The organism is Sediminibacterium salmoneum NBRC 103935, from assembly GCF_000511175.1.
Taxonomy (GTDB): Bacteria; Bacteroidota; Bacteroidia; order Chitinophagales; family Chitinophagaceae; genus Sediminibacterium; species Sediminibacterium salmoneum.
In genome coordinates this window covers 3,102,064-3,159,734 of sequence record NZ_KI866530.1, presented here as the reverse complement: position 1 = coordinate 3,159,734, position 57,671 = coordinate 3,102,064, and the positions used below count along the sequence as shown (strand labels likewise).

Here is a 57,671-nt window from a genome sequence, read left to right as displayed (position 1 = left end):
CCTTGTTCTCTTCAATTACTTTCTCAATTTTCTCAATCTCAAACAATAGGTTTTTAATCTCAGTTGAATTCTTGAAAAAACAGTACACTATAGCTTCCTTTTGACTTTTAGATGCTTCTTCAACTTCTGTAATTTTTAATTTACTATTGAAAACAAGATTGACAAAACCATCAATTTCACCCTCAGGCATAGCGTTTATTGGATGTTCTGATATTTTAAATTCAAAAAACCTAGGAGTTCCTGTTTCGTATGAATATAGTTTTGCAAATACTGGTGTAAACTGAAAATATTTGTTCAGCAACGCAGTAATGTCACTTACTTCTGATATTTTATTTCCAGCTTCAATTAATGCCGTTTGAATATCTAAGTCAGTTCCTTCAAATAAGATATAACGCTTGCTGTGTGAACGATAACGAATAATATTTTTCGTTTCGAGATTTTGAATTATTGTTTTGGCATTAGAAATACCGCAGGCAGTTTCAAGGTATCCAATTAAAAAGTTACCATCTAAAATTGAACCGCTTGCTGAAAATATATTTAATAAACCTATTGTCTTAATTGTTTTTGCATAGTCATTAATATGAGTGTCAAATGCTCTTTCTACTTCCTCTAACGAGGAACGAATTGAACTCCAAGATGAAAAATCAGGATTATATTTTGAAGTGATAAACGAATAGAAGTTGAAATTCAAGTAATCGTAAACACAACTTAAATTGTAAAAAGGATTTTCTCGCTTATTAAATTTTGAAAGTCCCGTGTGGTCGGTGCTTTCAAGAAATGAAAACAAGCTTCTTTCATTTTGGCCGTATCGCTGTAGTGATAGGGTAAGAATATTTGCTGAAAGTATATCTAAGGGAAAAAGCTTAGTCGAAATCTCTTTTACAAAATCCTTGTTAAAGTTAAATGCTTTGGTAGTTTCCGCTAATCTTAGACATTGTTCAATTTGCCCTTTTGAAGCCTTGTTGTCAAAATTATCGGCAACATATTCTGATGCTAAGAATAAAAGTTGCTCAACAGGTTCATTGAAAGTTATTTCTCTGAAACGGCCTTTAACCTTTGTCCATTCTTGTTTTTGTGTACTTGTAAGTGAATATGCATACGATTCAAAACTTTGATGCACAGTAGTAATTAAAACAATATTGTGCTTTGGATTATTGCAGAATTCAGCTAACTGCTGTATAAAGTAAAGTTCATTTTCAGGATTGTGTTTGCTTGCATACTCTAAAAATTTGCCAAACTCATCGAGAAGCAGAAACAAAATTCCATTGCTTTTTCCAAGTGCGTGATAGCGATTGAATATTTCAGAGAGTATATTCTCGTGTTTATTTTTGGTTGTTGTTACGTCAAAAATGTCAGCAAATTGTTCAACAATGGAACTGTATGAACCAACAATTTTAATAAAGTCAACTTTAGGTTTTGCTGCAATAAAATTTGGTTCAAAGTAACGTTTTGTTCCAATAATGCTTTGTTCTAAAGCCAAAAGGAATGATGATTTTCCCGTGCCATATGTTCCGATTATATTGAATGAACGAATGCCTCTTTTAAAGTCGTTCGCAATCTGACTAACAACTTGCTTGGCATTAGGTGTAGGGATGTAATTAAAATCCCTCTCTGTATCTCTAAGGATATTTACTGAAGTTGTGAAATTATTTGCCATAATAAGTGTCTAAAATTGAATAAGCATTTGGTTTGTTTTTGAATTGAAGTTCTTTTATTCCTGCATGGTCTGTGAACGTGATATCCTTGTAATCGCCTACTATATCTGCAATCTTATTTGTTAAGCCTGAACGATTCAAAGAAAAAATTGAACCCGGACTGTTGTTGTCATATTCGAGAGAATTAAGAGAAATTGAATTGCCGTAATTAGGATTGTCAATAATAGAAAAGAGCAAAACTGCCTCTGGCAGTTTGTCTCTTTCACTATTTTCTATTTGATATTGTTCCTCTTTTCCTTTTCCGATAGTTTTAAGCAATTCAATCTCTGATAAAATTCCTGAAAAGCTATCCTCAACATCTTTACTCGATTCGCTACCTTGATACATTTTTACAAAAACAACAAAATCGTCTGCTACTGTATTGTCATTAAAAGCTAATGAAGGTTCTGTTTCCTTTCTACGCTTAAGGTAATTTACATAAGTTTCTTTATTGAAGAACAGTTTTTCTTTTCTGAATTCATTGAAAATGATACTGTAAGTTGATGCAAGTCCTGTCTTTACTAGTTGATAATGTAAAAGCCAGATACTTGCCTCATCTTCCAAGAATGGGTCGTAGCCTTCAATGTTGTCAAGGAGCTTGATGCCAAATTCAGTTGGTTTATCTTTATTGTCAATGATGTTGAATGCTTTTAACCAATAACGAATGGCAGAAACCATATTTTTTCCCACGCCAAGTTTAACCACAGCATCTTCATTATTGAATGATTGTCCGTCTTGAACAAAGTCAAAACCCTTTTTCAGCCAAAGTTGTCGGCACTGAAAAGAGTCATGGCCTGAGAACGTATATTTTGTTATTTCTGAACTTACTAAACTCATTTTTTAACTGCTTGTCTAACTGTCATTTTAACCTCGTAAAATAATGAAAATATTATCGAATAATTACTCTGTATGAGATACATCTTATTAACAAAAAGCAAAGTATTGTTTTTGCTGATACACCCGGCTGTTTTTGTTAATATTTTGTCTAATGCTAATACTTTCAAAGCGTTGGCAAAAATTGCACTCTTTTGGTGGCTGCATTGCGTGGGGTTTGAGGGTGGGGCAGCCACCAAATGTGTGCAATGTGGGTAGCCATAGAAATTCATTTTTTTTGTGCGGTGGGGTGTTTTAATTTTTTTATTGCGTTGGCTTGAGGGTCTGCCTGTAAAACTAATGTATCACGAAGCCGAGTTTCTGTTATGTATGTGTCCACCTGTCAAAATGTTTTTTTCTTGCTGCTCAGTTTAAGTTTTTAGTCATCTGTTTCATAGTTGCGATGCTATCAAATACGCTTTCTGCTAACGTCGAAGGCTTTGCGAAGGCTGGGGAAGATGTTCCTTCTGCTTGCTTGGCCACTAAAACCTCAATTAACTAAAGTCAAATTACTGAAGCCTGGTCAGAAATCCAACAGCCGATGGGCCGAGTGCAATAGCCCAGCTTTTGCAATGCCGATGTTGGAAGCAGTTATTTACGCTTTAAGTTTGTTTGAAAGCTTGTTGCCAAGATAGTTACAGAGTTTATTGTCAGAAAAATCTTTCGCAATTTGATCGGTAATTAGCTTTCCGATAGTCTGACCAACTGCTATCTCCCATGGTTTCGCTGAATTCGTTAAGCCTATTAAAATATTTCTGATTTCTTTCAAATCAAACTCCTTCCTATTATACCCAGAGTTTTTAAAAGCTTGCATGACTGGAAATTTTTCATGGGTATTAAATGCTAAAAGCCATTTTTCAATTTCCTCTTCTATTTGTGGCCATGTGGTTCCTAGTGTTACTAAAACTTCGTCACAAATAATAAGATTTTCTATGGCTCTAAATGAAATTTTGAACCTAACCAAAGGGGGCAAATCGTCAATGTTTTCATAACCTTCATCTCGGTCTCGTAATGAATATGCAACTGCATTATCGTAAACACCGTTAATTATTTCTATAACTGCAGCCTCGTACGCCGATAAATTCCCAACGCCATCAACAGAACAGGGATATAACTTTAGTTGTCCATTAGTACTTCTAATTGCTTGTTGAAAAATTCGTGCATCATCTTCACCTTCAACTAAAAAAATAGGGCTTTGATTAAAAATATTTGAAAGCGGGTTTGCTCCGAAAATTGGCAATATGCCTTGGTACATGTTGTTTATAGGCTTAAAGGTTGCACTCGAACTTTTGTTTGAGAGAATCGAAAACCTTGCTTCAGCATAATTAAATAGTGATCCAAGAATAGCAGTACTATGTGTCGCAATGATTATAGAAAACTTCTTTGTAGCAACTAATTCAATGAGAAAGGAAACAAATTTAGATTGCAAGTCAGGATGCAAGTGTACATCTGGTTCGTCTAATAAGAGAAATTTTTGCTATGTGGCATCGCATGATTTTTCAAAAGTTAAGCATTCGATTGCAAGTGCAATTATTTCGGACTCACCACTACTTATTTGCTGCGGTTCTATTTTAGCTTCGGGGTCGATTGTGAAGATGTCAAAATCTCCTTTAGTACCCCTAACAATTTTTACATTTGTCAACAGGTTATTAATCTTCTGAATTATAGTATCAAATGTTTTTGTGAAATCAGCTCTTATTTCATGATTTTTTTCGATTTCTCTTAGTGATAGAGTCTCAAGTCGTCGGTACTGTGTAACTGAATAATGCTTGAATGAGGGCCATTGGTTTTGTCGTTTTTGATCTTTTGCCCAATTTTCACCTGCAATTACATTTTGTTCAACCCCTGCCTCATAACGCAAAGAACCACCTCTCTCTGGGGTTACATAGTTTATTTCACCATTATTTTGTTGAGTTAGAAAACTTTCCAATCTTTTAAGTAGTCCACTTTTTCCACATCCGTTTTTTCCTAAGAGCACATTGATTTTGGATAAGCCAGTTAAAATAAATTGTCCTTCTTGTATTAAATCCATAAAATATAATTGCTGCCAACGGGCAGGTATTTGCGAAGGCAGGGAATTCATTGCTCGTCCAGCCCGGAACAAATGCCCAATTGAAGATATGTTGTTGAAGTTAAAAACTAATGATGAAGATTGAACGTCGAGCCCGAACTGCTGTTGATGCTTGCACATAGTTGCGGTTACAAAGTCCAGCCCTGCTTTTGCAAATACTTTTGTTGGCAGCTGGGCTATGTGTATTTTTTTTCAAGTTCAATTCTGTTTGGTGTCGGGGCATTATCAGTTTCAAAAAAGATATCAGGAAAATAATCCTTTGGCTCAATTTGTCTTGTGAATCCTATCGGTATATTTTTAATGAAATTATATTTTGTAATTAGTTTTTTATCGGGGTCAGTAATTTGTTCAGAAAGCTCCCAAGGTTCACCTAATGTTGAAATTGAATTATAAAGAAAAATAGCTTGCTCGTGAGTGCTAAGTTGTGCTCTTAACGTCTTTATGTAATCATATTTTTCACGATAATTTAGTAATCCATTTTGGTCATTAATGTAAGTGACCGTTTGAAAAAGATGTCTAAAATAATGACCTAAAACGGATTGGTAGCCGTCATACTTCAAAAATTTTCTTTGTGAAGGTTCCTTTGACTTATTTTCATCTTTTGTAGTCTGATGCTCGTTAATTAGAAATTCTAAACAATTTTCTCTAAATTCTGTATACAATTCATCATTGGAAATAATCTCCTTAATTTTTGATTTTAAAAATCCAGTAACAGAATTATTGACACCGAAGAATGTAATTAGATAAGTAATTTGAATGACATTTTTTTTCCAAACTGACTCTGAAATATTTGCTTTTTCTAAGGGATACCAAATAACTACAAATTCATATAAGTCGTGAAATTCATCTTTGATATCAATAAATACTTTTCTCCCAAATGTTTTTTTAGATTGCATCTCTGATGCATTGTCACGGTGTAATTTTAGTAATTCAAAAAAACGGGTCTCAACTTGCAGTCTTGAGTTTGCTCGTCGCTGTTGTTTTAATGTTTCAAAGAGTAATAAAACTCCAACGAGTGCCACTATTGTTCCAACAAATCCACCAACAATATCACCAAATTGTCCCCAAATGCTAGGTTCAATTTCTCCACTACTTAATTCACCAGTGTTAAAAATGAAAGCAATTGCAAAGAATACAGTAAAGCAAATTCCTACTATTATCAGAACTTTCCCATTTTTTTCATTGTCTTTAAACATATTCTGTTGAGTAATTAATGACCAGTTCCTGTTGGTCTTTTTTTTTAAAATCATTAAAATGTTTGTATGACAAATAAAGTAACGAAATGATAATTATTCCAAATAGTAGAATTGTGTCAATCCAAAAATTCCAATTCTTATATAATCTATTCAAATTATTCTTTTCAACGAACCATTTAGCTACCGAAATTAACACCAATGCCAAAGGAAATATTATTGTATAAATCCTGTCAACTACGGAGGAAAGCCAAGGATAATGGTCTAAATAATTTTTACCTTCTCTTAATATTTCAAAAGGCTTCAACTTGTCTGTTAGCCTTGCCTCAATTTCGTGTATGTATGAGTAGTGTTTTTCGATTACAAAAAGAATTTGGAAGTACATTATTACAACCCACAATAAAGCGAATAAAAGTATGTGAGTTATGTATTTGAAATTTATAAGGACATCACCAACATTTTTTTTGACGATTTCATTTGAAATTTCAACTGTCTTTTCAGGGTTACTAATTTGAAATGATAAAAACATCAACAAACAAAGAATTGTAATTGTATAATAATTACGTCTTTGAATGTATGTCTTTATATTTTCAAATGTATCCTTATAGTGGTCGTAGTATATTTCAACTGATTTTTCTTCCATTACTTTCTTGAAGCTTCATTTAGAGCATTAATAATTGAATCTTTTGTAAAACTCATAGCCCAAGAAGCATTTGCACCTAATAATTCATTTGGGCTTTCATACTCTCTGTCCAATTTAACCGCTACAAGTCTATTGCGATTGGCTTTGCTTTGTGCAATTTCAAAATTTATCCAGTTCTTATATCCAATAAAATCCGCTTTAGGATGCCTTTTGTTAGCATTTTTTCCAATAATGACAAGGGTATACGTCGCATTTCGGATTGAGGCTGTTAAAGCAGCTTTTATTCTGGAGACGTCCCAAGTATCAATTTCTCCTGGGGTTAAATCACTTATATAAAAATCAAATTCGGGATTTGCGTCCCACGCCTTTAAAAGGTTCCTATAATTTTTGTCGTCATCATAGTCAAAACTAACAAACACTTTTTTCTTTGCCATATTCTTTATGTTTAAGTTATCAAAATTAAAATTTATCAAGGTCTTTTAAATAATTATTAAATGCTCAAGTTTTGCTTTCACTTTTAAGTATACTGTGTCTTGAAAGCCTTGCTGCCAACGTCCGTGGCTTTACGCTGGTTGGATAATCTGTGTTCCTACTGCTGGCTTGGCCACTAAAAACTCGATTAGTTAAAGCCAAATTACTTAAGCCCATTTGAAATACCAAAGCTGATGGGCCATTGCTGAAAGCCCAACTTGCGTAAAGCCTTCTGTTAGCTGTAGTTAACATTAATCAGAATCTTTTCCCTATAGAAAATCCAAACCAAGGTACTAGTCCATACTTATTTGCAATTGGTGTCAAACTAATTCGCCATATTAAGTTATTATTTGTGTGTCTTCTATAACCTATACTAGGAACAAAGTTTACAAAATGATCTCCATTTAAATTTTTCGAGTCACCAAATAAATTACCATCAATTCGGGTCCATGTAGCACCAAGGCCTGCGTCAATAAATGATTTTTCATTATTTAACTTAAACAGATAATTTATGCCTACTGGAATCGTCAAATAAAAAGCATTTTCTGAATAAACCCCAACTCCTAATCGCAATCCAAGTCCTGGCTGTTTTGTTAATTGTCTCTCATAATTTAAAGATGTAAAAAGTCCATTTCCAGCCGCTTCGAAATAAATGTCATTCCTTTTAAATCCTGTCTGTCCGTAAGAACATACTACATAGAGTGAAAAAAATAATAAAAATGTAAATTGCTTCATAAGTCTTTTTATGTCATTTAAATTACAGCTAACACTTAAATTTACGCTACCCCCAAAAGAGAACAATGGAAATAGGCATTAAGCGTCATTGTTTTAATATTATAGTTTTTGTATTGTTATTACGTTAATGCATTTATACAATTATTATTGTCGGCTAATTCGCTTTCAATTATACAAAAGCAATTGTCAGTAACTCTGAAGACTACCATTCTATCTGCCGCTTCTTAAATTAGTCATCTAAAGGGCTTCCAATATTAACCAGTTGCTTTTTGCTAACATGCAAATAACGCTCTGTAGTCCTTATATCAAGGTGGCCAAGTAAATCTTTAATGTATCGTATATCCGTTCCCTTATCTAACAAATGGGTAGCAAAACTGTGCCTTAAGCTATGTATACCCACATCTTTAACAATACCTGCTGCACTCTTTGCATTACTAAAAATCTGTTGAACCGTTCTTGTAGGATAAGCATCCCCTGTCTGTTCCGATTCAAAAAGAAACACTTTGGGTCTTGGCGTGTATTGCTTAAAATATTCCCGCAAAATATCCAGTAATACTGGGCTTAAATTCACATAGCGGTCTTTCTTTCCCTTCGCATTTTCAATAAATATCTGCAGCCGCTCACTGTCTATATCTTTTATCTTCAAACGCACAATTTCACTTACCCTCAAACCTACACTATACGAGGTAAACAGCATTGCCTTGTGCTTTTTATTGGTGAGTGCATTAAATAATCTGCATAGTTCGTCTTCGTTCAGCAGTTTAGGAAGCTGTAATGGCTTCTTAGGTCTTGGAAATTCCCAGAAGAACCGATCCCTTCTTAAAACTTGCTCAGAATAGAACTTAATGGCATTGATCCTAGTATGTAACGTATTCTCAGAGAGTTTCAATTTTTCAAAACAAAAGACCAGGTATTTTTTCAAATGTGCTGGCTGTAAATCATCCGCAGGTATATTGCCAGGTAATTTTTGCATAACAACAGTTGGTTATTTTCATAACCATTGGTTTGTAGGGGTTACTGTTGTTTGTTAAATATAGCAAAGCTTCCTGAGTCCCAGACATAAATGTCGCAGGTCAGTGAATACTAACAGTATATTAATTGGGGAGGAATATTTAAGAAACAATTGGGGTAGTGTGAATGTAATAAAAAAGATTGTAATATCAAAAAATCAGCAGGGATTATTGCAAGAATGCTTCTACCGACAAATCTTCATCAATCAATGGCCAATGAATACCGTAACCAGACGGCGAAATTTTAAAGTATGACCTTTCTATTTCAGTAGCATTAACTAGTTTCTCTGAAACTTTAGAAATTGGCAACTCGAAAAATTGACCATCTATTTTTACTCGAATAGTGGCGCCTTCAAAAACCAATGATTCTATATGATGCACATGTAGAATTTTAAATTTTTTTAAAAATGGGAATTTGAAGTTAGGGAAATAAATGCTGTTTGTGATGTGATAGGGAATTGTCGTCGCAGCGGAGCTGCGCCGACTTTCTTGTTGGGGGGCTTTACAAAGCCCCGCGGCTGCTCCGCAGCCGCTACTTGTTATTCCCTCCCGCTTACAAAAACAAGTTTTTGACGCGGTCGGAAACAACAAGCCCCAACTCCATGTGAAGTCAGGGCTTTGTAGCGAGGATGGGAATTGAACCCATCACCTCAGGGTTATGAATCCTGCGCTCTAACCAACTGAGCTACCTCGCCGTCCTTTCGGGGTGCAAATATAGGGGGTTTCGGTAAAAAGAAAAAGCTAGTAGTTCAACAATTTGCCGATTCTTTCGGCTACTTTATTGGCAGTGGGTAACATGGCCGACTCCAGGGCTACGTTTATGGGTACTGCGGGTAGGTTTTTGGAGCCCATTACTTCTACTTTGGCGTCCAAAAAGTGATAACAATCGTTGGATATTCTTAATGCCAATGCTTCGGCAAAGGAGTTGTTCTGTTGTTCCTCGCTTAACACCAGTACTTTTCCGTGTCTTTTTACTGCGGTAAATACGGTTTCTTCGTCCAGTGGAAACAGGGTTCTCAGGTCCACGATTTCTACCTGGCCTGCATATCTTTCAGCTGCGGCTTTGGCCCAGTAAACGCCCATTCCATAGGTGATTACGCATAGGGTCTCGCCCTTGCGGACCATATCTATATCGGCCGATTGTACCACATTGGCTTTACCCAATGGCAATACATAGTCTTTAGAGGGTTCGGTAGTGCGGGCTGTGTCCGTTCCGGGTACCTTGCTCCAGTAAAGTCCCTTGTGCTCCAGCATGATTACCGGGTTGGGGTCTAGGAAGGCAGCTTTCATCAATCCCTTCATATCTGCCGCATTCGATGGATACACCACTTTGATTCCCTTGATGGTTAACAAAGTGCTTTCAATGCTTCCGCTATGATAAGGTCCACCGCCGCCGTAGGCGCCTACGGGTACACGCAACAGCATTTGTACCGGATATTGTCCGTTTGATAAATAGCAGGATTTGGATACTTCCGTTACCAGCTGGTTAAAGCCCGGATAAATATAATCGCCAAACTGCACTTCCACAATGGGTTTCATGCCCATGGCCGATAAGCCCACGGTAGATCCAATGATATAGGCTTCCTGTATCGCGGTGTTGAAGACTCTGTTGTCTCCGTATTTCTCTGCCAGTGTTGCGGCTTCTCTGAACACACCGCCCAGTCTTCCACCCACATCCTGTCCGTATAGTATCGCTTCTTCGTGTTCGGATAATATTTCGTCTATCGCATGCAATGCCGCGTCTACCATGAGTATGCGCTCTGCTCCCTTCGGTACGCGCTCTCCCACTTCTTCTCTTACCGGTGTAGGAACAAATACATGTTCTTCTACTGATCTGATGTCGGGTTCTGCAGCTGCCTGTGCTTTCTTAAAATCTTCTAATACCAATTCCAATGCATCGGCTTCTATCTGATTGATCTCTGCATCGGTAAAACCCACGCCCGTTAACAACAATCGTAGTTTTGGGATGGGATCGTATAAGCCGTGTTTTAATAAGTCTTCGCGGCTACGGTAAAATTCTTTTCTTACACCACTGGTATGGTGCCCCAACAAAGGCACTTTCGCGTGTACCAGCACGGGCTTGCGCTCATTGCGGGCATAGTTCACGGCCTGCTCCATGGTTTCAAAACAGCGCATGAAATCGCTGCCATCTACCTGCATGCGCTTTAATCCCTTAAAGCCGCTTGCATATTCGTAAGCATTGGTGGTTCTGATTTCATCGGCTGTGGCACTGATGCTCCACTGGTTATCTTGTACCAAATAAACAATCGGTAATTCTTTCAATACTGCAAACTGCAAAGCTTCACTCACTTCCCCCTCACTCATACATCCATCTCCCAAGGAACAGACTACTACAGGAGATTTGCCATCTGCCGACTTGCGCAATCGGCCCGGTAAATTCTTTTCTAAATGTTGTACGCCCTGCGCCAAACCCGTGGTGGGTATGGCTTGCATGCCGGTTGCACTGCTCTGGTGTATGATGGAAGGACGATTCGGATCCTTACTGCTCGGATGACAGTAATAAGATCTACCGCCCGAAAAGGGATCGTCTTTTTTCGCTAGCAATTGCAGCATTAACTCGTAGGGAGTAAAACCAACGGCCAGCATTAAGCTGTCGTCTCTATAATAAGGGCTTACCCAGTCGCAGGGCTCCAATTGCAGACCCGTGGCCAGTTGTATGGCTTCGTGTCCGCGCGATGTGGAGTGCACATATTTACATACCGCACGATTGGCATCGTAGGTTTCACTCATAGACTTGGCAGTCATCATGAGTTTATAGGCTTGTAATAATATGCTGGGTGTTAACATTATTTAATCTCGAGTTCGAACATTTTTTGATCCGCTAAAAATCCCTGCAGCTTGTCTCCTACCAAACACTCTCCTACACCGGCAGGGGTTCCGGTATAAATCATGTCTCCTATATTCAACGAGAAATAACGGGAGATATGTGATACAATATGATCAAACGAAAAAATCATGTCCTGTGTATTGCCCAACTGTACCTGATTCCCATTCTGGTTTAAAGAGAATACAATGGGCCCTTTGCGCATCTCTTCACTAAAGAGTACCCAATTACCGGCTACGGCTGAATTGTCCCAGGCTTTGGCTTTTTCCCAGGGCAGTCCTTTCTTTTTCAGATTGGCCTGTATATCGCGGGCGGTAAAGTCGATACCCACGGTAATGGCATCGTAATATTTATGGGCCTGGTCTTCGCTTACGTATTTGCCATTCTTGCAAATGCGCAATACCAGCTCTACTTCGTAATGTAATTCGTTGGAAAACTCAGGATAATAGAATGGAGTATTGGGCTGCAATAATGCAGTCTTCGGTTTCATGAAAATAACCGGCTCTTCAGGAACAGCGTTGCCAAGTTCTTTTGCATGATCGGCATAATTTCGGCCAACGCAAAATATTTTCATAGTACAGCTCATTATATTCCATCACTATAACTATGAAAGGGTGTATTTTATTATGTAAAGCTTAAATTATTTGCCGTATTCATAGTTTTTTCCAGCCCAATAGCGGCAAATGACTCTATAATCTCCCCACAGGCCACTATTTTCTGGTTCACGATATACTGTTCTTCGGCCAGCCATTTGCCCAGCACAAAGTCTACCTGTCGGCCCTTGGGGAAATTATTCCCGATGCCAAATCGTAGTTTGGGATACTGGTCTGTGCCCAGCACCAGCTGGATATCTTTGAGGCCATTGTGTCCTGCATCCGATCCTGATCCCCTTAACCTTAATTTATTCAATGGCAGGGCCAAATCATCTACAATAGTAAGGGTTTGGGCCGTGTCTATCTTTTCCTTGTCCTGCCAGTATTTAAAAGCCCTTCCACTCAAATTCATATAGGTAGTGGGCTTGATGCAAATAAAGGTTTTGCCCTTCCATTTCACTTCTGCCACATCGGCCAGCCGGTCGTTTTTGAAAAACCCATTGTGCTTGCGCACAAAAGCATCCAGCACGTCAAAGCCGATATTATGGCGGGTATGTTTATATTCTTCGCCGATATTTCCTAATCCTATAATTAAAAACTTATTCATGGTCTGCAAAAATAACGGCTGTGAACAGATAATGTTATATTTACACTATTAATAAACTGTTTGAACCGTGATTTCCTTTATCCTGAAAGGCTGGAATGCTTTAGCCAATATTGGCGTTACCGATGATTTGCCTTTTCTGGAAAAGAAAAAAACCCAGGTGACCAATCTGGTTATCGGTATTGGACTTCCGCTGTTTCTTTATTTTTCTATAGTAAATGCGCTCGACGGACTTCACCTGCTGGCGGTAATGAATTTCACCCTTTTTGTGGGGGGTACCCTGATCCTGATTATTCAGTCGAGACGGCAATTGCACCTGGCCCGTTTTATAGTAGTGGTGGTTACTTCCTCTATTTTCACTACCCAGAGTTTATTGTTTAGAAACGGTAATGAAATATTGTTGCTGGTTAACCTGATTGTTACCATTATTTATTATTCCGAAAAGCGTTTTATCGTTTTCATTACTACTGTTAATGTTATTTGTTATGTGTGGGTTAAATACGAGTCATTCAATCCACCCATTTACGAGACAGTATCGAACGGAAGGGTTATTTTTAATGTGTGTTGCGGACTACTGTCTTTTGTAATTGCCCTTCAATATTTCAAGTTTGAGCAATTGAATAGTCAGCGTGCTATCCAACAGAAAAACGACGAACTGGAAGCCCTGAATAAAACCAAGGAAAAATTATTTTCTATTATTGCCCATGATCTGCGCTCTCCTATTGCGCAAATTAAAAGCACACTCGATCTGGTAAATCGCGACTTTATTTCCAAAGAAGAATTCCACGAACTGTCTCATCATTTTACCAAACAGATCGATCAGCTGCAGGACAATATGAACAACCTGCTTACCTGGAGCCAGAGTCAGCTGAACGGTATTGTTACCAAGCCCCAGGCCGTGAATGCTTCCATCATTATTAAAGAAGTAATTGAGCTGCTGAAACAACAGTGGTTGGCCAAGGATTTGCAGATTCAGTTTGAAGCTTTTGACGATTTGGTTTGGATGGATCCCGACCACCTGAAAGTGGTTGTTCGCAATCTTTTATCGAACGCCATCAAGTTCAGCAAAAAGAAACACAGCATTGTAATTAACCATTCCCGTAATAATAAAGAGTTAACCATTTCGGTTCGGGATACGGGTATGGGAATGCCCCAGAAACAATTGGATTCCCTGTTTACTGCGGAAGAAATTATTTCAACCCATGGTACCGATAAGGAAAGAGGTACGGGCTTGGGATTGAAATTGTGCAAGGAGTTTTTAGACAAGAACAAAGGAGAAATCTGGGCCATCAGCGAGCAGGGAATCGGTAGTACTTTCTTTATTAATATCCCATTGTATCAGCCATAAAAAAATCCCGATTGTATAACAACCGGGATTCTCTTGTATAAGAAGTTGTAATTATTTCTTCTTTTCGTCTTTTGCTGCAGAAGCTTCTTCTTGCTTTAACTGACGAGTCATTACTACAGAAGCAATTGGAATACGTGGAGAGTTCAAGATTTCCATGTTAGCCGCTTTCACGTCTTCAACACGGATATTTCCGTTTAACTCAAGGTTGGTAATATCTACTTCAATTGCAGAAGTTAGATCCTTAGGAAGTGCTTTAATTTTTAAAGACTTCATTTTGGTTACCAACTTACCACCACTCTTTACACCCACTGAAGTACCAGTGAACTTTAAAGGTAATGTAGCGATTACTTTTTTGTTATCTACTAGCTCCAATAAGTCTACGTGTAGTAGGCTATCGGTTACTTTGTCGAACTGTAAGTCTTTCAAAATACATTTGTATTTTTTTCCACCTACAGAAACTTCTGCCAACTGAAATTCACCAGTGTACACTAATGGCTTGAAAGCCTTAGCCGGAGCATAGAAATTAATCTCCTCGGCACCCCCGTAAATTACACCCGGCACATTTTCCTGAGAGCGAATCTGGCGGGCGGCTTTTTTGCCATGTTCGGTCCTCAGAACACCTTCGATTGTAATTGTATTCATGTTTTAAAATTTTGGACGGCAAAAGTAAGGAAAATCCCTGTTATCTGCGGTTTTTTAACTGAGAATGTATGAAAAGACTGGTTATGCTCTTGTTTTCATAGGCATTCCGGATGGCAATAGCGAACAAATCAGCCACGGAAATGACTTTTATTTTGCTCGACTCCTGCTTCAACGGAATGGTATCACATACCACCAGCTCTTCCAAAACGCTATTTTCTATATTTTCGTAGGCTTTTCCACTTAATACTGGGTGGGTAATCAGGGCTCTTACGCTTCTGGCTCCCTTTTCCTTTAGCAAAGCTGCTGCTTTGGCAAGGGTTCCGCCTGTATCGCAGATATCATCTACCAATACAATGTCTTTACCTGTTACGTCACCAATTACCACCATACTGGCGATTTCATTGGCTCTTTTGCGGTGTTTGTCGCAAATCACCATTTCTGCATTGAAATAGCTGGCTACTTCACGCACCCGGTTGGTACTACCTACGTCCGGTGCGGCAAATGCCAAATTTTCCAGCTTCAATTGTTCTATATAGGGGATAAATATCGCTGAACTGTCCAGGTGGTCCACGGGAACATCAAAGAATCCCTGGATCTGGGCGGCGTGTAAGTCCATGGTGATTACACGGTCTGCACCCGCAGCTTCCAGCAATGTGGCAATTAACTTAGCGCCAATGGCTACCCTGGGCTTGTCTTTACGGTCCTGACGGGCAAATCCGTAATACGGAATTACCGCAATTACCTTGTAGGCACTGGCTCTTTTAGCCGCGTCTATCATTAACAACAGCTCCATTAAGTTGTCGGTGGGAGCATACGTGCTTTGCACTAAAAAAACATAATCACCGCGGATACTCTCTAAGAAAACGGGCTGAAACTCGCCGTCGCTGAATTTCTGGATATTGATTTTACCAATGGAGGCTCCAAAACGCTGGGCAATTTTCTCGGCCAATTTCTGCGATCCTGTACCAGAAAAAATTTTAACAGAAGGATTCATATGATTGTGGGTAAGGCGCAAAGGTATTTAAATAAGAATGGTTTTCGTATTTTGATTTAAGCAATGTTTATATTATGAGGAAATTTTCTATTAAAGATTGGGCGGTGGATGATCAACCCCGCAAGAAGCTGATGCAGCGCGGTTCTTCGGCCCTTTCCAATGCCGAACTTCTGACCATTTTAATTAATAACGGGAATGCATTCCTCAGTGCCAACGACATTGCCAAACACTTATTAATGGCCAGTGAAAACAGTTTACAGAAACTCGCTGCTATGAGTGTGAAAGACATGGTTAACCTGAAAATAAAGGGCCTGGGCGAGGCCAAAGCCATTGCCATTGCGGCTTCCCTTGAACTGGGCATCCGCCGCCAGGCAGATCCCATCCAACAAAAACAGGTGAGCAGCAGCAAAGACGTTGCCGGCTATTTGCAGAATACCCTTCAATTTTTACAAAGAGAAGTTTTCGCCATTTTATTACTGAACCGCGCCAATCGCATCATTCATTTTGAAATTGTGAGCGAAGGGGGCATCACCGGTACAGTGGCCGACCCGCGCATCATTTTAAAGAAGGCGTTGGAGCGCAATGCCACCGGAATTATTCTATGTCATAACCACCCCAGCGGCAACCTGAAACCCAGTCATGCGGACGAAATGCTGACCAAAAAAATTAAAAATGCGGCTTCTTTTTTAGACATTTTGGTGACGGATCATATTATTGTGAGTCATGAAGGATATTTCAGCTTTGCGGACGAGGGGATGCTTTAGATTAAATTATAAGGGAGTTCAAATAATTTGATCACTAGCTGCTTTTTAATAGAGCTGTTTCAAAAATTTGCTCACTCGCTGCCCTGAATTGCTTCATTATATATTATCAATCCATGTTTATTTATCTTTTCAGCAATTCAGAAATGCTCTTTCGCAAATTTTTTGAAACCATCTTTTATCTATAAATCCAATAGCTAAGTTCGTTCACAAATTATTTGAAACTCCCCTAATCAATTATTAATGCTTTGTCGCTTCCCTTTCGGTAATTCAGAAATGCTCGATCGAATTTTTAAACTAATATGATGAGTTAATTAAAAGGGAAATCTTTTTCTTAACTGCTTCAGAACAAAATGAATGTTTGACTGCTGCTAAGTTACATTTCTTAAAATGCGCTACATCCCATTTGAATTTTTGGTTTAATAATTGATATTCTGAGCTTAGTGTAACATTTGAAATTGTTCTTGCATCTGTATTCACACTCATTGAAACTCCGTGATTGTATATTTTTTCAATAGGATGATTTTCAATTTTATCTACCACATTCGTTTGAACATTGCTTGTAGGGCAAATTTCAAGATGAATTTCATTCTTTCTTAAATAATTCAAAAGATTGATGTCTTCTGCACTTCTGACACCGTGCCCAATCCTTTTCGGTTTAAAAAATTTCAATGTTTCCCATACGCTTTCTGCACCCTTTGCTTCTCCGGCATGTGCTGTGCATGGTATTTTATGTTGATTAGCAAACTCAAATGCTTTGATATGATTATTAATCGGAAACCCAGCTTCATCTGCTGCAATATCAAAACCAACTACATGAGTCCCTTTAAACTTTTTCACTAACTCAGCAGTCTCCATACTTTGGGCTTCACTGTAATGCCTTAGTGTACATAAAATTATTCCTGCTTCAATTCCATATTTTTTAATCCCTTCTTCGGTAGCATCATTAACTGTTGCTACAATTTCAGTTGGCATTAACCCTTTCATTGTATGCTGTAACGGTGCGAATCTAATTTCCGCATATACTACATTATCTTCTTTTAACTGTTTGAACAAGTCCAATGTAACTATTCTTAATTGTTCTTTTGTCTGCATCAATTCAAAGCCCTTGATTGCTCTTGTAATATAATCGGCAAGATCTGTACACTTTGGGGGAGCTATAAATGATTCATTGTACTCCTCTTCAGTAATAGTTGGCTTTAATTGCTTAACACATTCATAGCTCAAGGAACAGTCTAAATGCAAGTGCAATTCTACTTTTGGAAGTTTTGCAAAAGGATTTTGAGTAAATGCTTTATTTACAGTACACATCAGAATAATAATTAGTAAATGCTTCATATGTGAATTATCTAAAAAACAAAGCTATTCGTAAAGTTTTGAAATAAATAGGACATTTGTCCTATGATACTTACAAATACAAAAATTCTTGATTTTTTTGATTCGCTTGGTGAAAGTCATCAAGAATTCATCCAACTAGTTTCTATTAAAAAGAATAAAAACATAATTGAACAAGGCAAGTATAGTAAATTCATTTATGTACTAAAAGAGGGTATCATGAAATGTACTATTTCAGAGGAAAATAGCAAATCATATACCTTAGAATTTTTAGGTATAGGTGAAATTATGGGTGAAATAGAAACATTGTTGAAATGTAAAAATCTTGCAACCATCAAATCATTAACCGATTGTGAATTGTATAAAATCGAAATTGACTTTTTCAGGAAGGAGCTACTAAATGATCCGAATTTCAACCATTTATTAATGGTAGAACTTGCAAGAAGATTACAAAAAACCGCAACAAGAGCCTCTAGCCAACAACTCAATACCTTACAAACTTCTTTAAAAAATCTCCTTTATTTGTTGGAGGACCAAAAAGTAAAGTTTAAAAAGAGCGATCTAGCAGAATATTTAGGAATAACTGTACGCAGCTTAAATAGGGAATTAAAGAATTATAATCAGACTTTAGAGAGACTAAACTCCTGAGTAAATTCGTATCATACATTTAATTACTGGGTATTCGTTATCTGTACTGAATCAGAACAAGTATTTAGAATAAATTTAATCCAATCATAAAGCTTGATTCTCATAACCTAGAGAAAAAAAATAATGTCCATATTCTATGCTTATTGAACCGATAAATAAGAGCAACCTAAAAGAACTCACCAGTCTTTTCGTGGAAATGTTTCCCGAAACGGATTACGAGGAGGAATACCAAGTATTTGAAAAAAGCATTGGGTCTTCAACAGAGATATGTTTTTTAGCGAAGGAAGAAAACCAGTATATCGGGTTCATTCATTTAACCCTGAGATCCGATTATGTAGAGGGATCGGAAGTGTCACCTACCGCATATGTAGAAGCGATATATGTGAAGCCTGCTTTCCGGAAAAAAGGGATTGCAGAAGCCTTATTAAAATCAGCAGAGGAATGGGCTATTAGCAAGCATTGCTATACACTGGCATCCGACACTGCAATAACAAATGCTAATAGCATTCAATTTCATCACAAGGTTGGATTTGAAGAAACCAATAGAATTGTCTGCTTTATAAAAAAACTAGGCGAATAAAATGTTTCCCTAGTTTTGAATCCTATGAAGAAGACTGCCTTACTATTTGCGATACTACTTTCTGCTTTTTATGGTTATGCCCAGCATTCCATTGAACTGTCTGTTAAAAACAAAGAAGACAAATCTGTTTTGGCTGGCGCTACTGCCCTGCTTGAGCAACTCAATAAAACAGTCATTGCCGATAGCAATGGTATTGCCCTGTTTAAAAATATTCCTGCTGGTAAATATTCTGTCCGGATTACTTATATTGGTTTTGCCGCTAAAGAAATAGAAGTGCAGGTTCCACTTGCTGAGCCGACTAAGTTAGAAGTATTACTTACTGCGCTTGCAAAAAAAGGGAAAAAGGAAGAGGGCGAGCATAAAGATGAACACGGAGACGAACATGGTGACGAGCACGAACACGAAATGGAAGAAGTAATTGTGAAAGCTACGCGTATCAGCCGTACCATTGCCAATATCCCTACCCGTGTGGAAGTGATTTCCGGAGAGGAATTGGTGGAGAAAGGCAATATGAAACCGGGCGATATAAGAATGTTGTTAAATGAAAGTACCGGTATTCAAACCCAGCAGACTTCGGCTACTTCTTATAATGCAGGCATCCGTATTCAGGGTTTAGACGGTCGTTACACACAAATTCTTCGCGATGGATATCCTTTGTACGCTGGTTTCTCTGGCGGCTTATCCATTCTTCAGATTGCTCCCCTCGATTTAAAACAGGTGGAAGTAATTAAAGGTGCTGCCTCTACCCTCTACGGAGGTGGTGCCATTGCCGGATTGGTGAACTTGGTTTCTAAAACGCCTACCGAGAAAAAAGAATTGAGCTTTTTAGCCAATGCCACTTCTGCGGGGGGATTAGACCTGAGTGGCTTTTACAGTGAACGCTACGGGAAAGCTGGCCTAACGGTTTTTGCTTCCAGAAACAGCAACCGCCCTTTTGATCCGGCCAATAATGGATTCACGGCCATCCCGAAATTTGAGCGGTATTCCATCAACCCCAGACTTTTCCTTTATGGTAAGAAAACCAATGCCGACTTTGGCGTTAACTACTTAACGGAAGACAGGATTGGTGGAAGTATGAATTATATCAAAAACGGCGGCACGGATTTTTTTGAAAAAAATAAAACCGAACGCATCACTACTCAGTTTGGCATTACCCATCAACTGAACGAGAAAGAGAACCTGCAGTTTAAAAACAGTTTCAGCAATTTCAACAGAGATATTCGTATTCCCAATTACCAGTTTGATGCCCTGCAACAATCTTCCTTCTCCGAGTTTACCTGGAACCGCAACAGTGAATCTTCTGATTGGGTTATTGGTGCCAATGTGCTTACCGACAAACTTTCTGAAAGAGGTCAACCTTTATCTGGTAAAAGAGATTATCAGTTCAACACTTTCGGTTTGTTTGTGCAGAATGCCTGGACGGTTTCTGAAAAATTGGTGTTAGAAACTGGGCTTCGTGCTGACCATGTAAACAACTATGGATGGGAACTTTTACCGAGAATTTCTGCAATGTTTAAAATCAGCCCCGCATTTACCACTCGCCTGGGTGGTGGATATGGCTATAAAACGCCCAGCATATTTACAGAAGAAGGTGAGCGTTTGCAATTTCAAAATATTCTACCCATTAATGTTAACAATACCAGGAATGAAAGATCCATTGGTTTTAACTGGGATTTAAATTACAAAACCAGAATTGGAGAAGTAGGGGTCAGCTTTAATCATTTGTTCTTTTACACGCGTTTAAATAATCCGTTGGTATTGGTGGGTTCTCCCAGTGGGTATTCTTCTTTTGAAAATTCAACGGGTTATCTCGACACAAAGGGCATGGAAACCAATCTGCGCTTGACGTATGGCGACTTCAAATTATTTCTGGGTTACACTTATACCGATGCCAACACCCATTTTGCCAATACCAAAGCCTGGTTGCCACTTACTGCCAAACACAGACTCAATAATGTATTGATGTATGAAATTGAAGGCAAACTAAAAATTGGTCTGGAAGCCTATCACTTTAGTCAGCAGAGATTAAATGATGGTACTACCGGACAGCCATACTGGATTGTAGGATTAATGGCCGAAAAAATCTGGGATAAGTTTTCGCTCTTTATCAACTTCGAAAATTTCAGTAATACCCGTCAATCCAAATTCGGACCCATTTATACCGGCACTGTAAACAATCCCAACTTCAAAGATATCTATGCACCCGTAGATGGTTTTGTGGTAAACGGTGGTATCAAAATTCGATTGTAAAGAACCTGGCTTTTAATTCGGCGCGATGATCTGCTTATGGTAGACCACTTTGAAGTTATTGTCATTGGGGTTACCATCGGGAATATCTTCCTTGTTCATAACAGCCACATGTAGTTTGCCATTAAAAAACTTCAGTCCCTGAATATTGGTATTGAAAGCCAAATCGGATTCTTTCAAAATCACTTCTGTTTGTCCGTTGGTTAAATATTTTCGAATGCCATAGTAGGCTTTGTTGTTTTCATTTCTGGATTCCACCACATACAAATTGCCCTTATCGTCTACTTCTACCGAATGAACATTGTTCAGTACTACATATTGGGTTCCGCCAAATGCCGCTTTTTGCTCCGGTGCCTGTATTAGTTCTGCTGTATGGTTGGTTAAATTCACTTTTACTACCCCAAAGCGGGTATTGGAAGTATGACTGTGAAAAGCAACAAATACCTCATCGCCATAGGTTGCGGAATGAATCACCCAACCATATTCACCCGGTATATACTTAAGGTTGGTCATTGGGTAACGAACTGTTTTGATAGTAGGAATTTGTGGATCCTGTGTTTCAACGCGGTTATTCGACTCTTCCCAAATTGTTATTCCATTGGCGCTGGTGAGGCGCGTAAAACAAATTGCATAGGTTAATCCTTTGTAGCGAAGTGTTACAAAATTATTTCCCGTAAAAAAATTACTCTTCCATTTTTGGGTGGCATAATGATAATAGCTAACGTAGTTGCTGGTATTGGATTCAGAACAATTGAGCATTCCGTCTTCTGTTGCCTGTATCCTTATAATTTTTTCCTGACCTTCAGGGTATTTTGACAGATCTACCAACTGATCGTTTTTGAATGCATAAATCTGGTTGGCTACTTCTCCTACATTGATCTTCCAGATATCACTGCCAATAAAACCTTTGATATCACCTCCGTAAGATGGATGTGTAAAATTGGAATTAATGGTTACCTCCCCTTTTGTATTCAATATCATTTCATTGTGTCCGCTAATATTCGACATGGTTCTATGAAGCGAGTACCACCTAAGCTCATCTGGCTTCTGTGTGGTAAAAGCAGTGGCTCCTCTCCCTCCCCCAAGCACTCCTTCATTCATGGGCAAACTTTGCTGTGCCAGCACTTTCCATTGATTACTCTTTAGAATGGTGAAAGTGGTAGGATTTGGATTTGGCTGCTGTGACGAATTGGATGCCGTGTCTTTTTTGCAGGAAGACAAGAGGCTTATGGCAAGCAGCAGACCTATTGAGCCCAATTGAACTTTTTTCATTCTGTAATAGTCTATTGATTATTTTTTGGGATTATTTTTTTATGGAGGATCCTCTCCCGAAACAGCTGCCGCAGATGATGGGCCAGGTATCATGTGAAGTACCGCGGAAATAATAGTTGTCGCCTCTTTTTTCGTACACATTCATTTGATTGGCCGTGGTTTTAGCCGTTCTCCCCAGCATACCGGTACCATTACAGTCATTGCATTTTGTAAGGGTTCCCCTGGAAACCAGGTGATCTCTGTTCCACTGTCTTACGGCTTCTTCTTTCTTCAGTCTTTCTCTATTTTCTTCCTCCCGCTTTTGTTGCCACATTGCATAATCGTTTTTCTCTGAGAGCACATTGGGATTCGTAAATGCGTGCACCACTTTGTTGTCGGTTATTAAATACACCTGGGCTTCACTGTAACCCAACCCCACTACACATAATTGACTATTGGAACTTAACAAAGGAATACTAACAGGAAATATAAATTGACCGTCTAAATAATGACTGTAGCTGATTCTTCCCAGATAGTGCTGGGTGCGCAAATGATAGGCTTTTATACTCCCCCCATCGTCTATTTTCAGTATAGTAGTTTCGGGATCATAACTTCCGTATACATACCCTTTGGCATGTCTTGCATTATGATCCATTTTGAAGGCTTCTCCGGTTTGCAGATTGATGACTCTTCCATCTCTGTCAAACACATATTGCAAATCCTTTGTAATAAAACAATACCCAATATCAAGATTGGCGAAAACAGTTCGGTGGTGAATATTCCTTTTGGGATCTTTCTTTTCCATATTGCTGTAATGATCAACCAGCTCTACCCTTCTGCCGTCCGGATGCACAAAAACCAATTGGTCTTTTTTTTCAGGAGTTCCATTACAATGCCTGTTTTTTTTAATGGCTTCACTTCATTCTTGTAAGGATCCTTTTTGATGGAGTACAATTTTTTGCTTCCTTCATACAAAGAGAACTCATTCCCGCTCTCATTAACGGTATAGTTGGGAAGTGGATACTTGTTGGTATGTTCCGCATACAATCGGTAGGCTTCTGCTCCAACTGCTTTCAGTTTTCCTGTTTTAATTTCAAAAAGCACACTTAGATTGTTCATCCGCTCGAGTAAAAAATATTCCTCATCGTCTGTAATCAGGTACCGATCGTTACCCACCATTGAAATTAAGCCTGCATTGCCCGGCAAATCAATCCGATTTTCCTGACTCCTTACCAGGAATTGCAGCATCAGAAAACATAAAACAAGGGAAAATTTTTGCAGAAAAATTCGGGTTGGAAGTATCTGAATCATTGGAATGTTTTTCAAGATTATAGCCTTTAAATGGTGCAGCTAAAATCCCGAAAATCTCAAACGAAAAAATGGGCCGTTCAGCCCATTTATAACCTTTACTCCCCACGCATAAAGCTCCGTGCTACCAATGGCCTCAAAGTGAAAAGGCATCAGTAATTGAAATTCCCATGAAAAGTTAAGAATTAACTGTGCAGGCTTTTCTTCTTGATTAGAAATAAAAAAGTGTTTCAAAAAATTTGAGGAGTGAGCATTTCTGAATTGCTGAAACTTTAAATAAAAATGCATTAATAATTATTAATGAAGCAATTCAGGGCAGCGAACGAAGCAAATTTTTGAAACACTTTCTATTCTATACAGCATAATTAAGCCTGCGCAGTAGGACCGCCGAAGTTCATGGGAATTTCAATCTGCTCCAAATCCTGAATAGGGCCATTGGCAGCTTCAAAGCGATGGATGTTTTCTTCCAGCGCCTTCATAAACCGCTTGGCATGCATCGGCGTAAAAATAATACGCGACTTCACTTTGCTCTTGGGCGTACCCGGCATCACATTCACAAAATCAATTACGAATTCCGCATTGCTATGGGTGATGATGGCCAGATTGGCATAAGCCCCTTCTGCTACTTCCTCGGTAATTTCTATGTTCAACTGGTTATTCGGTTGCTGTTCCATTTTTTCTTGTATTGATTATGGCACAAAAATAGGGCCTGTAAGAATACAGGCCCCCATGAGAATTAAAAACTGAGAATGAAAAACTCGTTATTTATCCCACCATACTTTTGCATCCTGAGAGTTGCTGTTAAACAACGCTGCAGCAGCTGCATAGTTAGTTGGATTATATAAAGGTTCGTTTGGTCCGTAAGGAATTCTTCTTGGAATGGCTTTACCAGCACCTGGAGCAGGAGCTAATACAGGGAAACCTGTTCTTCTCCACTCAGACCATCCTTGTAAACCATCAGGATAATGTGCCAACCAGCGCTGTTCGCCAATTTTCGCGTTATCTGCTGCAGAACCATCCAATGCTACAGTAGGCTGAGCAAGGTAGTTGGTAATAGCAGTTGCGTTGGTGATTCCCCATCTGTTCATTTCTGCAGTTACACCATTGTTGTACATGGTGGTTGCATTTTCAGAAGTCCATCCCAATTTAGCAGCTTCTGCTCTGGCCAAAAACATCTGACCCGCAGAGATAATGCTCAATGGCATAGTTTGAGGAGTTCCGGTATATCCAAAAATGAATGCAAAGTTTGGATTGCTTGTTTGCCAAGCTAATGCATCAGCTCTGGTTAAACCATAAGGGAAACCTTTGGTGTTGTTACCGTATTTATCAATACGAGGATCACCCAAAGTTGTCAATTTATTGGTTATAGTAGAGCTTACTGCATAGTCAAAACGCTGGGTAATTACATAATACTGGTATACAGGATTATTGTAGTTACCACCTGGATAAGCAATAGTTGCATTGTCTGCGTTTGCATCAATTACACCAGCAGCAACAGCAGCAGCAAATTCTGCTTTACCCAAAGTTGGATTGGCTTTTGACATACGCAATGAAAGCACAGCAATCAAAGAGTTGGCAAATTTTTTCCACTTGGTTGTGTTACCAGCATACATGATATCACCCTGAACAGCAGCACCCGTAGTAAACTGTGCGTTAGCCGCTTTTAATTCTGCAATCAATGCAGGGTAAATGGTCTCTTGCTTATCGTAAGGAATGGTACCATTGCCTTTTAAAGCCTGAGAGTAAGGGATATCACCGTAAGCATCTGTTAATACAGAGAAGTAGTAAGCTTTTAAAATACGGGCAATGGCAATTTGATTGGCATTGGCTCCGAATTCTGCAGCTGCTCCTGCTGTAGAAGGATCGCTATTGGTGTTGATAATGTTCTGTAAATCGTACATCGCACCCGCGTAGAAATCATCCCAGTTCTGGGTTGGAGCTGCGTAACGGGAAATATCGGTGTACTGGGTTTCAGACATATACTGCGCATACAAGCCTGCAGTAGTGTTGATGGCATTGCCCCAAACGTTACCGCCAATAAGGGACTGTACGTTGGTCAATAATGCTGAAGTAATAGGAATGGTTGTTGCGTTCGGATTACGGTTGATATCGCCGAAATCACTAATTCCCTTGCTACAACCCACCACTAAAGTGGCACAAACCCCTAACGACAGCACTGCTTTTTTTATATTCATACTTTTCATGATAATTGTTTTAGGGTTTTAGAATGATACCTTAACGTTAAATCCAATGGTTCTTGCACCTGGCATCTGACCATCTTCCCCTTGAACACCACTGATTTCAGAAGGATCAAAGTTCTTAGAGTCTCTGTAGATGAAGAATAGGTTACGAGCAGTTAAAGAAACTGAAGCACCCTGGATAGATTTACCAAACTTCCCTAGTTTGTTGGTTGGAATTGAATAGCCTAAGCTAAGCTCGCGCAATTTTGCATAAGACAATTTGTGTACAAATGGCTCAGCAATTTGCTGATAGTAGAACTGGTGGAAGTAATCGTAAGCATCTACATAGATGTCTACAGGAGTTCTTCCGTCTCTTGCATCAACACCGGTAACACGTACACCACCACCTGCAGAAACTGCATCGCGGATTGGGTTACCCTTGTCGTTCAAGCCAGCTGTTTGCTCCATCAAGCCAGAGAAAGTTCCCCACTGCTCAGATAGAGAGAAGAAACGTCCGCCAAGCTGATAGTCAAATGTTAAACCTAAGTTGAAGTTCTTGTAGCTGAAGAAGTTTTGTAAACCTCCGGTAAACTTAGGAACAACAGAACCCCAGTCTTTGGTTGCATCAGCCTGGTACCAGCCTAATCCACCGCTGAATCCGTTGGTAGTAATCAATGGTTGGCCATCTGCATTACGCTTGATACCACCACCTCTTAACATACCCCACTGCTGACCCACAAAGTGGAAAGCACGGGCAAAACGAGTTCCGAAAGAACCACCTGCTAAAGTATAACTGGTTAAACCTGGAGCCAATGCTCTTACTTTATTATCTAGTAAGTAAGCAGCTGTTGTATTCACAGTCCAGTTGAAGTCTTTCTTCTTCATGATGTCTACACCCAATTCCAATTCAATACCCTGACGGCTAATCCAGGCAGCATTGATGGTTTGAGAAGTGAAACCAGAAACACCAGAAACAGAAACCGCTAGAGGTTCGTTCTTGTTGTTCTCGTTATAGTAAGTAGCATTCAAACGAACTTTGTTTTTTGCAAAACGCAAGTCGATACCTGCTTCCCAAGTGGTTGTTAATGCGCCACGTAGGTTTGCATCAGGAGAACCATTCGGTGTACTCATTAAGAAGTTGGTACCCCATAACAATGGGTTAACAGAGTAGTTCAGGTTTAAAGCATAAGGATTTAAAGCCTTAGGCTTCTTACCCCAAGATCCAAATACTTTACCAAAGTTTAACCAAGGCAAAGCAGATTTTGTGAACTCAGAGAATACGAAAGCACCACCCACTGAAGGAGACAACAAGGAGTTGTTACCTGCTGGTAAGGTAGAGAACCAGTCGTTACGAACTGCCCATGTTAAGCTTAGGAACTTCTTGTATTCTACGTCACCAAAAGCAAACAAGGAATTCGCCTGCTGATCTGATCTTGTATTCGTAATTGTAGGTACAGTTTTAGAGTTGCTGATAGCATACAAACCTGGTACGTTCAAACCATTATTGGTATTCATTGCTACTTCTCTCTGACGAATATTCAAACGGTTAGCACCCACGTTAGCAGCTACTACGAAATCTCCGAATGTATTGTTGTAAGACAAAATACCTTCAAAGTTCCACTCACTGTTAATGCGATTGTGCGTAGCATAAGAAGCCAACAAACCAGTTTGTCCGCCAGAAGTCTGTAGAATATTAGGATCAATATTCTCTAGATTTCTACTGAACTGATCCTTACGGATGCTACCCTTGAACTTTAAGTTCTTAGAGAACTTAACAGTCATATTGATATCTCCGTATAGACGGTCTCTGCGCTGATCACGCTGAATATTGTTAAAGTAAGTAAATGGATTGTACCAGTAGTTACCTGCCCATACACTGTTCTGTGGTGCTGCTGCACTCCAAGAACCCGGGTTTCTACGGAAGTTCCAGGAAGGAATGGTTCCGATTGGAGTTCTGATATCAGCAAGTTCTTTCAGGATATTGATGTCCAGATCTCTGTGGAACCACTGGCTAAAGTTACCAGAAGAGTTGTTAGAGTATCCGTCGTTGAAATCACCAGAGATCAACTGATTGGTATAAGTAAGGTTAGCTCCGATAGTTAAGAAGCTACCCAAATCCATAGAGAAATTGGTATTCAAAGTATGTCTCTGACTCTTTGAATTAGGCAACATACCTTTAATGTTCTGGTTGGTATAAGATACTCTTAAACTTTGACCAGCACCATTATTTTGTGAGAAACTAACGTTGGTATTAGAAGTTACCCCAGTATTCCAGAAATCTCTGGCATTGTTTGGCTGAGGAGTAAAGCTTGCCGTTTTACCAGATCTGGAATGTCCTGGAATAAAAGCATACCAAGGAATATATTCAGATCCGTCAATTTTGGGTCCCCAAGAAGCATCATCAGTAAAATCGCGGTAACGCTTACCGTTTAATGCCTGCCATTCTGCTGGCATGGTTGGGTTATAGGTAAAAGTTAACCAACCACCGTCACCACCACCATACTCATTCTGGTATCTTGGCATGAAAGCAGCTTTGTCGAACATGGTAGACTGATTTACCTCTACACCAATGCCCTTGCCTTTTCTACCTTTCTTAGTAGTAACAACAATAGCACCGTTACCGGCACGGCTACCAAACAAAGCAGTAGCGTTAGCACCTTTTAGTACAGTAAGGTCTTCAATGTCGTCAGGGTTGATATCGAATGAGCTGGTAATGGTACCATCAACCACATAGATAGCTCCATCGCCATCGGTTAATGATCCACCCCCTCTGATACGAAGGAAACCCTGATCGTTCAGCTTGGCTGAAGACTGACCTCTGAACTGCACACCCGCAACTTTACCTGCCAATGCGTTGTTCAGGTTCGGCTGACGGATTACGTTCAGTTGTTCTGAGTTAATTACTTGAGAACTGAAAGGAGTTGTTCTCTGAGACTTTTTTACACCGAAAGCACTGGTAACAAATACCTCTTCCAGTTCGCCAGCTACAGTAGCTATTTTAACATTTTGGAATCCGGTTGTTGCTGCAAACTCAAAAGGCGTATGCCCTACAGCTGTTACCACAACAATTGCTCCCTGCTTCACTTTAAAGCTGAATTTTCCCAGCTCATCGGCACGAGTGATGTTTTTTGTGCCTTTTTCCTGCACGGTTGCGTTAGGCACTGGACCTCGGTCGTCGGTCACCTGCCCCTGCACAAGAACTGTTTGAGCGAATGTTGCTATGCTAAATAGCAACGAAGCCGCCAACAGTGTCAGACTTTTTCTCATGTGTTAGATTTTTGATTTAGAAAAATTGTTAAAATTTTTAACAATACCGCTAATATAAATCAATTTTTAACACTACCGTCTATATAAATTGACTTTTTCTTAATATTACTGAATTTTAATCGCTGTTGCATTTTTTTAACCGTTCCTCCTTAAAATTGGTAATTTTGCGCCATGTTAGTACTAGATGGCAAGCTGGCTTCAGCAGCAGTAAAAGAAAATCTGAAAGCAAAAACCGCTGAATTACATGATAAAGGCCTTCCTGCCCCACACCTGGCAGCTATTTTAGTGGGAAACAACGGAGCCAGCGAAACCTATGTTGCCAGCAAAGTCAAAAACTGTGAGGAGACTGGTTTTGAGTCAACTTTGATCCGCCTGCCGGAAGAATGCACCGAATCTGAACTACTAGAGACCATACAATCGCTGAACCAGAACCCAGCTATTGATGGAATACTGGTGCAACTTCCCTTACCGAAACATGTTAGTGAAGAAAAAGTCATAGAAACCATTGATCCTCGCAAGGATGTGGATGGTTTTCATCCCAGCAATATTGGCCGTCTGGTTCAGGGGCTTCCGACTTTTATTCCTGCCACTCCTTACGGAATCTTATTAATGCTGGAACATTTTAACATCCCTACCAAAGGAAAACACGCGGTAGTAATTGGTCGCAGCAATATTGTGGGCAGACCCATGAGTATACTATTAAGTAGCAATATACCACAGGGGAACTGCACGGTAACCCTTTGTCATTCTCATACCCCCAACCTGAAAGAGATTTGCCAGCAAGCCGATATATTAGTTGCTGCTTTGGGTAAACCTGAATTTGTAACCCCCGATATGGTAAAACCTGGTGCGGTTATTATTGATGTGGGCATTACCCGTGTAACAGATGCCACCGCTAAAAAAGGATTCAGGATAAAAGGAGATGTACACTACGAATCTGTTTCAACCCTTGCCAGTGCTATTACACCGGTACCAGGTGGTGTGGGTTTAATGACCATTGCAGGTTTGCTTAAAAATACTTTACAAGCTTATTTAAATAACAGAGGATAATGCAATTGCCCGTGGGATCAGAACTGCCGGTTATGGAAGCCTTCTACACTTTACAGGGAGAGGGCGCCCATCAGGGACGCGCTGCCTATTTTATCAGACTCGGCGGATGCGATGTAGGCTGTGTTTGGTGCGATGTAAAAGACAGCTGGGATGCCAGCAAACACCCGGTAATTTCCGTAGAAGAAATAGTGGCCAAAGCAAGCAGTTATCGGGGAAGACTGGCCGTGATTACGGGTGGAGAACCTTTACTGCACAAGCTGGATATTTTAACGGAAGCCTTGCATGCCGCAGGTTTCGAAACCAATATGGAAACCTCCGGCTCTTCGCCGTTGAGCGGCCATTGGGATTGGATTTGCTTATCACCCAAAAAATTCAAAGCACCCCTGCCCGAAGTAGTGGAAAAAGCCAATGAATTAAAAGTGGTCGTTTTTAATAAACACGATTTTAAATGGGCAGAGGAATATGCTGCAAAAGTTCCTGCTAATTGTCATTTATACCTGCAACCCGAATGGGAAAAAGCCAATGAAATGACCCCGCTGATATTGGATTATATCAAAGAAAACCCCAAGTGGCGATTGAGTTTGCAGGTACACAAATACTTGAATATCCCTTAATCGTTACCAACCCTTCTGCAGTGCAATTGTCACTGCTTTGTAAAAAGCAAAACAAGGGTTCTTCTTCTACAGTTCTGTGACAATTCACGAGGAAGGCGAGTGCAATTTTGCACTCTAATTAGTGAGTATGATGAAGCGGTTTATGTTGCCCCTTTGCGCGGGATTTCTTTCACAAACCTTGATTGCACAAAACAAGGCTGCACAGCAAAAAGATACTTTGGTTGGTGAGAATGCCATCACTGTTTTCACCGCTACCAAAACAGAAAGAAAACTAACCAATGTAGCCGTTCCCGTTCAAATCATTTCTCAAAAAACCATTCAACAAGCCGGCTCTCTTCGTTTATCAGATATTCTTTCAGAACAAACTGGGTTGTTCATGACCAATGGGTTCGGTACAGGCGTGAGCATGCAGGGTTTAAATCCTGATTACACGTTGATTCTGATAGACGGTGAACCCCTGATTGGCAGAACCAGTGGCGTACTAGATTTAAGAAGAATTGCAGTAGGCAATATCAAACAAATAGAAATTGTTAGAGGCCCTTCTTCCAGCTTATATGGGAGTGAAGCCATGGCCGGTGTTATCAATATTATCACTGACAAATCCAAAATCAATTCGCTTGGCCTAACTGCCCGATATGGCACTTACAACACGGCAGATATTGGATTAAAAGCTGGCATCAGAAGCAGTCGTATTAATTATCAGGGTTTCGGAAACTTTTATCGCACCGATGGATTCAGTATCCGCCCGAACAGCAGGGAAAGAAGCATTGCACCCATTGAAAGAATTACGCAACAACACCAGTTAGGCTTCCGCATCAGCGACCGTACACAGGTAAGTGTTTCTTTCAGATTGAACAATGAAACCATCCAAAATAATATTACCGTTACCAATAATGGCAATGCGATTAATTCGGTGGGATATGAAAAAAACAATGACCTCAATACCAGTTTGCAACTGGCGCATAAGTTCAATGAAAAAGTAAAAAATACTACCCGTCTTTACGGCACTTTTTTCAAAAGCATTCAAGACCTGATTACCGACAACGGCGCACCTTATGTAGATGAGTTCAGACAAAGTTTCGGAAGAGCAGAAAACCAAACTGATATTCAATTCAACAAACGATTAGAGATGAATGTGGGTGGAGGCTATATTAATGAAACTGCCAGAAGCACTCGTTACGACAACAGCAGCAGTGTTAAGACCAATCGAATTGGGTATGCCTATTTGCAGACAGAATGGAAAGCCCTGGATCAATTGATTTTGATTGGAGGTGCCCGTTACGACCACAACGAATTATTTGCTGCCGCTTTCAGTCCCAAACTGGCTTTGCAATATAAAATAAACCCTAAGCTCTCGTTAAAAGCCAGTGTGGGAAGAGGTTTTAAAGCACCTGACTTCAGACAGCTTTACTTAAATTTCACCAACACAGCTGCTGGCAGTTACAGTGTATTCGGTTCGGTGGAAGCACAAAAAATTATTGGTGAACTCAACAGACTGGGACAGATCAGCAGCCTGGAACCTGCTTTCTATGGTTTGAATACCCTGAAGCCCGAGTTCTCTACTGGATTCAATATTGGGATACATTTTCAGGATAGTAAATGGTTGGTTAGTGCCAATATTTTTAGAAACAATATTGAAAACCTAATCGATAGCAGACTGGTGGCTTACAGAACTGGTGGTGCACAAATTTTTAGTTACCTCAATGTAAAAAATGCCTTTACTCAGGGCATTGAAACCGATGTGCAATACAAAATGAATAAAAATCTTTCCTTAACAGCAGGCTATCAGTTTTTATTGACAGGTGATCAGGCAGAGATTGATGCCATTAATGCCGGAAAAGTTTTCACCAGAGATCAGAATGGCTTCAGCAGAAGAATGAGCAGAAGCGAATATGTGGGCTTGCCCAATAGAAGCAAACATATGGCCAACTTTAAAATATTGTATGCAAAGAATGCCTTCTTTGCCAACACCCGTGTGGTTTACAGAAGCAGATGGACTACCACCGATACAGATGGCAATGGCCTTTTTAATTCCAACGACGCATTTGCAAAAGGATATGTTCAAGTAAATGCAGCTGCAGGATATGAATTCAACAAAGGACTTAGCGTGCAGGCAGGCACCGACAATTTACTCAACTATACTGACGTAATTAACCTCCCCAACTTACCGGGAAGAACTTTTTATCTCACCGTATCCTATCAATTTTTTAATAAAAACCCTAAATAATGAGCAAGATGAAAAAGATGATTTTAGTGTTAGGCATTGCAATTGGATTTGTGGCGTGTACTAAAGATGACAATGGAGGATCTACCAATGTAGTTTCAACCATTACTGTAAAAGATTTGCCTGCTGATACCATTATAGGTATTACTCCGGGAGTTCCGCCTACAGGTGGCTTCCCTTACGGTGCAGGTCGCTATACTTTCTTCAGCTTGGAATCCAACAAAATTGTTCCAGCTTCTGATAGTGCCAGCAACAAATGGGACTTGGCTTTTAAAGGAACCACCATTGCTACCAATAGCGGAAACAGTGGTCCAGGCGGAGCTGGCGCATTTGTATTCGTGGGTTTATTCGACGATTTAAAAACCATCCCTGCGGACTCTACGTTCAGAATTGATAATGCACCTACTGCATTCGCTATTCCTACCGGAAGCAACAGAGCCTGGTATGCATATGATGGTATTAACCAATTGGTAAATCCAATTCCTGGTAGAGTATTGGTGATCAGAACAGCTACTGGCAAATATGCCAAAGTAGAAATCCTGAACTACTACAAAGGTGGTACTACGCCTGCTACTACTGCTCCGGATGCTGTTAAATTAAGCACACAACGTTATTATACTTTCCGTTATACTTTCCAGCCAAACGGAACCAAAACTTTCTAAGGAAAGGCTTTTAAAATCCAATACAGAACCCGGCCCCGTGCCGGGTTTTTATTTTTAGCAAATCGAGACACTCAATTACAGCCGCCAAAAATTTTAACAGCAATCAAAATGAAATTAACAAAGCAACTCCTGAATTTTTCCGAACTTGTTCCCGATGAAAAAATGGCTTTGTTTTCTTTTACTGTTTCCCAGCTGTTTTATACTTACAGCTCAACAATACAACCCTGATAAAGTGAATAAAAAAGCAATGGCTTTATACGATAAAGCCATTGGCCTATTAAAAGAAGACGCATTAAAAGAAGCTGTTCCTGTTTTGCTCGAAAGTATTCAGGCAGACAAAAATTTTGCAGATGCCTATCTATCGCTGGCAGGTGTTTTCGGAGAATTAAAACAATACAAACGCTCTCTACAGTTTTATGAATTGGGAAGAGCCATCGATACCATTTATTTTCAGCCTTATCTACTTCCCTACTCTATCAACCTTGCGGGGGATGGACAATTTGATGCGGCATTAAAAGCCGTAAATCTATTTCTGCAAAATCCCAAACTAAACGACAGAAGTATCCGAAGTGCTGCGTACCGAAAAAAGACCTATCAGTTTGCCATTGATTATGCAAAGCAACAGGCAAACGATTCCAGTTATGTTTTCCTTCCTGAAAATTTAGGGGACAGTGTAAACTCAAGTTCTTCCGAATATTATCCTTCGGTTACCGTAACCGACAGTTTACTCGTATTTACCCGCAGGGGGAAATTCATGCGCGAAGATTTTTATTCCAGCACCATTCTCGGAAAGCAATTTTCAAAATCGGTTCCTATAGGGGGCCGCATTAATGAGGAAGCACAGAAGGGCGCCATTACTGTTTCTCAGGATGGGGAATGGATGTTGTTTACCGGAAGGTTTGCCGAAAGCGGTTACGATCATTTTGATTTATACATTTCTTACTATACCCCGGATGGATGGAGTGAACCTGAAAACCTGGGACCTTCCATCAATACTGAATTCTGGGAGAGTGCCCCCAGTTTAAGCCCCGATAAAAGAGTTTTGTATTTCAGCAGCAACCGGCCTGGAGGCTATGGTAGCAGGGATTTGTATTACAGCGAAAGATTGCCCAATGGAAAATGGTCTCCTGCCAAAAATATGGGACCGCATATAAATTCAGCCGGAGACGATCAGGCCCCGTTTATTCATGCAGACAATCAAACTTTGTACTTTACCTCGGATGGATTGCCGGGTTATGGAGGTGCTGATTTATTTGTAACCAGAAAAAACAACAATGGAGAATGGAGTATTCCCGAGAACCTGGGTTATCCCATAAATACCATTGAGAATGAAGGGAGCATGGCTGTTTCAGCAGACGGACTTACCGCCTATTATTCCAGTGATCGTTTCGATAGCAGAGGTGAACTCGATTTGTATCGTTTTCCATTGAAGGAAAAAATAAGACCCATCCGAACACTGTACCTCAAAGGAATTGTTTCTGATAAAATTACAGGCAAGAAATTGCCCTCTTTAGTAGAGTTAATTGAGAACAAGGATCGTGTGGTATTAATGAAAATTCAGACCGATGAAACAGGTGGTTATTTTGTAACCCTTCCGGTTGGCAAAGACTATACCTTATCTGTTAACAGGAAAGGGTATCTGCCTTATAGTGCTCAATATTCGCTGGCAAATAAAGAAGCCGACAGTGTATATATACAGGATATAGCGCTTGAACCCATTCAGCTTCATGCAGTGTTTACTTTTAAAAATATTGAGTTTGCCAGCAATGCTTTTGACTTGCCCCCAGCTGCATCCATTGAATTAGACAAGTTGGTGAATCTATTGAATGAGAATCCTTCCTTAAAAGTTGAAATCAGCGGACATACCGATAATACTGGCAAAGAGCCTGACAATATTTTACTCTCTAAAAACAGGGCATTGGCCATTGTAGATTATTTGCAATCCAAAGGCATTGCAGCTGAAAGACTCACGCACAAAGGATATGGAAGCAGCAAACCTATTGCCGGCAATGATACGCCCGAAGGCAGGGCTAAAAACAGAAGAACTTCCGTTGAAATAACCGGACTCTAAAGTAGAAATACGTAAGGCATTTCTTCCACTTGTTTTAGTTTTCGCAAAAGCTTGTATGGATGATTCCCTGCTCAATCAAATTGCCTTTACCCAAATCCCTTCTATAGGACCGGTTACCCGGAAATTATTACTGGAAGCATTTGAATCGGTTGAAAATATTTTCAGCGCTGCTGTTGCGGATCTTTGTGCAGTTAAGGGGGTAAGAGAAAAAATGGCCAGGGAAATCAAAGCCTTTCTGCCCAATGAAAAAACAAAAGAAATGTTGCAGTTTATTCAGCAGCACAGAATTGTTCCGCTCTTTATAACCGACCCTGGTTATCCGCAGAAATTAAAAGAATGCCCAGATGCACCAACCTTATTGTTTTACAAAGGAACTGCCCATCTTAATGCGGTTAAAATCATTAGCATAGTGGGTACCAGAATGCCTACTGCTTATGGATATCATATTATTGAAACCCTGTTGAAAGCCCTACCCAAAGAAGTATTGATTGTAAGTGGTCTGGCCCTGGGCATTGATACCATAGCTCATCAGCTGGCTTTGGAAAACGGACTGCAAACCATTGGTGTATTGGCGCATGGTTTGGATGAAATCTATCCTCCCCCCAATAAAAACTTGGCCAAAGCTATGATTCCACAAGGAGGATTATTAACCGAGTTTCATTGCAATACCATTCCCGAGAAATACAATTTTCCGAAAAGAAACAGGGTAGTAGCGGGTATGGCTGATGCCACCCTTGTGATTGAAACGGCTTTAAAAGGAGGCAGCATCATTACAGCAGATTTTGCTTCCCAGTACCACCGCGATGTGATTGCCGTACCCGGCAGAATTACCGATCAGCGCAGTAGGGGCTGCAACAAACTGATTCAAGAAAACAGAGCTTCTATTTATACCAATCCTGAAGATCTGTTACAGCAATTGAATTGGGTACCTGCTTTTGCTCCTTTGAATGAAACAGAAAAAAAATGCATTGCGTTTTTGAAAACCAAAGAACTGTTTTCACAAGATGAATTATTAGCATTTACTCAATTGAGTTTTGGCGAATTGGCCAGCCTGATTTTTGATTTGGAAATGAAACAAATTATTCAGGTATTACCTGGCAATCAGCTTACGCTGATGCCCGCTTATTATTCCATTTAATCAGTAACAGGCATGCCACCAAAGAAAGCACTGCCGGAGTAGCAAAAGCCCAAATAAAATATCGGGCATCATTGTGATAAATCCAGCTAGAAAACAATGCACCGGTGCCAATGCCTACCTCGAGTGCGATGTACATGGAAGCTATTGCTTTACCCCTGTTTTCTGGCTCACATAAATCTACCGTCCAGGCGGTTATCACCGGGCTGTTGATACCCCAGCTCAGGCCATACAAAACGGACCCTGCCAACATAACCGGCACCGATCCTGCAAGAGATAAAATAGCCATGGCAACCACCAATGCGGCACTCGATCCTATCAGCACAGGCACTCTTCCGTATTGATCAGAAATTTTTCCGGCAACAAAACGAATGAATAGAGACGCCACGGTGAAAAAGGCAAAAAAAGTCCCTTTGTTGTGCAGTCCTAGGTGTTCACTAAAATCCGGTGCAATGGTTAATATGGTTCCAATGGAAAAACAAAGCAATAAGGTTATGATGGCTGGCCTTAAAGCAGAAGCGTCAAAAATATCGCTGCGCTGAATCTGCAAATCATTCCACTTAAATTTACGGGCAGTAGGCAGGGTCTCTCTTACATTGTATAAAATAATTACCGAACCAAGGGCTAAAAAAGCAGATATATAAAACATGGGATTGTATCCGAAATTATTTACCAGGTAACTTCCCAGCATAGGGCCTGCTGAAGCCCCGATGGTATAGCCAATGGCCAATGCCCCCATGGCTTCTCCCCTTCTGGATTCATGCACCACATCGGCTCCGTATGCGGCTGTAGCAGTGGGCTTGAACCCGGTTGAAAATCCATGCACAAAGCGCAGCAATAAAAAGCCTACCACAGAAGTTAGCACCGGATACAGCAAACTACACACTACACAAACAAGCGAGCCAAATACCATTACCGGCACCCTGCCAATGGTATCGGTCAGTTTCCCGCTAAATGGACGGGAAATACCAGCCATCAACGTAAATAAAGCAATGATCAGCCCCTTGTATTCCGCTCCGCCTATTTTGGTTAAATACCCGGGCAATTCAGGAATCATCATATTGAAGCTGGCTGAAAATAAAAAATTACTCACGCAGAGCAATCCAAACTGAAAGGTAAAATAACGATGATGCGGTTGTAGCGTATTGGATTCCATTGCGTAAATGCGCGAATTACTTTGATCAATTGAATGAGCTGCTGCGAAGGTAACAGAAATAATTTTGGAAGAAAGTTCTGGCATCTGCTATCTTTGCCTATGGCAACAAATCTCAATCAATCCCGCAAAAGCAGTTCTGCTTCTCGTTTATTTGGTGAAGGTTTAACCTTCGATGATGTTCTTCTGATGCCCGCTTACAGTGATATTCTTCCCCGCGAAGTAAACATCAGTACCCATTTAACCAAAGACATTATTCTGAATGTACCCATTTTATCTGCAGCCATGGATACGGTTACAGAAGCCAATCTGGCCATTGCTTTGGCCAGAGAAGGTGGACTGGGTATTCTGCACAAAAACATGAGCATTGAAAAGCAGGCGGAACAAGTGAGAAAAGTAAAGCGCAGTGAAAGCGGAATGATCATTGACCCCATTACTTTATTGGTGGATGCAACCATTGGTGATGCGCTGAAATTGATGAGAGAGAATAAAATCGGGGGCATTCCTGTGGTGGACAATGCTGGTAAATTAGTTGGCATTTTAACCAATAGAGATTTACGCTTCGAAACCGACAACAAGAAAAAGGTTAAAGAAGTAATGACCAAGGAAAATCTGGTGACTGCTCCAGAAGGTACCGACATGAAGAAAGCAGAACATATTCTTCGTCAGTATAAAATTGAGAAACTTCCCGTAGTAAATAAACAAGGAAAATTGATTGGGTTAATTACCTACAGAGATATTTTACAAATCAGAAATTTCCCTAACGCAGTAAAAGACAATCTCGGAAGACTGAGAGTGGGAGCGGCTTTGGGCATTACTAAAGATTTAATGGATCGCGCTGCTGCTTTACAGCATGTTGGGGTAGATATTGTTACCCTCGACTCTGCACATGGTCATAGCAAGGGAGTAATTGAAGCACTGAAAGCTTTGCGTAAAAACTTTAAAAAATTGCCCATTATTGCTGGTAATGTAGGTACCGGTGCAGGTGCAAAAGCACTGGCTGAAGCAGGAGCAGATTGTGTGAAAGTAGGGATTGGACCTGGCTCTATATGTACAACGCGCATTGTAGCCGGTGCCGGGGTTCCTCAGCTAACCGCTATAATGGAAGCCACCAAGGCTTTAAAAGCCAAAGGCATTCCGGTGATTGCAGATGGTGGTATCCGTTACACGGGAGATATGGTTAAAGCATTGGCAGCGGGTGCCAATATGGTGATGATGGGTAGTGTGTTTGCAGGAGTAGAAGAAAGCCCGGGTGAAACTATTATTTACGAAGGAAGAAAATTCAAGGAATACCGTGGCATGGGCAGCTTAGGCGCCATGAGCCAGGGCAGCGGCGACCGATATTTCCAGGACGTGGAAGCCGATATTAAAAAATACGTTCCAGAAGGTATTGAAGGACGTGTGGCATACAAAGGAAATTTGAGTGAAATCATTTATCAGTACGTGGGTGGTCTGCGTTCTGGTATGGGTTATTGTGGTGCCAAAGACATTCCTGCTTTGCAAAAAGCCACTTTCGTAAAAATTACGAATGCAGGTATGAAAGAAAGCCATGCACACGATGTAGACATTACCAAAGAAGCTCCGAATTACAGCAGAAAATAAAACAGTTTCTCATGAAAAAGGGATCTGCTTTTTCTGCAATCGGATTAAGTATTCTTTCTGGCTTAATGCTCATATTGGGTTGGCCTGAATGGTCATTTACCATTGCATTGTTGTTTGCCTGGGTGCCCTTGCTTTGGGTATTGGATCAGCATACCCCTGCATTTAAGTTATTGAAATATCCGGCCCTTACTTTATTGGTCTGGAATACAGGCACTACTTGGTGGTTGTGGAATTCTACGGGCTTTGGTGCAATTGCTGCCATTATTATCAATACCAGCTTAATGTGTTTGCCTTGGTGGGGATACATTACGCTGAGAAAAAAAATGAACCAATCGCAGGCTTTATTGGGATTGGTTGCTTTCTGGTTATGCTTTGAATGGGTACATTTAAACTGGAGCATCAGTTGGCCCTGGCTAACACTGGGCAACGGATTAAGCCCAATTACGCCAATGATTCAATGGTATGCCTACACAGGTGTAGCAGGGGGTTCCTTACTCATCTGGATCATGAATATCCTGGCTTTTCAGTTTCTTTTGGCGCAGAAAAAAAGGAAGCTTGTTCAAGTGGGTATTTTCAGTGCTTCGATGTTTCTGCTGTGGTTATTTGTAGGATGGATGAGCTATCTCTCACAATGGGACAATGGCAAGGAAAACACAAAAGAAAATATTGTTGTGGTTCAACCCAATATTGATCCTTACCAGAAATTTGAATCACTTACCACCGCACAACAAATTGAGAAATTAGTAAGCATTAGTAAAAGCAAAATCAATTCCAACACCAGCATGTTGGTTTGGCCGGAAACCGCCATGAGTGCGGCAGACTGGCAGGATAATATTCCTGTAAATCCTTATTACCAACCCGTGTTTCAACTGCTGCACCAGTACCCGAATCTGCAACTGGTTTCAGGAATTGAAACTTTTAAAAGATATGGAACCACGGCTGCAACTGCCACCGCACGTAAAACAGAAGAAGGCATTTATTACGATGCATTTAATGCAGCTGTTCAATTGCAGGCAAGAAAAGACAGTCAACCCATGGTTGCAATTCAGCCACCTGTTTTTTACAATAAAAGCAAACTGGTTCCAGGGGTAGAGACCCTTCCTTCCTTTCTTCGTTTTATGGCACCGGTTTTTGAACAGTTTGGCGGATCTACCGGTGGTTATGGGGTTTCAGATACACCAGTTGTATTTCGGCATCCCTTGTATCAGCAAAATGCAGCACCCATTATCTGCTATGAAAGTGTGTATGGCGAATATGTAGCCAACTATGTAAAAAGAGGAGCCAATCTGTTAACCATTATGACCAATGATGGCTGGTGGGGCAATACAGACGGACACAAACAACATTTGCAATACGCAAAACTAAGATCCATTGAAACCCGAAGATGGGTGGCGCGTTCCGCCAATACAGGTATTTCTGCTTTTATTGACCCAACTGGGAAAATTGTTCAACAACTGGGATGGGATCAGGCAGGTGCATTAAAGCAAAATATTTACACCAGTAATGAATTGAGTTTTTATGTGCAGCACGGCGACTATATTTTTAAAATTGCAGTTACCTGCAGTGTATTCCTACTACTGATATCTTTGCGTAAACGAAGCAAATATGTCCGTAAAAACCAGTCAGCTTAAAACTCCTTATTACTCGCTGCACTATCGCATTATGGGTAAAGGGCAACCCGTTTTTTTGGTGCATGGATATGGAGAAGACAGCCGTATCTGGAATAACCAGATTGATACGCTTTCTTCCATTTGTCAATTGATTGTACTGGATTTACCTGGCTCGGGACAATCTTTTATTACTCCTAAAGGTTATGCCGAATGGTTGCCCAAACTAAGCATGGAAGACCTGGCCGAATGCATTCATGAAATTGTTCATGTTGAAGATTTGTCACCTGCCATTCTCTTGGGTCATAGCATGGGCGGATATATTTCTCTGGCATTTGCACGTCATTATCCCAATCACCTGAAAGCCCTGGGACTGGTTCACAGCACAGCGTTTGCAGATACTGCAGAAAAAAAATCGGTTCGCCTGAAAAGCATAGAATTCATCAGAGATAATGGCGGATATGCTTTGTTTAAAACGACCATGGTGAATTTATTTGGTGAAGCATTTCGCAATGCAGCCCCTGAAAAAGTGCAGGAACTGGTAGAAGCAACCAAGGCATTTGACCCAACCGTTTTAATGGCGTATACCCGAGCCATGATGCAAAGACCCGACCAGTCCAACTTATTGCGATACCTGCACGAGCCGGTTTTGTTTGTGGCCGGACCGGAAGATATTGCTGCTCCTTTGACAGATCTGGAGCAACAAGCAACAATACCCAATAAATCGTATCTTAAAGTGATGGAGGGTGTGGGCCATATGGGTATGCTTGAAGCTCCCAATGAAATGAACCGGCACTTATCCGGATTCATTCAACTCTTTATCTGATATGAAATTTTTCCGGCTATTGCTTTTTTTATTGCTGATCTGCAATACAAGCCAAGCAAGACATATTGCCGGAGGAGAATTGTATTACAACTATATAAGTCCTGATGCAAACAATCCGGCCAATAGTATTTATGTAATCACTTTGCGTTTATTCAGAGAATGTAATTCGCTGGGACCAACCCTGGAATCAGAACAGGCTAACGTGGGTATATATGAAGGGGATATTTTATTCAGCAGTTTGCCTTTACCGAGAGTTTCGGATGTTAACACGATTTCGCTGAATACAGCGGCCTTCCCTTGTCTGGTGGGCAATGTTGGTGCCTGTTATCAGGTGGCTCTTTATTCTGCAAGCATTTCCTTACCCAATAGTCCTATTGGTTATACTTTGTCCAGACTGGGATGTTGCAGGATAGACTTTATTACCAACCTGGCACAACCTGCAAGTGTGGGCAGTAATTATGTAACCAAAATTCCCGGAAGGAATGCTTTATCCGGAGGTTTTAACAGCAGTCCGCAGTTCAATGTAAAAGACACAGCCCTGATTTGTTCCCAAAAAAAATTCACACTGGATTTTGGTGCAACTGATCCGGATAGCGATTCACTAACTTATAGTTTTTGTGATGCGTTTAGCTCTCCCGGAGGTAATCAGAATGCTGGTCCTCCCGGTATTTTATCCAAAGACCCGCTACCCTACCGATTCCCTTTTAGTGGAAGCCTGCCGCTAGGTGATAAAGTAAGCATTGATCCAGCCACAGGCGTTATCAGTGGAATTGCACCTGCACCTGGCAACTATGTGGTTAATGTTTGTATAACCGAATGGCGCAATGGCAAAGCTTTTAATGAACACAGAAAAGACTTTATCATGGCGGTGCAAGGTTGTGATTTTATTGAAGCGAATTTGCCCGATAAAATTATTCAGTGTAAAAATTTTACTGTGCTGTTCGAGAATGAATCTACTTCTTCGAGTATTACCAATTATGTCTGGAATTTCGGAGACTCCCTCAACAATACTTATCCGCAATCGGGTTCTGTTCTGCATACTTATAAAGACACAGGTGTATACAAGGCTAGTCTTACGGTAACGGGTCCCAAAGGTTGTATTGGCACAGATACGGTAGAAGTGAGGGTATTTCCCGGATTTAAATCAGCATTGTCAATTGACGGAACTTGCTTTTTGAATCCCTATAGCTTCAATGATATCAGTACTTCTGTATATGGTGTGGTAAATTACTGGCGATGGAATTTTGGGGATGAAACCCTTCTGTCGGATACTTCAAGAAATAAAAATGCACAATACCAATATTCCACCACTTCGTTAAAAAATATTCAGTTAATGGTGGGAGATTCAAAAGGATGCTTGGATACCTTAAACCGAACGCTATTGGTTTCAGACAAACCTTTGCTACAGGTACCCTTCAAAGACACATTAATTTGCAGTATTGACAGTTTGCCAATTCGCGTTAACAGCAGTGGTATTTTTAACTGGGAACCCAATGTAGATATCAGCAATACCAATACAGCCAGTGTAGTGGTGTATCCCAAAGTAACCACCCAATACACAGTTAGTATCAACAACAACGGATGCATCAGCAAAGACACCATCACCGTAAACGTTTTGCCATTTATTACTGTTCGTGCCGGTGAAGACAGCACCATTTGTTTGAACGATTCAATTGTTTTGCAGGTAAACAGCCAGGCCCTGCAATACAGATGGACCAACGAATCCGGACAATTTGTTTCCAATGAAAAAAATCCCAGGTTACAACCCTCTCGAACCACTCACTATTTTGTAACCGCTAATCTGGGCAAATGCGAAGACAAAGACAGTATCCGCATTGTTACCGTTCCATATCCTTCCGTAAATGCCGGCATGGACACCAGTATCTGTTTTGGAAATGCAGTAATGTTGAATGCACAGATAGCGGGCAGTAGTTTTCGTTGGTCACCCACGCTGAATATGATGCAGGCCAATTCCTTAAACCCGCTGGTTACCCCTGCCAGCAGCAAAACCTATTACTTAACCGTTAGTGATACTTTGGGTTGCAATAAATCAGTTACGGATTCTGTACAAATTATCATAATTCCCAAACCACTTGTGTTTGCCGGAAGAGATACTGCTGTAAGCGTTAATCAACCCCTGCAGTTAAGTGCATCCGGCGCGCAATTGTATCAATGGTCTCCTTCAACCGGTTTATCAGATGCCCGGATAGCCAATCCGGTTGCCCTATTGGGCAATAATATAGACTCTGTTGTTTATCGTGTAATGGGCAGTAACAACCAATGTTTTGGTGAAGATTCCATTAAAGTTCTTGTATTTAAAAACGGACCCGACTTATATATCCCTTCTGCGTTTACTCCCAATGCAGATGGCAAAAATGATTTGCTAAGACCCATACCCGTGGGCATTGCTCAACTGAATTATTTTGCAGTGTACAGTCGCTGGGGGCAACTGCTTTATAGAACTACCTCAATAGGCGCAGGATGGGATGGTATATTTAATGGAGAGCCTCAACCGGCAGGCACTTATGTTTTTCAGGCCGAAGCAAAAGACTTTTCAGGAAAAACCGTTTATAAAAAAGGAACCGCTGTTTTAATCCGTTGATTGATTTTAACGGATTTTTACTGTTTCAGGCAACCGCCTGCCCCATTTTTGTTTCTTATTGGTTTAACTTGCTACTATGTACAGGATTTGGATTGTTTTAGTGTTTTTATTGAGCTCCCTGACCCATTTGTATGCAGATCACTTAAAAGGAGGCTGGATTCAATACGAATACCTGGGAGATGGAGCAACTGCCAATAGTTCAAGGTATAGAATAACCGTTCGGCAATATTTGCAATGTAACCTTCGTGAGGGTCAAACCGATAATGCCGTTAATCTTGGTATTTTTAATGGAGCAACAAATGCCTTAATTAATACAAGAACCATTGGCAGAAGCGGAAGGGAAACCCCGGACAAAACAACTTATGATCCCTGTTTAAGTTCCAGGCCCAGGGTCTGTTATAATATTGACTTTTATGTAACTGAAATTGATTTACCCAATATTGCTGAAGGTTATTACTTTTCGGTTCAACGCTGTTGCCGTATTGGAAATATTGCCAATGTAGGTGCCATTTCTTCAACCATTGGTGTAAGCTATACGAATACTATACCGGGTATTATAAATGGAATTAGCTATGCCAAAAACAGCAGCCCGGTTTTTGCTCAAAGAGATACGGCCATCGTTTGTTTCAATGCCCCGTTTACTTTTGACTTCGGAGCTACTGATGCAGATGGAGACAGTTTATCTTATTCCTTTTGTTCCGGATTAACGGGTGGTTCTCAGACGAATCCTGTACCAACCACCCCTTCTAATCCGCCCTATGCAGGAGTACCCTATCAAGCTCCTTTTTCAGGATTGGTACCCATGTCGTCGAATGTAACCATCGATCCAACTACAGGTTTAATAAGTGGTATTGCACCAGATATCACCGGAGAATATATTGTTGCAGTCTGTGCCAGTGAATTCAGGAACGGTGTAAAAATTGGAGAGACCCGGAAGGAAATTCATATTCAGGTGGCCGATTGTTCCCTATCTGCAGCAGAACTAAAACCTACCTATATTAGTTGCAATGGGTTTACCTTAACTTTTCAGAACGAGTCAACCGGACTGGTTAATAATTATCTATGGGATTTTGGCGTCACCAATAGTACAACGGATATTTCAACCAATCCTACTCCTACATTTACTTATGCAGATACCGGCACCTACCGCCTAAAATTAAAAGTAACCAATGATGGCGGATGTCAGGACTCTGCGTTTGCTGATGTAAAAATTTATCCCGGCTTCACTCCTGATTTTACCATTACGGGTTCCTGTTTTTTAAATGAATATAGTTTTAAGGATGCTACCCTTACCCGTTATGGCGTAGTAGATAGCTGGCGATGGAATTTTGGAGACAATACCAGCACAGCAGATACTTCCCGCGCCAAAGATTCTGTATGGAAATATCCGGCTCCTGTTAATACCAATGTTTCGCTGATTGTTACCAATAGTAAAGGTTGTATAGATACCATTACGAAACCCCTGATGGTGCTCGACAAACCTTTGCTGAATCTGGTATTCAAAGACACGTTGATCTGCAGCATTGATACGCTTCCGCTTATTGCCAATGTAGGTGCAGGTATTGTAAACTGGACACCGGATATCAGTGGCAGTTTGCTAAGAATCTCCAACAGAAATATTGCGAATCCACTGGTGTATCCGGTTGATACCACGCGATACATTGTAACAGTTAACAACAATGGGTGCATTAATAGTGATACAGTTACCGTAAACGTGCTCGATTTTATTTCTGTGGACGCAGGCCCTTCTGCCATCATTTGCCAAACCGATACCATTCAGCTGCAAACAGTAAGTGATGCACTGAGTTATCAGTGGACATCTGCATCCGGTGCCCCCGTTGACCCCGTGAAATTTCCGAAGCTGGCTCCCTTGCAGGATGAAACCTATTATGTAACGGCCAATCTTGGATATTGTCAGGCAAGAGATTCTGTGCGAATAAGGGTTGCTCCCTATCCTCGCGTAAATATTGGACCCGATACCACCATCTGTTTTGGAAGCCGGTTAAATTTACCTGCAACAATTGTGGGTTCTGCTTTCAGTTGGTCGCCAACCAATTCCATGATTAACGCGAACACATTGAATCCATTGGCCGGACCTTCCAGAAGCACTGCCTATACATTAACCGTTACCGATACACTGGGATGTAATAAACCCGTATCAGATACCATCATTGTCCGCGTAGTTCCGCCAATTGAAGTGAATGCAGGATCCGATACTGTAGCACTGCCCGATCAACCCCTGCAACTGAATGCCAGTGGCACTGGCAGTTTTAACTGGACTCCGCTTACCGGACTCTCTGATCCAACCGTGGCCAATCCTATTCTCACTTTAGCAGCAGGGACAGATTCTATTACCTACCGGGTAAGAGTAACAGGTGAAGCAGGTTGTTACGGCGAAGACGATATTACCGTTCGTGTTTTTTCCGGAGGACCTCAACTCTTTATCCCTACTGCATTTACACCGAATGGGGATGGAAGAAACGATATTCTCAGACCCATTGCAGTAGGAATTACCCAGCTGGTTTATTTTTCTGTTTTCAACAGATGGGGTCAGCAAATTTTCTATACCAATGAACTCAATAAAGGATGGGACGGCAGTTTTAAAGGAGAGCCCCAACCTGCAGGCACTTATATTTTTCAGGCAGAAGGCATTGACTATTTAGGCAATCGTGTTTATAAAAAAGGGACTGCGGTTCTCATTAGATAGTTAATTTTGCACCAAGCCTTCTTTATGAAAAAAACAATTTTGATTACCGGTGCAACAGCCGGATTTGGGAAAGCCACTGCTGAATTATTTGCAGCATCCGGCTGGAACTGCATAATTACCGGCAGAAGAAAAGACAGATTAACCCAACTGGCAGCAGCGTTAACGGCTCAACATTCAATTGAAGTTCTTCCGCTTTGTTTTGATGTACAAAACAGAAAGGAAGTATTTGATGTAATAGAACAATTGCCTGCGCAATGGAAAACCATTGATGTGTTATTGAACAACGCCGGACTGGCATTGGGAAGAGATTCTTTTGAAGCAGCTAATTTAGACGATTGGGAAACCATGATTGATACCAATCTGAAAGGATTGATGTATGTAACCAAAGCGGTATTACCTTTGATGATTGAAAAAAACAGGGTCATATCATTAATATTGGTTCAACCGCTGGCAAAGAAGTGTATAAGGACGGCAACGGATACTGTGCCACCAAACACGCTGTGGACGCCATTTCCAAAGCCATGCGTATAGATTTACTTCCACACCGCATTAAAGTAACTGCCATTCATCCCGGCGCTGCTGAAACAGAATTTTCCATTGTGCGTTTTAAAGGAGATGAACAAAAAGCAGATGCCGTGTATGATGGATATAAAGCATTGCAGGCAAAAGATGTTGCGGACATCATTCACTATGTTGCTCACTTGCCGGCACATGTTTGTATTAATGATTTAGTAGTTACCTGTTTATCCCAAGCCAATTCTTTTTACCTGCACAAATAACCTTATGCAAATCATCGGCCAACCCAATCAGCTTACCGCTTTATTAGGCATTCAATATCCCATTATACAGGCTGGCATGATCTGGGCCAGCGGATGGAAACTGGCCAGTGCAGTAAGCAATGCAGGAGGCCTTGGTATTATTGGCGCAGGCTCTATGTATCCCGATGTATTGAGAGAACATATCCGTCAGTGTAAGGCGGCGACCCTTAATCCCTTTGCTGTTAATATTCCTTTATTGTATCCGGACCTTGATCAGTTGATACAAATTATCATTGAAGAAAAAGTACCCATTGTTTTTACCAGTGCGGGAAATCCAAAAACCTATACCGGATTGTTTAAATCGCATGGCATCAAAGTGGTGCATGTAGTAAGCAGTTCCAAATTTGCATTGAAGGCACAGGAAGCGGGTTGTGATGCGGTAGTAGCGGAAGGTTTTGAAGCGGGCGGTCACAATGGTAGAGAAGAAACCACTACCCTGGTGTTGATTCCTGCTGTGCGCAAAAAAATTACGATTCCCTTAATTGCTGCCGGTGGCATTGCTACCGGTCAGCAAATGTATGCAGCCATTGCACTGGGTGCAGATGGCGTTCAGGTGGGTAGTCGTTTTGTTTGTACACCGGAAGCTTCTTCCCATATTCATTTTAAAGAAGCAGTAGTAGCCGCAGGAGAAGGTGATACCCAATTAAGTCTGAAAAAACTGGTACCGGTTCGTTTACTGAAAAATGAATTTTTTCAGCAGGTAGCAGATGCAGAAAAACGCGGAGCAGATGAAGCAGAACTTTCGCATTTGTTAGGCAGGGCACGCGCTAAAAAAGGCATGTTCGAAGGAGACCTGAAAGAAGGGGAACTGGAAATTGGTCAGGTAGCGGCTTTAATTCATGAAATAAAACCTGCAGCAGATATAGTTGCAGAAATGATTGCAGACTATAATGCCTGCGCAGATCGCATGCCTAAGCTTTAACCAAAATCAATTTCGGTATTGTCTCCAATGTTCAGACTGCGGCTTAATCCTTTTACCGAAGCATCGCTTCCAATTAAGGAATTATCCAATACCACTTCAAACAAACTGGTATAAGAACCAATAATGCTGTCTCTGATAATGGAGTGCTTAACCGTAGTATTGGCACCAATGGCCACATGCGGCCCAATGATGGAATGCGAGATATCGCAACCCGGCGCAATACTTACCGGAGGTATAATAATGGTGTCTTTAAAGTCGTGTATATACTGAATATTACCCCCAAATTTTTTCAGGAGTGTAGCATTGCTCTCTAACAAACTTTCCTTCTTGCCACAATCGAACCAGTTTTTCACTTTAAAATACTGGAACTTGGCGCCTCTTTGTATCATGCAATCCAGGGCATCGGTCAGGTTGTATTCTCCCTGTGTTTTAATATCCTGCATAAACAAGTGATGCAGGCATTCGAACAGGTATTGGGTTTCTTTAATCTTATACAATCCCACCAAGGCCATATTGCTTTTCGGTATGGCGGGCTTCTCTACTACCTGTTCTATAAATCCGTCTTCTCCAATGGTGGCCACACCAAAATTCCTGGGGTCATCTACTTTCTTTACCCCTAACATACTGTATGGACTTTCTACTACTTCCTTAACATCGTATTCGCAAATGGTGTCTCCTAAAACCACAAACACTTCATCGTTCCCTACAATCGACTTGGTTAATTCAATGGCATGTCCGGTACCCTGACGTTCGTTTTGAAAAACAAAATGGGTGGTCAGGTCAGGATAGGTCTGTTTAACATAGTCCTGAATTTTCTCTCCTAAATAGCCAACAATAAAAATAAATTCGTGTATCCCCGCCTCTCTTAACTGATCCACAATAAAGCTCAGAATGGTTTTGCCCGCAATTGGAATCAAAGCCTTGGGTTGGGTATAGGTATGGGGTCTAAGTTTTGTTCCTGCTCCTGCTACGGGTATAATCGCTTTCATAAGGTCAAATGGGGCTGTAAAATAGTAAATAACGCGTAAATTTGACAAAAATACACTTCATGCAGAGAGATACACTGGTTTTTGACCTGATTAGAAAAGAATTAGAAAGACAGAGACACGGAATTGAATTAATTGCTTCAGAAAATTTTACCAGTCTGCAGGTAATGCAGGCCATGGGCAATGTAATGACCAATAAATACGCTGAAGGGTATCCTGGCAGAAGATACTATGCCGGCTGTGAAATTGTAGACCAGACCGAACAGCTGGCCATTGATCGTTTAAAAGAAATTTTTGGTGTTGAATATGCCAACGTACAACCCCATAGTGGTGCGCAGGCCAATGCAGCCGTTGCACTGGCCGTATTGCAACCAGGTGACGCAACTTTGGGCTTAGACCTGAGTATGGGCGGACACTTAACCCATGGCAGTGCCGTGAACTATTCCGGTAAACTATATCGTCCGCATTTTTATGGTGTTACCAGAGAAGAGGGGTTGATTGATTATGAAATGCTGGAAGCAAAAGCCCGCGAAGTAAAACCGAAATTAATTTATTGTGGTGCTTCTGCCTATAGCAGAGACTGGGATTATGCCAGAATTAGAAAAGTAGCTGATGAAGTAGGTGCATTGGTGTTGGCAGATATTGCACACCCTGCCGGATTGATTGCTAAAAAATTATTGAACTCTCCTTTTGAACATTGTCACTTTGTAACTTCTACCACCCATAAAACCTTACGCGGCCCCAGAGGTGGCGTAATTATGATGAACAAGGATTTTGAAAATCCTTGGGGACTAAAAGATGTAAAAGGAAATATCAGAATGATGAGCAATCTGCTCGACATGGCTGTGTTCCCGGGCATTCAGGGTGGACCTTTGCAGCACGTGATTGCTGCAAAAGCAATTGCTTTTGGAGAAATTTTATCCGATGAATTCCTGGTTTATCAGCAGCAGGTGCAAAAGAATGCACAGGCAATGGCAAAAGAGTTTGTAAACAGAGGCTATCATATCATCAGCGGCGGTACCGATAATCACCTGATGCTGATTGACCTGAGAAATAAAAATATCAGCGGTAAAAAAGCAGAACAGGTATTGGTTCAGGCAGATATTACTGCCAATAAAAATATGGTTCCGTTTGATGACAAGTCTGCGTTTGTTACTTCTGGTATCCGCTTTGGTGTTCCCGCCATTACTACCAGAGGAATGAAAGAAGAACATATGCCGTTTGTGGTAGATGCCATTGATAAAGTTCTGATGAATGCAGATGATACCGCTGTTATTGGTGCGGTTCGCAAAGACGTGAATGCCTTTATGGAACAATTTATATTATACCCTGAAATGGGCTAAACCCTATTTATGTTACAAAGAATTCAAAGTATCTGGTTATTACTGGCCGCCAGCCTGAGCGGATTGAGTACGCAGTTCTCCTTTTTCAGTGGCAATAGAATCAATACCACTACCAACGAAAAAGAATGGGTGGAATTTACTGCATTAGAAAGCAGCTTAACTTCTATCATTGCCATTGCATTGGCTGTTGCTGCATTGGTAACCATTTTTATGTACAAGGATCGTAAAAGACAATTAATGGTTACCCTTGCCATATTGGTGGTGTCCGGCATTCAGATTGCCCTGTACTTCAGTGCCAGCAATGGTTTTACGGAATCCAAAACAGATTTAACTTCATTGATCAGTTTTGCCATACCGGTATTTTTTGTATTGGCAGCACTGGGCATTTACAAGGATGAACAGCTGGTAAAAAACGCCGATCGACTTAGATAGATAGTACGGCTAAAATAGATAGATCTAAAAGAAAGCGCAATCAATGATTGCGCTTTCTTTATGCTACAATAAAGGGTTTGGTAATGCTTTTTTTACTGGATTTAATTCCGGCAGGTATGCCTGCATAAACCAGCTCACCTCCTTTATCACCCGCTTCAGGTCCTAATTCAATTAACCAGTCGGCAGCCTTCAATACATCTGTATTGTGTTCAATTACAATCAGCGAATGGCCTTGTTCAATTAATGCATTGAACGAGTTGAGCAATTTCTGTATATCATGAAAATGCAATCCGGTTGTGGGCTCGTCAAAAATAAAGAGCACTTGACCAATGCCTTTTCCTTTTCCCAGGAAGCTGGCCAGTTTTACCCGCTGCGCTTCCCCTCCACTTAAGGTATTACTGCTTTGTCCTAATTTAATATAGCCCAGACCCACATCCTGCAAGGTCTTGATGGCCTTCTGAATTTGCTTTTCTTCTTTAAAGAATTCATAGGCATCGTCTACACTCATTTCCAGGATATCGTGAATGGATGCCTGTTGGTATTTTACTTCCAGCACTTCTTCCTTGAAACGCTTGCCGCCACAGGATTCACAGGTTAAATGCACATCGGCCAGAAATTGCATTTCTACAATAGTCTCGCCTTCTCCCTTACAGGTATCGCATCTTCCTCCATCTACATTAAAGGAAAAATGCTTGGGCTGAAAGCCGCGCATTTTGGCCAGTCCCTGTTTGGCAAACAAATCCCTGATGGCATCGTAGGCTTTGATATAGGTGATTGGGTTACTACGGGAAGATTTACCAATCGGTTGCTGGTCGATCATTTCAATATGAGATATGCTGTCGATATCTCCCGTAATTGCTTTATGTAAGCCTACTTTCTCCGCTGCTTCCCCTTTTATTTTCAGAATGCCGGGATATAATATTTGTTTTACCAATGTTGTCTTTCCGCTACCACTCACCCCTGCTACCACACAAAAACAATGCAGAGGAAATTCAACGGTGATGTCTTTTAAATTATGCTGTCTGGCTCCTTCTACTTTTATACTGCTGTTCCATTTGCGCAGTGTTTTAGGAACCTGAATCTGTAGCTGACCACTTAAGTATTTTCCTGTTAAACTTTTTTTGTCTTTAATGATGGTGGCATAATCGCCGCTGGCTACTACTTCCCCTCCTAAATGAGAAGCCAGGGGGCCCATATCAATAATATGATCGGCTTCACGCATCATCAGTTCATCGTGTTCCACTACCACAACCGTATTACCTAAATCGCGCAGTGTTTTTAAAACACCAATGAGGCGTTCAGTATCCCGTGAATGTAAACCAATGGAAGGTTCATCTAAAATATACAATGAGTTGGTCAGGTTACTTCCCAGGTTTCGGGTAAGCTGAATGCGCTGACTTTCGCCCCCACTCAGGGTATTGGCCAGCCTGTCCAGGGTTAAATACCCCAAACCCACATCCAGTAAGGTTTGCAGACGCTGATGTACTTCTACTAATATTCTTTTTCCAATGGCATATTCATGATTGGTCCATTCAATACCATCTATCCATTGCTTCAGATCGGCTACCGGCATATTGCATAACTCAGCTATATGCCTTCCTCTTATTTTTATATACAATGCATCTTCTCTTAACCTGTAACCATTACAGGAAGTACAGGTGGTTCTTCCCCTGTAGCGACTCAATAATACCCTGTACTGTACTTTATATAAGTTCTGTTCTACCTCCTTAAAGAAATCATGGATACCCAATGCGCCGCCTGCACCGTTCCACAATTGATCCAGTTGCGTTGTTGTTAAATCCATGATAGACTTGTGGATAGGGAATCCTGTTTTAGATGCGCTTTTCATGAACTGTTCTTTCCACCAGCCCATTTTTTCTCCCTTCCAGGGCGCCACTGCATTTTCATACAAAGACAATCTTTTATCGGGAATCACCAGATCCTGATCAATTCCCAGCACTTGTCCGAAACCTTCACATAGCGGACAGGCGCCATAAGGATTATTAAATGAAAACAAATTGGGGCTGGGCTCTTCAAATACCTTCCCATCTGCTTCAAACTGATTACTAAAGTGTACCAGCTTTTCTCCGTTAATTTCAATGAGCATTTTTCCATGTCCTTCAAAAAAAGCTGTACCGATTGAATCGGCCAGCCGATGCAGGTCTTCTTCTTCCAATGCTTTAACAACAAAGCGGTCAATCAGCACATAGTAATTGGATGCATGCAACTTCCAGTCTTTAGCCAGTTCCGCGTTGTTCATTTCAAGCAACTCTTCTATGCGCACAGGTTTTCCGGGTTTGCCTTTCTGCATCAGGAACATTCTGGAAAAACCTTTTTGCATCAATATATTTAGTTCCTCCCTGATTTCCCGGTTGGCGTGTTGTTGAAATGCTACCAGAAAAACAATTTTATCTCCTTCTGCCAATGCCTGCACGGTTTGCAATACATCTGACACTTCATCTTTTCTTACTTCCTTGCCACTAATGGGTGAAATGGTTTTACCCACCCTTGCAAATAACAAACGCAGGTAATCATAAATCTCCGTCATACTGCCTACTGTACTTCGGGGTGTACGGGTTATTACTTTCTGTTCAATGGCAATAGCAGGACATAATCCCTTTATATAATCCACATCGGGTTTAACCATACGCGACATGAATTGTCTGGCGTAGGCACTTAAACTTTCTGCATATCTTCTCTGTCCTTCTGCAAAAAGCGTATCAATGGTTAAAGAGGATTTTCCACTGCCCGATACGCCGGTTACTACAATCAGTTTATTGCGTGGAAAAGAAACGGTAACATTCTTCAGGTTATGGGTTCTTGCTCCACAAACCAATATATCGGTGGATTCTGCTGTGTTTTTGCTCTTTGCCATAGGGTTCACAAATTAAACAGATTATTACAGCTTTGGTTGAAGAAAAGAGAAATAACGGCCAAAAAATCAATCACTTAGGATGTGAATAACCTAAAGCCTCTCCAACTTGATTTCCACAAAGGATTTCCGTAAGCAAAACATTTCTATTTTGTTCAGGATTTAAAAAATCGTTGTCCAATATCCTGATTTTAATCCTGACTCAAAAACCTAAACTATGAGAACATTAGACCATGCGTCTGATACAGAGCTGATAAGGGCATTTCAAGATGGGGACACCGATGCTTTTGAAACCCTTATCTACCGTTATAAAGACAAAATATTTTCCTCTATTTTGTTTTTTGTTAAAGACACTTATCTGGCAGAAGATCTTTTCCAGGACGTCTTTATCAAAATTATTGATACCCTGAAAAACAAGCGCTACACCGAAGAAGGCAAGTTCTTACCCTGGGCATTGAGAATCTCTCACAACCTATGCGTAGACTACTTCAGAAAAGTAAAGCGTACTCCGGCCATTAAAACCAGCGACAACAAAGATATTTTTGATGTACTGCAGATTTCAGAAGAAGGTCCGGATGGCAAAATCATGCAGGGCCAAAGCCATGACCGTGTAAGAAAAATGCTGGATCTGTTACCGGAAGAACAAAGAGAAATTATCGTACTCAGACATTATGCCAACCTGAGCTTCAAGGAAATTGCTGAAATTACCAATTGCAGCATCAATACGGCTTTGGGCAGGATGCGCTATGGTTTAATCAACCTTAGAAAAATGATGGTGGAAAAACAAATCGCTTTATAGTTTTGCATAGGATAAACAAAAAGCCCCGAAAACTTCGGGGCTTTTTTATTAGTTGTATACACTTTGCAAATGATTGTATTGTTACTACCAATCCTATTTGCCTTTTGCGTCAAATGCGGCTTTCGCTGCATCCAAGTGTGCTATGAATTTTTTAATGTCCGGATCGTATCCGTATTTAATACTACTTAAGGGTTTACCATCTAAATCTAAGAACATGTACAGAGGCTGCGCATTAAACCCGAACTGTGTTATTTCATAATCGAGGTTCTTGTCTCCTTCTGTTAACACTTTGTCTCCGTCTTTTTTGGTGTATTGCTCACCGGCAGGTAAAGGAGTAGATTCATCCACATATAAACTCACCAGTACAAAGTTCTCCTTCATTCTCTTCAATACTTCCGGATCTTTCCATACTTCCTTTTCCATCTTGCGGCAATTGGCGCAGCTATGCCCCGTAAAGTCGAGCATTACAGGCTTATTCAATGCTTTGGCCGCAGCCATTCCTTCCTCCAGTGTAAAATAGGCAACCAAACCATAAGGCACGTGCAGTTTATCCGCAAGTCTTTTGGGTGGTGCGGCCAGTGAACCCGTATTGGTGCCGGATGCCGGGGCATTTCCAATCTGATACTTCAATGCATCCAGGTTAAATTCCTGCGTTCCATCCGGAGGAATGAATCCACTCAAGTGTCTTAATGGTGCTCCCCATAAACCCGGTAATATATACAAGGCAAAGGAAAAAGAAGCCATGGCAAAAAACAAACGGGGCACTGATATATACGGCAGATCACTATCGTGTGAGAACTTCAGTTTGCCCAATAAATAAATACCAAGCAATACAAAAATCACAATCCACAATACCAGAAAAACATCTCTGTCTAATAAACGCCAGTGATAAATTAAATCTACGTTCGATAAAAATTTCAATGCCAGTGCAAGCTCAATAAAGCCAAAACTTACTTTCACTGAATTCAGCCATCCTCCGCTCTTTGGCAATGACTGCAGCATCGATGGAAAGAATGCGAATAGTGAAAACGGCAATGCCAATCCCACCCCAAAACCCAGCATACCTATAATGGGTGCAGTACTTACCCCACCTGTACTGGTTTGTCCAAGCAATGTTCCTACAATAGGACCCGTGCAGGAGAAAGAAACAATTACCAGTGTAAGCGCCATGAAAAAGATACCACCCAATCCACCCTTTCCTGCTTTCTGATCTGCCTTATTGGCCCAGCTATTGGGCAATTGCAGTTCAAAAGCACCAAAGAAGGAAATGGCAAATACCAAAAAGATGGCAAAGAATAATAAATTGGAAATGGCACTGGTTGAAATCTGATACAGAATATCATCGCCAAATAACAAGACCAGCAATATGGTTGGAATGGTGTAAATGCCAATGATGGAAATGGAATACCACAATGCGTTGCGAATGCCCTCTACCCTTGTTTTACTTCTTTTTAAAAAGAAACTCACCGTAACAGGAATCAATGGAAACACACAGGGCGTAATTACTGCCAGCAACCCGGTTAAAAAAGTCAGCAGAAAAATCTGCCATAAACTCTGGTTCGCAATATCATCCTCCGCACTGGTTTCTGTTGCAGTAGCAGCCGGTATATCAACTACAAAATTTTCTACTCCACTCGGATACTGGTCTCCGGATTTGGCCAGCCAGTTAAACTGACCGCTAACAGATACTTGGTCTGCTGCCTTTACACGCAAACCATACATAAATTGTACACTGTCTTCAAATACTTTTAATGAAGGCTGACCAGCATCAGCAGGCAGTGCAAGCGCTTTTCCTTTCTCTTCCACCTCATTGGTAAGCAAGCCCTGCAGGGAATCGCTCAATTGCAAACTGGAGAGGAACTCCTCTTCTGCCGATTGTTTTTTTACACCAAAGAGCTGATGATTTTTAGCGATACTGGTTTTTACTATCAGCTGAACAAGACTATCGTTCAC

At 40.7% G+C, this 57,671-nt stretch carries 45 protein-coding genes, 1 tRNA gene and 2 pseudogenes (1 of these 48 running past the window's edge); 21 read left to right on the top strand and 27 right to left on the bottom strand.

The features are described 5' to 3' along the window. The 14 genes and pseudogenes from P767_RS0114645 to pth form a co-directional block, all read right to left on the bottom strand. Positions 1 to 1,657, bottom strand: partial view of a hypothetical protein gene (locus tag P767_RS0114645; RefSeq protein WP_026765130.1) — the 5' portion only. Its footprint begins 1,565 nt before the window's first position; 1,657 of the gene's 3,222 nt are visible here — the first part of the coding sequence; its start codon is at positions 1,655 to 1,657; its stop codon lies off the left edge, out of view. Beyond that, the gene (locus P767_RS0114640) at positions 1,647 to 2,531 is read right to left on the bottom strand and encodes a DUF4007 family protein (protein ID WP_026765129.1); all 885 of its coding nucleotides are present in this window, start codon (positions 2,529 to 2,531) and stop codon (positions 1,647 to 1,649) included. The genes P767_RS0114645 and P767_RS0114640 overlap by 11 nt, the downstream gene beginning before the upstream one ends. 631 nt (positions 2,532 to 3,162) lie before the next feature. Further along, positions 3,163 to 4,029 (bottom strand): annotated as a pseudogene (locus P767_RS0114630) (AAA family ATPase); the annotation flags it as partial. Between the two features lie 15 nt (positions 4,030 to 4,044). Next, positions 4,045 to 4,599 (bottom strand): ATP-binding cassette domain-containing protein, encoded by a 555-nt coding sequence (locus tag P767_RS0114625; RefSeq protein WP_216593242.1) that lies wholly within the window; start codon positions 4,597 to 4,599, stop codon positions 4,045 to 4,047. 215 nt (positions 4,600 to 4,814) lie between these two features. Next, positions 4,815 to 5,834: a putative phage abortive infection protein gene (locus tag P767_RS0114620; protein WP_172637555.1), complete on the bottom strand. Its 1,020-nt coding sequence runs from the start codon at positions 5,832 to 5,834 to the stop codon at positions 4,815 to 4,817. After that, positions 5,827 to 6,474, bottom strand: coding sequence for a hypothetical protein (locus P767_RS0114615; protein WP_026765124.1), 648 nt, complete (start codon positions 6,472 to 6,474; stop codon positions 5,827 to 5,829). Before P767_RS0114615 ends, P767_RS0114620 begins: the two co-directional genes overlap by 8 nt. After that, on the bottom strand, positions 6,474 to 6,908 hold the full coding sequence (locus P767_RS0114610) for a TIR domain-containing protein (RefSeq protein WP_026765123.1): 435 nt from the start codon (positions 6,906 to 6,908) through the stop codon (positions 6,474 to 6,476). The genes P767_RS0114615 and P767_RS0114610 overlap by 1 nt, the downstream gene beginning before the upstream one ends. A 292-nt stretch (positions 6,909 to 7,200) precedes the next feature. Then, a complete protein-coding gene (locus P767_RS0114605; protein WP_026765122.1) occupies positions 7,201 to 7,680 on the bottom strand; it encodes a hypothetical protein in 480 nt (159 codons plus the stop codon). Between the two features lie 229 nt (positions 7,681 to 7,909). After that, entirely contained in the window at positions 7,910 to 8,653 is a 744-nt protein-coding gene (locus P767_RS17300) for a tyrosine-type recombinase/integrase (protein WP_051417380.1), read from the bottom strand. Between the two features lie 205 nt (positions 8,654 to 8,858). Then, positions 8,859 to 9,071, bottom strand: a complete 213-nt coding sequence (locus P767_RS17295; protein WP_216593241.1) for a DUF2442 domain-containing protein — start codon at positions 9,069 to 9,071, stop codon at positions 8,859 to 8,861. 240 nt (positions 9,072 to 9,311) lie between these two features. Further along, positions 9,312 to 9,385: transfer RNA gene (locus tag P767_RS0114590), tRNA-Met, on the bottom strand. Positions 9,386 to 9,431: 46 nt separating this feature from the next. Next, positions 9,432 to 11,498: an alpha-ketoacid dehydrogenase subunit alpha/beta gene (locus P767_RS0114585; protein WP_026765121.1), complete on the bottom strand. Its 2,067-nt coding sequence runs from the start codon at positions 11,496 to 11,498 to the stop codon at positions 9,432 to 9,434. Beyond that, positions 11,498 to 12,109: a fumarylacetoacetate hydrolase family protein gene (locus tag P767_RS0114580; RefSeq protein ID WP_026765120.1), complete on the bottom strand. Its 612-nt coding sequence runs from the start codon at positions 12,107 to 12,109 to the stop codon at positions 11,498 to 11,500. The genes P767_RS0114585 and P767_RS0114580 overlap by 1 nt, the downstream gene beginning before the upstream one ends. A gap of 50 nt (positions 12,110 to 12,159) precedes the next feature. Further along, positions 12,160 to 12,735 carry an aminoacyl-tRNA hydrolase gene (gene pth / locus P767_RS0114575; protein WP_026752539.1) on the bottom strand — a complete coding sequence of 192 codons (576 nt, stop codon included), beginning with the start codon at positions 12,733 to 12,735 and terminating at the stop codon, positions 12,160 to 12,162. Between the two features lie 67 nt (positions 12,736 to 12,802). Here pth and P767_RS17805 point away from each other — a divergent pair, with 67 nt between their 5' ends. After that, positions 12,803 to 14,080, top strand: a complete 1,278-nt coding sequence (locus tag P767_RS17805) for a sensor histidine kinase (RefSeq protein ID WP_026765119.1) — start codon at positions 12,803 to 12,805, stop codon at positions 14,078 to 14,080. 51 nt (positions 14,081 to 14,131) lie between these two features. Here P767_RS17805 and P767_RS0114565 read toward each other — a convergent pair whose 3' ends face one another. Both P767_RS0114565 and P767_RS0114560 read right to left on the bottom strand, forming a co-directional pair. After that, positions 14,132 to 14,722, bottom strand: coding sequence for a 50S ribosomal protein L25 (locus P767_RS0114565; RefSeq protein ID WP_026765118.1), 591 nt, complete (start codon positions 14,720 to 14,722; stop codon positions 14,132 to 14,134). 40 nt (positions 14,723 to 14,762) lie between these two features. Then, complete coding sequence (locus P767_RS0114560; RefSeq protein WP_026765117.1) at positions 14,763 to 15,716, bottom strand: ribose-phosphate pyrophosphokinase; 954 nt, start codon at positions 15,714 to 15,716, stop codon at positions 14,763 to 14,765. A gap of 74 nt (positions 15,717 to 15,790) precedes the next feature. Here P767_RS0114560 and radC point away from each other — a divergent pair, with 74 nt between their 5' ends. Beyond that, positions 15,791 to 16,480, top strand: a complete 690-nt coding sequence (radC, locus tag P767_RS0114555) for a RadC family protein (RefSeq protein ID WP_026765116.1) — start codon at positions 15,791 to 15,793, stop codon at positions 16,478 to 16,480. Between the two features lie 294 nt (positions 16,481 to 16,774). Here the strand turns inward: radC and add are convergent, their stop codons facing one another. Beyond that, positions 16,775 to 17,815 (bottom strand): adenosine deaminase, encoded by a 1,041-nt coding sequence (add, locus tag P767_RS0114550; protein ID WP_216593240.1) that lies wholly within the window; start codon positions 17,813 to 17,815, stop codon positions 16,775 to 16,777. 63 nt (positions 17,816 to 17,878) lie between these two features. On the opposite strand from add, the gene P767_RS0114545 reads away from it, so the two are divergent. From P767_RS0114545 to P767_RS0114535, 3 genes are all read left to right on the top strand, one after another. Next, positions 17,879 to 18,460, top strand: a complete 582-nt coding sequence (locus P767_RS0114545; RefSeq protein ID WP_026765114.1) for a Crp/Fnr family transcriptional regulator — start codon at positions 17,879 to 17,881, stop codon at positions 18,458 to 18,460. Positions 18,461 to 18,596: 136 nt separating this feature from the next. Continuing rightward, entirely contained in the window at positions 18,597 to 19,040 is a 444-nt protein-coding gene (gene aac(6') / locus P767_RS0114540; RefSeq protein ID WP_026765113.1) for an aminoglycoside 6'-N-acetyltransferase, read from the top strand. Positions 19,041 to 19,064: 24 nt separating this feature from the next. Next, positions 19,065 to 21,290 (top strand): TonB-dependent receptor, encoded by a 2,226-nt coding sequence (locus P767_RS0114535; RefSeq protein ID WP_026765112.1) that lies wholly within the window; start codon positions 19,065 to 19,067, stop codon positions 21,288 to 21,290. A gap of 12 nt (positions 21,291 to 21,302) precedes the next feature. Here the strand turns inward: P767_RS0114535 and P767_RS0114530 are convergent, their stop codons facing one another. The 6 genes from P767_RS0114530 to P767_RS0114500 form a co-directional block, all read right to left on the bottom strand. Continuing rightward, entirely contained in the window at positions 21,303 to 22,559 is a 1,257-nt protein-coding gene (locus P767_RS0114530) for a hypothetical protein (protein ID WP_026765111.1), read from the bottom strand. Positions 22,560 to 22,590: 31 nt separating this feature from the next. Next, a complete protein-coding gene (locus P767_RS0114525) occupies positions 22,591 to 23,391 on the bottom strand; it encodes a hypothetical protein (RefSeq protein ID WP_157611559.1) in 801 nt (266 codons plus the stop codon). Further along, positions 23,367 to 23,849, bottom strand: a complete 483-nt coding sequence (locus P767_RS0114520; RefSeq protein WP_026765109.1) for a hypothetical protein — start codon at positions 23,847 to 23,849, stop codon at positions 23,367 to 23,369. Before P767_RS0114520 ends, P767_RS0114525 begins: the two co-directional genes overlap by 25 nt. Positions 23,850 to 24,211: 362 nt before the next feature. Beyond that, positions 24,212 to 24,520 (bottom strand): DUF3467 domain-containing protein, encoded by a 309-nt coding sequence (locus P767_RS0114510; protein ID WP_026752548.1) that lies wholly within the window; start codon positions 24,518 to 24,520, stop codon positions 24,212 to 24,214. Between the two features lie 87 nt (positions 24,521 to 24,607). Then, the gene (locus P767_RS0114505) at positions 24,608 to 26,050 is read right to left on the bottom strand and encodes a SusD/RagB family nutrient-binding outer membrane lipoprotein (RefSeq protein WP_051417379.1); all 1,443 of its coding nucleotides are present in this window, start codon (positions 26,048 to 26,050) and stop codon (positions 24,608 to 24,610) included. An 18-nt stretch (positions 26,051 to 26,068) separates the two neighbouring features. Further along, the gene (locus P767_RS0114500) at positions 26,069 to 29,293 is read right to left on the bottom strand and encodes a SusC/RagA family TonB-linked outer membrane protein (RefSeq protein WP_026752550.1); all 3,225 of its coding nucleotides are present in this window, start codon (positions 29,291 to 29,293) and stop codon (positions 26,069 to 26,071) included. Positions 29,294 to 29,464: 171 nt separating this feature from the next. Between P767_RS0114500 and P767_RS0114495 the strand changes: the two genes are divergently transcribed. The 6 genes from P767_RS0114495 (at position 29,465) to dprA (ending at position 37,052) form a co-directional block, all read left to right on the top strand. Continuing rightward, on the top strand, positions 29,465 to 30,343 hold the full coding sequence (locus P767_RS0114495) for a bifunctional 5,10-methylenetetrahydrofolate dehydrogenase/5,10-methenyltetrahydrofolate cyclohydrolase (RefSeq protein WP_026765106.1): 879 nt from the start codon (positions 29,465 to 29,467) through the stop codon (positions 30,341 to 30,343). After that, the gene (locus P767_RS0114490; protein WP_026765105.1) at positions 30,343 to 30,957 is read left to right on the top strand and encodes a 7-carboxy-7-deazaguanine synthase QueE; all 615 of its coding nucleotides are present in this window, start codon (positions 30,343 to 30,345) and stop codon (positions 30,955 to 30,957) included. The genes P767_RS0114495 and P767_RS0114490 overlap by 1 nt, the downstream gene beginning before the upstream one ends. Before the next feature lie 127 nt (positions 30,958 to 31,084). Further along, positions 31,085 to 33,184 (top strand): TonB-dependent receptor plug domain-containing protein, encoded by a 2,100-nt coding sequence (locus P767_RS17285; RefSeq protein ID WP_037351931.1) that lies wholly within the window; start codon positions 31,085 to 31,087, stop codon positions 33,182 to 33,184. Next, the gene (locus tag P767_RS0114480) at positions 33,184 to 33,843 is read left to right on the top strand and encodes an HmuY family protein (protein WP_051417377.1); all 660 of its coding nucleotides are present in this window, start codon (positions 33,184 to 33,186) and stop codon (positions 33,841 to 33,843) included. The genes P767_RS17285 and P767_RS0114480 overlap by 1 nt, the downstream gene beginning before the upstream one ends. Positions 33,844 to 33,997: 154 nt before the next feature. Next, the gene (locus P767_RS0114475; RefSeq protein ID WP_051417376.1) at positions 33,998 to 35,914 is read left to right on the top strand and encodes an OmpA family protein; all 1,917 of its coding nucleotides are present in this window, start codon (positions 33,998 to 34,000) and stop codon (positions 35,912 to 35,914) included. 55 nt (positions 35,915 to 35,969) lie between these two features. After that, positions 35,970 to 37,052, top strand: coding sequence for a DNA-processing protein DprA (gene dprA, locus P767_RS0114470; protein WP_026765102.1), 1,083 nt, complete (start codon positions 35,970 to 35,972; stop codon positions 37,050 to 37,052). Here dprA and P767_RS0114465 read toward each other — a convergent pair. Continuing rightward, positions 37,021 to 38,289 (bottom strand): MFS transporter, encoded by a 1,269-nt coding sequence (locus P767_RS0114465; protein WP_245586907.1) that lies wholly within the window; start codon positions 38,287 to 38,289, stop codon positions 37,021 to 37,023. The genes dprA and P767_RS0114465 overlap by 32 nt on opposite strands. Positions 38,290 to 38,304: 15 nt before the next feature. On the opposite strand from P767_RS0114465, the gene guaB reads away from it, so the two are divergent. The 7 genes and pseudogenes from guaB to P767_RS0114430 all read left to right on the top strand — a co-directional run bounded on the left by guaB (position 38,305) and on the right by P767_RS0114430 (position 49,286). Further along, complete coding sequence (gene guaB / locus P767_RS0114460) at positions 38,305 to 39,804, top strand: IMP dehydrogenase (protein ID WP_026765100.1); 1,500 nt, start codon at positions 38,305 to 38,307, stop codon at positions 39,802 to 39,804. Between the two features lie 11 nt (positions 39,805 to 39,815). Further along, positions 39,816 to 41,435, top strand: a complete 1,620-nt coding sequence (lnt, locus tag P767_RS0114455; protein WP_026765099.1) for an apolipoprotein N-acyltransferase — start codon at positions 39,816 to 39,818, stop codon at positions 41,433 to 41,435. Next, positions 41,410 to 42,237 (top strand): alpha/beta fold hydrolase, encoded by an 828-nt coding sequence (locus tag P767_RS17280; RefSeq protein WP_051417375.1) that lies wholly within the window; start codon positions 41,410 to 41,412, stop codon positions 42,235 to 42,237. Before lnt ends, P767_RS17280 begins: the two co-directional genes overlap by 26 nt. A gap of 1 nt (position 42,238) precedes the next feature. Next, complete coding sequence (locus P767_RS0114445) at positions 42,239 to 44,839, top strand: T9SS C-terminal target domain-containing protein (RefSeq protein WP_026765098.1); 2,601 nt, start codon at positions 42,239 to 42,241, stop codon at positions 44,837 to 44,839. A gap of 76 nt (positions 44,840 to 44,915) precedes the next feature. Continuing rightward, the gene (locus P767_RS17800; protein ID WP_026765097.1) at positions 44,916 to 47,546 is read left to right on the top strand and encodes a PKD domain-containing protein; all 2,631 of its coding nucleotides are present in this window, start codon (positions 44,916 to 44,918) and stop codon (positions 47,544 to 47,546) included. A 24-nt stretch (positions 47,547 to 47,570) separates the two neighbouring features. Continuing rightward, positions 47,571 to 48,325: pseudogene (locus tag P767_RS17270) on the top strand (SDR family NAD(P)-dependent oxidoreductase). 4 nt (positions 48,326 to 48,329) lie between these two features. After that, positions 48,330 to 49,286, top strand: a complete 957-nt coding sequence (locus P767_RS0114430; protein WP_026765096.1) for an NAD(P)H-dependent flavin oxidoreductase — start codon at positions 48,330 to 48,332, stop codon at positions 49,284 to 49,286. On the opposite strand, the gene P767_RS0114425 is transcribed toward P767_RS0114430, so the two are convergent. Next, the gene (locus P767_RS0114425) at positions 49,283 to 50,275 is read right to left on the bottom strand and encodes a sugar phosphate nucleotidyltransferase (protein WP_026765095.1); all 993 of its coding nucleotides are present in this window, start codon (positions 50,273 to 50,275) and stop codon (positions 49,283 to 49,285) included. The genes P767_RS0114430 and P767_RS0114425 overlap by 4 nt on opposite strands. Positions 50,276 to 50,334: 59 nt before the next feature. Between P767_RS0114425 and P767_RS0114420 the strand changes: the two genes are divergently transcribed. Then, positions 50,335 to 51,615, top strand: coding sequence for a serine hydroxymethyltransferase (locus P767_RS0114420; protein WP_026765094.1), 1,281 nt, complete (start codon positions 50,335 to 50,337; stop codon positions 51,613 to 51,615). Positions 51,616 to 51,624: 9 nt separating this feature from the next. Then, entirely contained in the window at positions 51,625 to 52,047 is a 423-nt protein-coding gene (locus tag P767_RS0114415) for a DUF4293 family protein (protein WP_026752568.1), read from the top strand. Between the two features lie 58 nt (positions 52,048 to 52,105). Here the strand turns inward: P767_RS0114415 and uvrA are convergent, their stop codons facing one another. Then, the gene (gene uvrA / locus P767_RS0114410) at positions 52,106 to 54,922 is read right to left on the bottom strand and encodes an excinuclease ABC subunit UvrA (protein ID WP_026765093.1); all 2,817 of its coding nucleotides are present in this window, start codon (positions 54,920 to 54,922) and stop codon (positions 52,106 to 52,108) included. Between the two features lie 214 nt (positions 54,923 to 55,136). Between uvrA and P767_RS0114405 the strand changes: the two genes are divergently transcribed. Continuing rightward, the gene (locus P767_RS0114405; protein ID WP_026765092.1) at positions 55,137 to 55,718 is read left to right on the top strand and encodes an RNA polymerase sigma factor; all 582 of its coding nucleotides are present in this window, start codon (positions 55,137 to 55,139) and stop codon (positions 55,716 to 55,718) included. 93 nt (positions 55,719 to 55,811) lie between these two features. Here P767_RS0114405 and P767_RS17265 read toward each other — a convergent pair. Further along, on the bottom strand, positions 55,812 to 57,671 hold a 1,860-nt coding region (locus tag P767_RS17265), incomplete at its 5' end, for a protein-disulfide reductase DsbD family protein (RefSeq protein WP_172637554.1).

What these genes read in the sequence shown, in the direction of transcription:
- lnt (WP_026765099.1), top strand. Translation starts at nt 39,816, where the DNA reads ATGAAAAAGGGATCTGCTTTTTCTGCAATCGGATTAAGTATTCTTTCT.
- P767_RS0114610 (WP_026765123.1), bottom strand. Translation starts at nt 6,908, where the DNA reads ATGGCAAAGAAAAAAGTGTTTGTTAGTTTTGACTATGATGACGACAAA.
- P767_RS17285 (WP_037351931.1), top strand. Translation starts at nt 31,085, where the DNA reads ATGATGAAGCGGTTTATGTTGCCCCTTTGCGCGGGATTTCTTTCACAA.
- P767_RS0114490 (WP_026765105.1), top strand. Translation starts at nt 30,343, where the DNA reads ATGCAATTGCCCGTGGGATCAGAACTGCCGGTTATGGAAGCCTTCTAC.
- P767_RS0114495 (WP_026765106.1), top strand. Translation starts at nt 29,465, where the DNA reads ATGTTAGTACTAGATGGCAAGCTGGCTTCAGCAGCAGTAAAAGAAAAT.
- P767_RS0114430 (WP_026765096.1), top strand. Translation starts at nt 48,330, where the DNA reads ATGCAAATCATCGGCCAACCCAATCAGCTTACCGCTTTATTAGGCATT.
- P767_RS0114510 (WP_026752548.1), bottom strand. Translation starts at nt 24,520, where the DNA reads ATGGAACAGCAACCGAATAACCAGTTGAACATAGAAATTACCGAGGAA.
- P767_RS0114545 (WP_026765114.1), top strand. Translation starts at nt 17,879, where the DNA reads ATGATACTTACAAATACAAAAATTCTTGATTTTTTTGATTCGCTTGGT.
- P767_RS0114475 (WP_051417376.1), top strand. Translation starts at nt 33,998, where the DNA reads ATGAAAAAATGGCTTTGTTTTCTTTTACTGTTTCCCAGCTGTTTTATA.
- P767_RS0114520 (WP_026765109.1), bottom strand. Translation starts at nt 23,849, where the DNA reads ATGATTCAGATACTTCCAACCCGAATTTTTCTGCAAAAATTTTCCCTT.
- P767_RS0114415 (WP_026752568.1), top strand. Translation starts at nt 51,625, where the DNA reads ATGTTACAAAGAATTCAAAGTATCTGGTTATTACTGGCCGCCAGCCTG.
- P767_RS17800 (WP_026765097.1), top strand. Translation starts at nt 44,916, where the DNA reads ATGTACAGGATTTGGATTGTTTTAGTGTTTTTATTGAGCTCCCTGACC.
- P767_RS0114580 (WP_026765120.1), bottom strand. Translation starts at nt 12,109, where the DNA reads ATGAAAATATTTTGCGTTGGCCGAAATTATGCCGATCATGCAAAAGAA.
- P767_RS0114480 (WP_051417377.1), top strand. Translation starts at nt 33,184, where the DNA reads ATGAGCAAGATGAAAAAGATGATTTTAGTGTTAGGCATTGCAATTGGA.
- P767_RS0114505 (WP_051417379.1), bottom strand. Translation starts at nt 26,050, where the DNA reads ATGAAAAGTATGAATATAAAAAAAGCAGTGCTGTCGTTAGGGGTTTGT.
- P767_RS0114560 (WP_026765117.1), bottom strand. Translation starts at nt 15,716, where the DNA reads ATGAATCCTTCTGTTAAAATTTTTTCTGGTACAGGATCGCAGAAATTG.
- P767_RS0114605 (WP_026765122.1), bottom strand. Translation starts at nt 7,680, where the DNA reads ATGAAGCAATTTACATTTTTATTATTTTTTTCACTCTATGTAGTATGT.
- P767_RS0114500 (WP_026752550.1), bottom strand. Translation starts at nt 29,293, where the DNA reads ATGAGAAAAAGTCTGACACTGTTGGCGGCTTCGTTGCTATTTAGCATA.
- P767_RS0114640 (WP_026765129.1), bottom strand. Translation starts at nt 2,531, where the DNA reads ATGAGTTTAGTAAGTTCAGAAATAACAAAATATACGTTCTCAGGCCAT.
- uvrA (WP_026765093.1), bottom strand. Translation starts at nt 54,922, where the DNA reads ATGGCAAAGAGCAAAAACACAGCAGAATCCACCGATATATTGGTTTGT.
- dprA (WP_026765102.1), top strand. Translation starts at nt 35,970, where the DNA reads ATGGATGATTCCCTGCTCAATCAAATTGCCTTTACCCAAATCCCTTCT.
- P767_RS0114465 (WP_245586907.1), bottom strand. Translation starts at nt 38,289, where the DNA reads ATGCCAGAACTTTCTTCCAAAATTATTTCTGTTACCTTCGCAGCAGCT.
- P767_RS0114620 (WP_172637555.1), bottom strand. Translation starts at nt 5,834, where the DNA reads ATGTTTAAAGACAATGAAAAAAATGGGAAAGTTCTGATAATAGTAGGA.
- P767_RS17280 (WP_051417375.1), top strand. Translation starts at nt 41,410, where the DNA reads ATGTCCGTAAAAACCAGTCAGCTTAAAACTCCTTATTACTCGCTGCAC.
- P767_RS0114625 (WP_216593242.1), bottom strand. Translation starts at nt 4,599, where the DNA reads ATGGATTTAATACAAGAAGGACAATTTATTTTAACTGGCTTATCCAAA.
- P767_RS0114530 (WP_026765111.1), bottom strand. Translation starts at nt 22,559, where the DNA reads ATGAAAAAAGTTCAATTGGGCTCAATAGGTCTGCTGCTTGCCATAAGC.
- pth (WP_026752539.1), bottom strand. Translation starts at nt 12,735, where the DNA reads ATGAATAAGTTTTTAATTATAGGATTAGGAAATATCGGCGAAGAATAT.
- P767_RS17300 (WP_051417380.1), bottom strand. Translation starts at nt 8,653, where the DNA reads ATGCAAAAATTACCTGGCAATATACCTGCGGATGATTTACAGCCAGCA.
- guaB (WP_026765100.1), top strand. Translation starts at nt 38,305, where the DNA reads ATGGCAACAAATCTCAATCAATCCCGCAAAAGCAGTTCTGCTTCTCGT.
- radC (WP_026765116.1), top strand. Translation starts at nt 15,791, where the DNA reads ATGAGGAAATTTTCTATTAAAGATTGGGCGGTGGATGATCAACCCCGC.
- P767_RS0114405 (WP_026765092.1), top strand. Translation starts at nt 55,137, where the DNA reads ATGAGAACATTAGACCATGCGTCTGATACAGAGCTGATAAGGGCATTT.
- P767_RS0114565 (WP_026765118.1), bottom strand. Translation starts at nt 14,722, where the DNA reads ATGAATACAATTACAATCGAAGGTGTTCTGAGGACCGAACATGGCAAA.
- P767_RS0114535 (WP_026765112.1), top strand. Translation starts at nt 19,065, where the DNA reads ATGAAGAAGACTGCCTTACTATTTGCGATACTACTTTCTGCTTTTTAT.
- P767_RS0114425 (WP_026765095.1), bottom strand. Translation starts at nt 50,275, where the DNA reads ATGAAAGCGATTATACCCGTAGCAGGAGCAGGAACAAAACTTAGACCC.
- P767_RS0114445 (WP_026765098.1), top strand. Translation starts at nt 42,239, where the DNA reads ATGAAATTTTTCCGGCTATTGCTTTTTTTATTGCTGATCTGCAATACA.
- add (WP_216593240.1), bottom strand. Translation starts at nt 17,815, where the DNA reads ATGAAGCATTTACTAATTATTATTCTGATGTGTACTGTAAATAAAGCA.
- P767_RS0114585 (WP_026765121.1), bottom strand. Translation starts at nt 11,498, where the DNA reads ATGTTAACACCCAGCATATTATTACAAGCCTATAAACTCATGATGACT.
- P767_RS0114420 (WP_026765094.1), top strand. Translation starts at nt 50,335, where the DNA reads ATGCAGAGAGATACACTGGTTTTTGACCTGATTAGAAAAGAATTAGAA.
- P767_RS0114615 (WP_026765124.1), bottom strand. Translation starts at nt 6,474, where the DNA reads ATGGAAGAAAAATCAGTTGAAATATACTACGACCACTATAAGGATACA.